Annotated in this window: 54 protein-coding genes (1 of these 54 running past the window's edge); 24 read left to right on the plus strand and 30 right to left on the minus strand. The window is 67.4% G+C overall.

Going from position 1 to position 57,671, the window contains the following annotated elements:
- Positions 1 to 284: 284 nt before the first annotated feature.
- Entirely contained in the window at positions 285 to 1,421 is a 1,137-nt protein-coding gene (locus ACG83_RS00005; protein ID WP_054565296.1) for an IS701 family transposase, read from the minus strand.
- Between the two features lie 264 nt (positions 1,422 to 1,685).
- On the opposite strand from ACG83_RS00005, the gene ACG83_RS00010 reads away from it, so the two are divergent.
- Entirely contained in the window at positions 1,686 to 2,918 is a 1,233-nt protein-coding gene (locus ACG83_RS00010) for an IS110 family transposase (RefSeq protein WP_054564112.1), read from the plus strand.
- Between the two features lie 323 nt (positions 2,919 to 3,241).
- Here the strand turns inward: ACG83_RS00010 and ACG83_RS00015 are convergent, their stop codons facing one another.
- The 6 genes from ACG83_RS00015 to ACG83_RS00035 form a co-directional block, all read right to left on the minus strand.
- The gene (locus tag ACG83_RS00015) at positions 3,242 to 5,440 is read right to left on the minus strand and encodes a type IV secretory system conjugative DNA transfer family protein (protein WP_054564113.1); all 2,199 of its coding nucleotides are present in this window, start codon (positions 5,438 to 5,440) and stop codon (positions 3,242 to 3,244) included.
- A 499-nt stretch (positions 5,441 to 5,939) separates the two neighbouring features.
- Complete coding sequence (locus ACG83_RS45180) at positions 5,940 to 6,116, minus strand: DUF4175 domain-containing protein (protein ID WP_161934710.1); 177 nt, start codon at positions 6,114 to 6,116, stop codon at positions 5,940 to 5,942.
- Positions 6,117 to 6,425: 309 nt separating this feature from the next.
- Complete coding sequence (locus ACG83_RS00020; RefSeq protein WP_152991201.1) at positions 6,426 to 7,070, minus strand: hypothetical protein; 645 nt, start codon at positions 7,068 to 7,070, stop codon at positions 6,426 to 6,428.
- Between the two features lie 114 nt (positions 7,071 to 7,184).
- On the minus strand, positions 7,185 to 7,391 hold the full coding sequence (locus ACG83_RS00025; RefSeq protein WP_161934711.1) for a hypothetical protein: 207 nt from the start codon (positions 7,389 to 7,391) through the stop codon (positions 7,185 to 7,187).
- On the minus strand, positions 7,372 to 7,623 hold the full coding sequence (locus tag ACG83_RS00030) for a hypothetical protein (RefSeq protein WP_054564116.1): 252 nt from the start codon (positions 7,621 to 7,623) through the stop codon (positions 7,372 to 7,374). Before ACG83_RS00030 ends, ACG83_RS00025 begins: the two co-directional genes overlap by 20 nt.
- Complete coding sequence (locus ACG83_RS00035; protein WP_054564117.1) at positions 7,620 to 7,931, minus strand: hypothetical protein; 312 nt, start codon at positions 7,929 to 7,931, stop codon at positions 7,620 to 7,622. Before ACG83_RS00035 ends, ACG83_RS00030 begins: the two co-directional genes overlap by 4 nt.
- A 182-nt stretch (positions 7,932 to 8,113) precedes the next feature.
- Here ACG83_RS00035 and ACG83_RS00040 point away from each other — a divergent pair, with 182 nt between their 5' ends.
- Positions 8,114 to 9,136 carry a hypothetical protein gene (locus ACG83_RS00040; protein ID WP_152991203.1) on the plus strand — a complete coding sequence of 341 codons (1,023 nt, stop codon included), beginning with the start codon at positions 8,114 to 8,116 and terminating at the stop codon, positions 9,134 to 9,136.
- Positions 9,137 to 9,190: 54 nt separating this feature from the next.
- The gene (locus tag ACG83_RS41795) at positions 9,191 to 10,072 is read left to right on the plus strand and encodes a 1-aminocyclopropane-1-carboxylate deaminase/D-cysteine desulfhydrase (RefSeq protein WP_083472932.1); all 882 of its coding nucleotides are present in this window, start codon (positions 9,191 to 9,193) and stop codon (positions 10,070 to 10,072) included.
- A gap of 30 nt (positions 10,073 to 10,102) precedes the next feature.
- Here ACG83_RS41795 and ACG83_RS43685 read toward each other — a convergent pair whose 3' ends face one another.
- Entirely contained in the window at positions 10,103 to 11,134 is a 1,032-nt protein-coding gene (locus ACG83_RS43685; protein ID WP_152991204.1) for a helix-turn-helix domain-containing protein, read from the minus strand.
- 768 nt (positions 11,135 to 11,902) lie between these two features.
- Here ACG83_RS43685 and ACG83_RS43690 point away from each other — a divergent pair.
- A complete protein-coding gene (locus tag ACG83_RS43690) occupies positions 11,903 to 12,211 on the plus strand; it encodes a hypothetical protein (protein WP_152991205.1) in 309 nt (102 codons plus the stop codon).
- Positions 12,212 to 12,235: 24 nt separating this feature from the next.
- On the opposite strand, the gene ACG83_RS00050 is transcribed toward ACG83_RS43690, so the two are convergent.
- Positions 12,236 to 12,634 carry a recombinase family protein gene (locus tag ACG83_RS00050; RefSeq protein WP_235497467.1) on the minus strand — a complete coding sequence of 133 codons (399 nt, stop codon included), beginning with the start codon at positions 12,632 to 12,634 and terminating at the stop codon, positions 12,236 to 12,238.
- Entirely contained in the window at positions 12,631 to 12,990 is a 360-nt protein-coding gene (locus tag ACG83_RS00055; protein ID WP_152991206.1) for a hypothetical protein, read from the minus strand. The genes ACG83_RS00050 and ACG83_RS00055 overlap by 4 nt, the downstream gene beginning before the upstream one ends.
- A gap of 273 nt (positions 12,991 to 13,263) precedes the next feature.
- Here ACG83_RS00055 and ACG83_RS00060 point away from each other — a divergent pair, with 273 nt between their 5' ends.
- From ACG83_RS00060 to ACG83_RS43700, 8 genes are all read left to right on the plus strand, one after another.
- Entirely contained in the window at positions 13,264 to 14,676 is a 1,413-nt protein-coding gene (locus ACG83_RS00060; protein ID WP_152991207.1) for a helix-turn-helix transcriptional regulator, read from the plus strand.
- Positions 14,673 to 15,203: an NUDIX hydrolase gene (locus tag ACG83_RS00065; RefSeq protein ID WP_054564123.1), complete on the plus strand. Its 531-nt coding sequence runs from the start codon at positions 14,673 to 14,675 to the stop codon at positions 15,201 to 15,203. The genes ACG83_RS00060 and ACG83_RS00065 overlap by 4 nt, the downstream gene beginning before the upstream one ends.
- 40 nt (positions 15,204 to 15,243) lie before the next feature.
- On the plus strand, positions 15,244 to 15,996 hold the full coding sequence (locus tag ACG83_RS00070) for a hypothetical protein (RefSeq protein ID WP_152991208.1): 753 nt from the start codon (positions 15,244 to 15,246) through the stop codon (positions 15,994 to 15,996).
- Positions 15,997 to 16,171: 175 nt separating this feature from the next.
- Entirely contained in the window at positions 16,172 to 16,984 is an 813-nt protein-coding gene (locus tag ACG83_RS00075; RefSeq protein WP_054564125.1) for a hypothetical protein, read from the plus strand.
- Positions 16,981 to 18,207, plus strand: a complete 1,227-nt coding sequence (locus ACG83_RS00080; RefSeq protein ID WP_054564126.1) for an ImmA/IrrE family metallo-endopeptidase — start codon at positions 16,981 to 16,983, stop codon at positions 18,205 to 18,207. The genes ACG83_RS00075 and ACG83_RS00080 overlap by 4 nt, the downstream gene beginning before the upstream one ends.
- Positions 18,208 to 18,455: 248 nt before the next feature.
- The gene (locus ACG83_RS43695) at positions 18,456 to 19,109 is read left to right on the plus strand and encodes a hypothetical protein (protein ID WP_152991209.1); all 654 of its coding nucleotides are present in this window, start codon (positions 18,456 to 18,458) and stop codon (positions 19,107 to 19,109) included.
- 475 nt (positions 19,110 to 19,584) lie between these two features.
- Positions 19,585 to 20,937: a hypothetical protein gene (locus ACG83_RS00085; protein ID WP_054564127.1), complete on the plus strand. Its 1,353-nt coding sequence runs from the start codon at positions 19,585 to 19,587 to the stop codon at positions 20,935 to 20,937.
- Positions 20,938 to 21,003: 66 nt separating this feature from the next.
- Entirely contained in the window at positions 21,004 to 21,438 is a 435-nt protein-coding gene (locus tag ACG83_RS43700; RefSeq protein ID WP_152991210.1) for a hypothetical protein, read from the plus strand.
- Here the strand turns inward: ACG83_RS43700 and ACG83_RS00090 are convergent.
- Positions 21,427 to 22,560 (minus strand): hypothetical protein, encoded by a 1,134-nt coding sequence (locus ACG83_RS00090; protein WP_054564128.1) that lies wholly within the window; start codon positions 22,558 to 22,560, stop codon positions 21,427 to 21,429. The genes ACG83_RS43700 and ACG83_RS00090 overlap by 12 nt on opposite strands.
- A 244-nt stretch (positions 22,561 to 22,804) precedes the next feature.
- Here ACG83_RS00090 and ACG83_RS00095 point away from each other — a divergent pair, with 244 nt between their 5' ends.
- The 3 genes from ACG83_RS00095 (at position 22,805) to ACG83_RS41805 (ending at position 26,813) form a co-directional block, all read left to right on the plus strand.
- Positions 22,805 to 23,017 (plus strand): helix-turn-helix domain-containing protein, encoded by a 213-nt coding sequence (locus ACG83_RS00095; protein WP_054564129.1) that lies wholly within the window; start codon positions 22,805 to 22,807, stop codon positions 23,015 to 23,017.
- 332 nt (positions 23,018 to 23,349) lie between these two features.
- Positions 23,350 to 25,062: a hypothetical protein gene (locus ACG83_RS45910; protein WP_200931254.1), complete on the plus strand. Its 1,713-nt coding sequence runs from the start codon at positions 23,350 to 23,352 to the stop codon at positions 25,060 to 25,062.
- A complete protein-coding gene (locus ACG83_RS41805; protein WP_083472933.1) occupies positions 25,059 to 26,813 on the plus strand; it encodes a UvrD-helicase domain-containing protein in 1,755 nt (584 codons plus the stop codon). The genes ACG83_RS45910 and ACG83_RS41805 overlap by 4 nt, the downstream gene beginning before the upstream one ends.
- Positions 26,814 to 27,100: 287 nt before the next feature.
- Here the strand turns inward: ACG83_RS41805 and ACG83_RS00105 are convergent, their stop codons facing one another.
- Together ACG83_RS00105 and ACG83_RS00110 are read right to left on the minus strand one after the other, a co-directional pair.
- Positions 27,101 to 27,442, minus strand: coding sequence for a hypothetical protein (locus ACG83_RS00105; RefSeq protein WP_063792958.1), 342 nt, complete (start codon positions 27,440 to 27,442; stop codon positions 27,101 to 27,103).
- 119 nt (positions 27,443 to 27,561) lie between these two features.
- Complete coding sequence (locus ACG83_RS00110; protein WP_054564131.1) at positions 27,562 to 28,242, minus strand: antirestriction protein ArdA; 681 nt, start codon at positions 28,240 to 28,242, stop codon at positions 27,562 to 27,564.
- Positions 28,243 to 28,255: 13 nt separating this feature from the next.
- Here ACG83_RS00110 and ACG83_RS43705 point away from each other — a divergent pair, with 13 nt between their 5' ends.
- The 5 genes from ACG83_RS43705 (at position 28,256) to ACG83_RS00130 (ending at position 34,523) form a co-directional block, all read left to right on the plus strand.
- Entirely contained in the window at positions 28,256 to 28,471 is a 216-nt protein-coding gene (locus ACG83_RS43705) for a hypothetical protein (RefSeq protein ID WP_152991211.1), read from the plus strand.
- Positions 28,472 to 28,681: 210 nt separating this feature from the next.
- The gene (locus ACG83_RS43710) at positions 28,682 to 29,455 is read left to right on the plus strand and encodes a hypothetical protein (protein ID WP_152991212.1); all 774 of its coding nucleotides are present in this window, start codon (positions 28,682 to 28,684) and stop codon (positions 29,453 to 29,455) included.
- Entirely contained in the window at positions 29,391 to 30,902 is a 1,512-nt protein-coding gene (locus ACG83_RS00115) for a hypothetical protein (protein WP_054564132.1), read from the plus strand. Before ACG83_RS43710 ends, ACG83_RS00115 begins: the two co-directional genes overlap by 65 nt.
- Positions 30,903 to 31,007: 105 nt before the next feature.
- Positions 31,008 to 31,286 carry a hypothetical protein gene (locus tag ACG83_RS45185; RefSeq protein WP_161934712.1) on the plus strand — a complete coding sequence of 93 codons (279 nt, stop codon included), beginning with the start codon at positions 31,008 to 31,010 and terminating at the stop codon, positions 31,284 to 31,286.
- 615 nt (positions 31,287 to 31,901) lie between these two features.
- Complete coding sequence (locus ACG83_RS00130) at positions 31,902 to 34,523, plus strand: hypothetical protein (protein WP_152991213.1); 2,622 nt, start codon at positions 31,902 to 31,904, stop codon at positions 34,521 to 34,523.
- Positions 34,524 to 34,548: 25 nt separating this feature from the next.
- Here ACG83_RS00130 and ACG83_RS00135 read toward each other — a convergent pair whose 3' ends face one another.
- The 4 genes from ACG83_RS00135 to ACG83_RS43715 all read right to left on the minus strand — a co-directional run bounded on the left by ACG83_RS00135 (position 34,549) and on the right by ACG83_RS43715 (position 37,047).
- The gene (locus tag ACG83_RS00135; RefSeq protein WP_083472934.1) at positions 34,549 to 35,337 is read right to left on the minus strand and encodes an SDR family oxidoreductase; all 789 of its coding nucleotides are present in this window, start codon (positions 35,335 to 35,337) and stop codon (positions 34,549 to 34,551) included.
- Positions 35,338 to 35,442: 105 nt separating this feature from the next.
- Complete coding sequence (locus tag ACG83_RS00140; protein ID WP_054564137.1) at positions 35,443 to 36,042, minus strand: hypothetical protein; 600 nt, start codon at positions 36,040 to 36,042, stop codon at positions 35,443 to 35,445.
- Positions 36,043 to 36,059: 17 nt separating this feature from the next.
- Positions 36,060 to 36,371 carry a hypothetical protein gene (locus ACG83_RS00145; protein WP_152991214.1) on the minus strand — a complete coding sequence of 104 codons (312 nt, stop codon included), beginning with the start codon at positions 36,369 to 36,371 and terminating at the stop codon, positions 36,060 to 36,062.
- 175 nt (positions 36,372 to 36,546) lie between these two features.
- Complete coding sequence (locus ACG83_RS43715; protein WP_152991215.1) at positions 36,547 to 37,047, minus strand: hypothetical protein; 501 nt, start codon at positions 37,045 to 37,047, stop codon at positions 36,547 to 36,549.
- Between the two features lie 1,128 nt (positions 37,048 to 38,175).
- Here ACG83_RS43715 and ACG83_RS00150 point away from each other — a divergent pair.
- The 4 genes from ACG83_RS00150 (at position 38,176) to ACG83_RS00165 (ending at position 41,874) form a co-directional block, all read left to right on the plus strand.
- Positions 38,176 to 39,318, plus strand: a complete 1,143-nt coding sequence (locus ACG83_RS00150) for a sensor histidine kinase (RefSeq protein WP_054564139.1) — start codon at positions 38,176 to 38,178, stop codon at positions 39,316 to 39,318.
- The gene (locus ACG83_RS00155) at positions 39,315 to 39,971 is read left to right on the plus strand and encodes a response regulator transcription factor (protein WP_054564140.1); all 657 of its coding nucleotides are present in this window, start codon (positions 39,315 to 39,317) and stop codon (positions 39,969 to 39,971) included. Before ACG83_RS00150 ends, ACG83_RS00155 begins: the two co-directional genes overlap by 4 nt.
- Positions 39,972 to 40,214: 243 nt before the next feature.
- On the plus strand, positions 40,215 to 40,694 hold the full coding sequence (locus tag ACG83_RS00160) for a DUF6326 family protein (protein WP_054565297.1): 480 nt from the start codon (positions 40,215 to 40,217) through the stop codon (positions 40,692 to 40,694).
- Positions 40,695 to 40,959: 265 nt separating this feature from the next.
- Positions 40,960 to 41,874 carry a hypothetical protein gene (locus ACG83_RS00165; RefSeq protein ID WP_054565298.1) on the plus strand — a complete coding sequence of 305 codons (915 nt, stop codon included), beginning with the start codon at positions 40,960 to 40,962 and terminating at the stop codon, positions 41,872 to 41,874.
- A 56-nt stretch (positions 41,875 to 41,930) separates the two neighbouring features.
- On the opposite strand, the gene nudC is transcribed toward ACG83_RS00165, so the two are convergent.
- From nudC to ACG83_RS00230, 13 genes are all read right to left on the minus strand, one after another.
- Positions 41,931 to 42,920, minus strand: coding sequence for an NAD(+) diphosphatase (gene nudC, locus ACG83_RS00170; protein WP_054564141.1), 990 nt, complete (start codon positions 42,918 to 42,920; stop codon positions 41,931 to 41,933).
- Positions 42,921 to 43,095: 175 nt separating this feature from the next.
- The gene (locus tag ACG83_RS00175; protein ID WP_054564142.1) at positions 43,096 to 44,493 is read right to left on the minus strand and encodes a GMC family oxidoreductase; all 1,398 of its coding nucleotides are present in this window, start codon (positions 44,491 to 44,493) and stop codon (positions 43,096 to 43,098) included.
- Between the two features lie 164 nt (positions 44,494 to 44,657).
- Complete coding sequence (locus ACG83_RS00180; RefSeq protein ID WP_054564143.1) at positions 44,658 to 45,668, minus strand: amidohydrolase family protein; 1,011 nt, start codon at positions 45,666 to 45,668, stop codon at positions 44,658 to 44,660.
- Positions 45,669 to 45,751: 83 nt separating this feature from the next.
- The gene (locus ACG83_RS00185) at positions 45,752 to 47,311 is read right to left on the minus strand and encodes an amidohydrolase family protein (RefSeq protein ID WP_054564144.1); all 1,560 of its coding nucleotides are present in this window, start codon (positions 47,309 to 47,311) and stop codon (positions 45,752 to 45,754) included.
- Positions 47,292 to 48,338 carry an aminopeptidase gene (locus ACG83_RS00190; RefSeq protein WP_054564145.1) on the minus strand — a complete coding sequence of 349 codons (1,047 nt, stop codon included), beginning with the start codon at positions 48,336 to 48,338 and terminating at the stop codon, positions 47,292 to 47,294. The genes ACG83_RS00185 and ACG83_RS00190 overlap by 20 nt, the downstream gene beginning before the upstream one ends.
- Positions 48,335 to 49,720, minus strand: a complete 1,386-nt coding sequence (locus ACG83_RS00195) for an amidohydrolase (RefSeq protein WP_054564146.1) — start codon at positions 49,718 to 49,720, stop codon at positions 48,335 to 48,337. Before ACG83_RS00195 ends, ACG83_RS00190 begins: the two co-directional genes overlap by 4 nt.
- 43 nt (positions 49,721 to 49,763) lie before the next feature.
- Positions 49,764 to 50,486, minus strand: a complete 723-nt coding sequence (locus tag ACG83_RS00200; protein WP_054564147.1) for a GntR family transcriptional regulator — start codon at positions 50,484 to 50,486, stop codon at positions 49,764 to 49,766.
- A 169-nt stretch (positions 50,487 to 50,655) separates the two neighbouring features.
- On the minus strand, positions 50,656 to 51,669 hold the full coding sequence (locus ACG83_RS00205) for an LLM class flavin-dependent oxidoreductase (RefSeq protein WP_083472936.1): 1,014 nt from the start codon (positions 51,667 to 51,669) through the stop codon (positions 50,656 to 50,658).
- Positions 51,662 to 53,017, minus strand: a complete 1,356-nt coding sequence (locus ACG83_RS00210; RefSeq protein WP_054564149.1) for a M20/M25/M40 family metallo-hydrolase — start codon at positions 53,015 to 53,017, stop codon at positions 51,662 to 51,664. The genes ACG83_RS00205 and ACG83_RS00210 overlap by 8 nt, the downstream gene beginning before the upstream one ends.
- Positions 53,014 to 54,339: a CaiB/BaiF CoA-transferase family protein gene (locus ACG83_RS00215; protein ID WP_054564150.1), complete on the minus strand. Its 1,326-nt coding sequence runs from the start codon at positions 54,337 to 54,339 to the stop codon at positions 53,014 to 53,016. Before ACG83_RS00215 ends, ACG83_RS00210 begins: the two co-directional genes overlap by 4 nt.
- Positions 54,333 to 55,955: a methylmalonyl-CoA mutase gene (locus ACG83_RS00220; RefSeq protein ID WP_054564151.1), complete on the minus strand. Its 1,623-nt coding sequence runs from the start codon at positions 55,953 to 55,955 to the stop codon at positions 54,333 to 54,335. Before ACG83_RS00220 ends, ACG83_RS00215 begins: the two co-directional genes overlap by 7 nt.
- Positions 55,952 to 56,464 (minus strand): cobalamin B12-binding domain-containing protein, encoded by a 513-nt coding sequence (locus ACG83_RS00225; RefSeq protein ID WP_235497468.1) that lies wholly within the window; start codon positions 56,462 to 56,464, stop codon positions 55,952 to 55,954. Before ACG83_RS00225 ends, ACG83_RS00220 begins: the two co-directional genes overlap by 4 nt.
- Before the next feature lie 11 nt (positions 56,465 to 56,475).
- Positions 56,476 to 57,671 carry the 3' portion of a M20 family metallopeptidase gene (locus ACG83_RS00230; RefSeq protein WP_054564152.1) on the minus strand. 22 nt of this gene lie beyond the right edge of the window, so 1,196 of the gene's 1,218 nt are visible here — the last part of the coding sequence; the start codon falls outside the window, past its right edge — the gene reads right to left on this strand; it ends in the stop codon at positions 56,476 to 56,478.

Genomic DNA, 57,671 nt, shown 5'->3' on the forward strand with positions numbered 1-57,671 from the left:
GGCGGCCTCCAGCGTCCGACTGCAACCCGGGCTCACAGCACCAAGTACTAACGACGTCGACCGAACGCCCCACCACATTTTCACCCTGTCCCGGGTGGCCCCACCAGGGGCCATGACGGACTGCAACGGCACTTGGCTGTGTCCTCGTCGTTTGTAGTGGCTGCGTCGGGCCTGGTGCTGACGGCGGCGACGCCAGGCCGACCACGCCCAGACATGGTCAGCGGGGTGGATGCGGTGCAGGAGGGTGACGATCAGCCGGCGGATCTCGGGTAAGGTCAGTCCGATCATGCCCATGCCGGCGGGCAGGGGTCCCCTTTTACCTGGCCGGCGCGGGCCGCGGCCAGAGCTGCGTAGGCGAGCATCGACAAGGTGATGTGGGCGTACCAGGCCCGGTAGTCACGGACCTGGTAGTCGTCGAGGCCGCAGGTCTGCTTCGCCTGCTGGAAGCATTCCTCGATCGGCCAGCGAGCCCCGGCCACGGTCACAAGCTGCGCCAGGGTGGTGCGCCGCGGACCGAAACAGACGTAGAACGCCAGCTCCCCGCTGGTGCGGTGGCGCCGGGCGAGCAGCCAGTGCCCCCAGCCCGGCTCCCACCAGACCCGCAGACGGATCTCGACCCTCGCCCAGTCGTAGTCCCGCAGCCCGTGCGCTCCCGCGCCGGCCGAGATCCGGCACCACGCCCGGGCGGGCAGAGCAGCGATCAGCCGGTCGGCGCGTTCCTGCCCACCCACACTGGTGATCAGGGTGTCGTTGCATTTCGTGGCCAGCACATGGGCGCGTTTCTGTTCCTCCAACCAGACCCGCAGATACTTGACCTGCCCATAGGCCTCGTCCGCGGTCACCCAGCCGAACGGCACCCCGGCCGTGATCGCCCGTTCCAGCATCGCCATCGCCTGACGAGGCTTGGTCGCGAACTCCACCTCGTCGGGCACCCCCGCCGCCCGGCAGCGATCTCGATCCTCGGTCCAGGACTCCGGCAGGTAGAGCTCCCGGTCGATCAGCGCATGGCCCCACCGGGACCGGTAGGCCAGGAACGTCCCGATCTGGCAGTTCTCCCGCCGTCCCGCCGTCCCCGAGTACTGCCGCTGCACCCCCGCCGACCGGGTCCCCTTTTTCAGGAACCCGGTGTCATCGACGATCAGCACCGCGGCCGGGTCCCCAAGCCGGTCCACCACGAAGGCCCGCACATCATCCCGGACCCCATCGACGTCCCAGTCAGCCCGGCGCAGCAGCCGCTGCATCCCGTCCGGCGACCGCTCACCAGCCCGTTCCGCCAGCGTCCACCCGTTCTTCCGATCCAGGCCCGCGACCAGCCCAGACACATACTCACGGACCCGCCGCCGCGGCTCAGCCCGACCGAACCGCCCCCCGGCCCGTGCGCACAGCCCGTCCAGCTCAGCCGCCCACGCCTCCACCACCACAACCCAGATCATCCACCACAGACATCACAACTGCCGTTGCAGTCCGTCATGGCCCCTGGTGGGGCCACCCGGGACAGGGTGAAAATGTGGTGGGGCGTTCGGTCGACGTCGTTAGTACTTGGTGCTGTGAGCCCGGGTTGCAGTCGGACGCTGGAGGCCGCCTTCAGGCACCCGTGACTGTTGCTGCGAGCACGTGACTCAGCTTCTTCTTCGCCTGGTCGGTCTCCCCGGACGTCCCGCCTGACACACGGTGGGAGGTGGCCAGTGGAGACACTCGTCGAGCGGTGCGCCGGTCTCGACATCGGCAAGGCCGACGTGAAGGCCTGCATCCGGATCCCCGGTCCGGGGAAACGCCGCCGGCAGGAAGTCCGCACGTTCGCCACCACCACACCAGCGCTGCTGGAGTTACGGGACTGGCTGGCCGCGCATCAGGTGACCGTGGTCGGGATGGAAGCCACCGGCGACTACTGGAAGCCGGTGTTCTACCTGCTTGAGGACGCCTTCGACTGCCAGCTCCTCAACGCCCGGCACATGCGCAACGTCCCCGGCCGCAAGACCGACGTTGCCGACTCCGCCTGGATCGCCAGGCTGATCGAACACGGCCTGGTCCGGCCCAGCTTCGTTCCGCCCCCACCGATCCGGCGATTACGGGACCTGACGCGCTACCGCACCGTCGTCACCCAGGAACGCACCCGCGAGATCCAGCGTCTGCACCGGGTGTTGGAGGACGCCGGGATCAAGCTGTCGGTGTTCGTCTCCGACATTCTCGGTGTCTCCGGCCGGGCCATGCTGGATGCCCTCATCGCCGGTGAACGCGACCCACATGTCCTGGCGGACCTGGCGCGCACCGGAATGCGCCGGAAGATCGGCGCTCTGCGTGACGCGCTCACCGGCCGGTTCGACGACCACCATGCCTTCCTCTGCACCACCATGCTGGGCCGCATCGACGCCGCGACCGCCACCATCACCGACCTCACCGCCCAGGTCGAGACCGAGATCGCCCCGTTCGCGGCCGCGGTCGACCGCCTCGATGGCATCCCCGGGATCAACGCCCGCATCGCGCAGATCATCATCGCCGAGACCGGCGGTGACATGACCCGGTTCCCCACCGCCGGACATCTGGCGTCCTGGGCGGGGCTGTGTCCCGGGAACAACGAGTCGGCCGGCAAGCACTACTCCGGCCGCACCCGCCGCGGTGACACCTGGCTGCGCGGAGCCCTCGGCGAGGCCGCCTCCTCCGCGTCCCGGTCGAAGACCACCTACCTGTCCGCCCACTACCGGCGGATCGCCACCCGCCGCGGCAGCAAACGCGCCCTCGTCGCGGTCTCCCACACCATGCTCGTGATCGCCTGGCACCTGCTCCACGACCAGACCACCTACCGCGACCTCGGCCCCGACTACTACCAACGCCGCCAGGACCCCGAACGTCAAACCCGCAAGCTCGTCCACCAGCTCCAACAGCTCGGCCACCAGGTCACCCTGACAGCCTCACCCTGAGTCATTTTCGACTCAGTACGGCGCGGGTTCGACGGGCCTGTGTCAGCGCGGATCCGTCAGATACATGGAGCCGGCGAAGCTGATCACCGGTCATCAGCCGCAGCTCATCGAGCGACCCCAGCACCGCCATATCCCGCTCGCTCAGGCGCTCACGCAGGTGCTGGGCCGATAGGCGACGCCCCGTCATCGGGAGGCTCCCGATGACGGAAGCGTCGTTGGCGGCCAGGCCCTGAATCCGCTGCTCAGGCCACCTGTTTCATCGACGCCAGCGGTAGGGCGACCGGCAGGCCAGCGGACGGCTGGATCAAGGACAACGGAGGTCGTCATGACGACCTCCGTGGCCGGAGGCCGATCGGTGCCGAGGGAGGGGAGGCGCCGCGTTCCCAGCGATCAAGCAGGGCAGCATCGACAGCGGCGCCGTCCGCGCCGAAGCGGGCGCGGCTGGCTGCGCGAAGGTCGTCGGGGTTGGTGGTGGCCGGGCGGAGCGGACGGGTCGCCACGCCGAAGGCCGGGGTCAGCGCGCCGCCGAGTACCAGCCGGCCGCTGACCTGGTAGGCGCCGAGGGCCGCCAGGTCCTCGGGGGCGATACCCAGCGCCACGGCCAACGGCTTAAGATCGTCATCGGCCGGTCGGAAGACGAAGCGGGACCGGGCGTTGGCCAAGGTGCTGGCCCGCAGCTCGGCGGGCAATTGCCGCAGATGCTGGTGGGCCACCGTGAGCGAGACGCCCAGTCCGCGCACTTGAGCCAGGAACTCACCGAAGTCAACGGATAGCTTCAGGTAGTCCTGGAACTCGTCGATCACCACCATGACCGGATGACGGGCCTCGGCCGGCAGCGCCGCCCGGCGCTGGATAGCGGACCAGAGTTGGCTGAGCAGCAAGGCGCCCAACAACCCGCTGGCCTCAGGGCCAAGGCGTCCCCGGTTCAGGGACACGAGCACGATGCGCCGCTGGCCGGTGCCGAAGACATCGTCCAGCTCGAAGCGCGGCCGGGGCTGACCGAGCATGCGGCGCACCGCTTGACGACTCAGAAACGATCTTGTTTTGTTCAGGAGTGGGGCCACGACCTGGGCCCGTTCGGCCTCAGACAGGCCGTCATACCAGGAGAAAAATGGCCCCAGCACCAGCGGATCGCTGACTTTGGCGAGCACCTGGCGGCGGAAGCCGGCCTGTCCGAGGAGGGCCGGAAGATCCGCAAAAGTCCCATCCGACAGGCGACACAGCGCGAGCAGGGCATGCAGAGCGATGTCGCCCGTACGGGGACCCCAGCTGGCCGAGTTCAGCTCGTGCAGCAGGTGCACCAGCTGATCGGCCCGCCGTTCGGCTTCCTCCAGCGGCCCAGCCAAGACGTTGAGGCCCACCGGGTGGTCCGATTCAGCGGCGTCGATGATCACGACGTCGTTATGCCGGCTATGCGGCATACGGGCTAATAGATCTTCGATGAGGTCACCCTTCGGCTCAACCAGGAAGATCGCCCGGCCTGCCGCAGCGTCACTGAGCACGAGGTCGGTTAGCAAGGTGGACTTACCGGAACCAGTCGGGCCAACGATGTGCACGTGCCGCAAACTGGTCTCGGCTGGAACGGTCACGAGCCGGCCGCCATCGGCCGGATGCAGGCTGGCGCCGACGATCCGATCGCCGCGACGGATGGCTTCGGGCTCGTCGGCAACCAGCAGCGCCGGTGGTACCGGCCGCCGGTAGCCGCCCATGGTGTGGGCCTCGGCCTGCGGCACCCCCTCGATGGGCCAGGCAACGACCGTCGCCAGCTCCGCTGCGTTCAGCAAGCCCGCCCAGGAGGCCCGCGGGTGGTAGGCCTCCATCGCGGCCCGGGCCGTGCGGCTACTGATCGGGCCACGGTGCAGCCGGGCATGGGCGCTGCTGGCCAGGCTCAGCGCGCCGGACAGCCGGGTGATAATTACCTTGGCTCGATCTTGATTATCGGAGGCGGCCGCGATGCGCCCTCGCACCCCGAAGAGCGGTTCCGTGATCTTCTCTCGCCACCGCTGGTGATGCGTCGCGTCTGGGGTTCCCATGCTGCGCAGGCCGAGCGCCTGGGCGATGTCGAAGACCGGCGGTTCCCCCGGGTGGGTGTACGCCGGCCCGATGACCCACTGGACCACCGCGGCCTCGCCCGGCGATATTCCCTCGAACACCGCCAGCACGCCGGCGCTGACCGACGCGGCCATCTCCGTGCGCAGCATGGCCGACAGGCCTTCCAGCCGGATATCCGCGGCGAGGGTCAGCGCCGGACGAGCCGACGGCGCGACCTTCACCAGGCCGAGGTGGGGCAGGGCGGCCCGAAGCTGCTGGCGGACCGACGCCGAGATCTCGCGCTCAAGGCCAATGAGCCAGCGCACCGCCCCCTCGATCTGCCAGACTTCGAACACCACTACCGGCGTTCGACCGAATGCGCCGGATGTACGCGGCCGAGAGGCCAGCGGACGCATGAGCCCCGTGACGGCGGCGAATCCGACGCCGCGCGGGATGTACAGCTCGTACCAAACAAGGTCGATCGCGCTCATGACTTGACCTCCGGCGCGGGCCCGGTAGCGTCGGGCTCCCCCGGCTGCGGCTCCGGCGCCGTGGCCAGACCCAGCTGGTGCCGGGCCGCGGCAATACAAGCTCGCGCAAGGCGCCGCAGGGCGGGGTGCGTCCGTTCCTCGGCAGTGACGCGCACCGCCCTTGATGATTCTTCTGCCATAGACAAACCTCCTTTGATTACTGGGAGAGGGCGCCTGCCGGCCCGGTTTTTGGGCGCACGAAACCAGCCGCGAGATGCGGATATGGATTCGTGGGGGGCCCTGAACCGGGCCGGCAGGCTGGCACCCGTGCCTTTTCAGCGGCTCGTGCTCGAGCAGGCCAGGTGCCAAGGAGCGCGTACGCTCGTGACTTAGCAGGTCACGCCCATCTAGCGATCACTATGCGTGACTATCCGGGACACGGTCAAGGTAGTCTGCCCCATTTTGTCGATTCCACAACACCGGGCGGCACAGGCCGGCCAGGGGTCGCAGGGCTCGGAATCTACCGGCGTCCCCGCCAGCCCAGCAGCCACGCGCCGGTGCCGAAGAACACCATCAGGCCGGCGAGCATTGGCAAGGCGCCCAGTAGGATCTGCCGCAGCACGATCCAGCCGAAGATCAGGAACAGTGCGCCAGCGCACAGGGCAGCCAGGAAGCCGGCGACCCGCTCCGGCCTCACTGAAAGAACCTCCGGATGATCTGGAACTGTGCCCGCCACGAGGCCAGCAGCCACCGGCGCAGATGCAGCCGGATCCGGGAGTATCGACCCACCCCCCGGTCGGGCCAGAAGATGAAGACAGCCCAGCCAAAAGCCGAGAGCAAGCAGAGGTATCCGTAGAGTTCGGGGTTCATGAAGGTTCCTTTTACGGTTGGTTGAATTAGCCACGGGCCGGCGGACGCCAAGGGGAATGATGAGAGGCGAAGTAAGTACCAAGCGGATCGGCCAGGATGGTGCCGTAGCATCGACAAACCTCGGGCCGACCGCCGCTCATACCCACAGCTCGAATCTCGGCTCTGTATAACGCTCCGGCAACGACATCATCTTTGCCTTGGGTACTCCATGCGCCGGATGCCCATAGAACAGCGCGCACTGCCGTCCCCGGATCTCACTGCCCATCGCTTGCCGGGCCAGTGCCCCGAACATCACCGAGTGCCGCATCCAGGCCGCCTCGGATCCGTGCGTGTCGAAGCCGACCACAGCCACGGCGTGCCCGAAGACGTCGTGCAGTACCTGCAGCCGGTTCAGCTCGCCTTGCGTCAAGAACGGGTGCTCGTCGCCGGTTGCTGCGCTGTCGAAGACCCGTACCTGCCGGGCCTTGCACAGCTCGGCCACCAGGTCCTCGACGTCACCGTAGGCTTCCTCGACCTGGACGATCACGCGGATTCCCAGGCCGCCACGCTCCGGCGGATCGGTGAGCCAGGCGAACTGCGCCTTAATCTCCTGGCGCAGGGCTCGGTAGGCGGGCAACGCTCGCTGGTCGACAACCGGCGCGGCGAGGTAGCACCGGGCGATGCGCTGGCCAACTGTCGGGTCAGCCCGGACCGCACGCCAGTCGATCAGAGGCACCAGCAGCGCCCGCTCGAAGCAGTACTGCACCGAAGCCTCGTGCAACTCTGCCAGGGACAGAGACACCACAGAACCTTTCGTAGAAAGACGAGGGGAAAAGCCGGCGGCGCATCTTCGGCCGGAAGACTCGTAGGGCCTCGCGGTCCGTCCGCTAGGCTGACGGACCGCGAACCGACAGCCCTACTTTCGGCCGTCGAAGAAACGCTCCCACCAGATGCCGACCGCAAGGATCATGAACAGCAGCGGCACAATGGCGGCGATCAGCTGGGATACAACGATCGATCCCAGCCACACGAGCAGCAGCGCCGAGGCCCCGCCCATCAGGAACTTCGCCAGGTCGCGGGGGTCCAACGAGCCCACCATCGGCTCACTGCCTGCCTTCGTCACGGCGCTCATCGCGCGCGGCGTCATGCATGGCCCGTGTCCCTCGCCAGAACGCTGTGCCGATGCGCCGCGAGGCGCGTAGGGCGTCGATCTGGGCCTGGGTCCGCTGCTCCGTGCGCGTCCGCTCACCATGTTCGCCGGGTGGGTCCTCCCGACGGTCCGCGGTGAACATCCACACCCCGATAGCCAGGGTGAAGCCGACGAGGAGCAGAAGGAAGATCAGGTCGTCGTTCATCGCTCGCACCGCCGTCCCAGAGAGGCGACCTCGGCCATCGCGACCGCGGTGAAGGCATCAACGATGGCCCGCGCCCGCTCGGTCGCCGCCGGCGCCGCGGCCACGAGACCGGCTTCCGCCTTGCTCAGCGCCTCCACGCAGCTGAGCGCGGTGCGGGCGACGTAGCCGGCCGCATCGATCCGCGAAGCCACCGTCATGCCAACAGACAGCTCCCGGTCCATGGCCCGGTTGAGGTCGCGGGTCGGGGCATAGTGGGAGAGCGAAAAGCGGGTGGGGGCCGAGGAGCGGTCGAGGAGGTAATCGGACATGATGCGCCTTCCGTCCTTGCTGCCATCGGGATCAGCCGCTCAGGAGGCGTATGCGTCGACCCCCTGAGGTTCGGGCAGGGACACCATCTGCCCGGCGACTGGACATTCGCAGGCATATTTAGTGGGCGTGATCTGGACACGACAGGCCGTCACTCTCGGTGACCGATGCTCAAGGAGCTCTGGTGGTGGATAGCGCTCCATCTGGCGCCCCGATGGACCAAACCCCCGCCTTGGGCGTAGGCCGGCTCTTCGAGCCGGCCTACGCTCGCGAGGTGGTGCCGGAGGTCTGGACCGTTCCAGATGCGTCCGATATCAGGGTCGAGGTGCGTCGTGTGCTCCGGCCCGGCCTTCCAGCCACTATCCAGACTGCCGGTCGCCTCCAGTACCTTTCGGGCGTGCTGGCCAGGAGTCCTCGCCTTGATGAGGCTGCGCTGCGCGTCGTAGCTCTCAACCGTGTGTTCGAAGCGGTCATAACGAAGCTGGAGGCCGAACCTGCGTTGGCTTCGGGCGCACCAGCGCTCTTCGGGCTGGCACCCGGCACCACGGGCACCACACTGACCGTTCGGCGCGAGCGAGCGGCCGTCGCGCTTGGGTACGACCCCGAATATCTCCGCAAGCATCTGGAGAGCCGGATCGTCGCTGCTGTGGCCGAGGGCCTGCGGACTGACACTCTGCGCTACCATTCGCGCACGCTCTTCGGTGGTTATGACATAGACCGGCACGAGCGTCCGGCAACCGACGGGTCGCCCTCAGTCGAGCCGGAAGACCTTGTCCACCGAGAGGAACTCTCTGCCCGGATCTGGAGCGCGGTCTACTTGCTCCGCGCCGAGTTCATCGCGGTTGGCTTGGCCAAGGTGAACAAAGACGGTTCTCGCGACTTCGACGCCGCCACCGACAACGCGCTGTACGCCATGGCCCTACAGCTCCACCTACTTGATCAGTATGTGTCGACGTATGGCGAACGGATCATGAGAAGTGGGCTCGAACATCACGTTGACTACTTGGTGCGTATCGCCGGCTGGCATCCGCCATTTAGCGCAGCAGAAGCCGCACACCTTCGAATGATCATAATGCGCGCGGGAGCCGGCGGACTGGCCGGATTTCAGGCCGCGATCGAAGCTACCGATCACGGTCGGAGTCTATTGACTCAGTGGAGGAAGTGGATGACGAACGGTTGGAAGGATGCACATGGCGACCCGAAATAGCCCTCCGGTTCAGTTCCGTATAACCGCCATGGGCGAAAGACACAGAGGGCATCTGTGAATAAATCAGAAAATCTTAAGCTACTACTACCTTCGCCACTCGAAGAGCTACACGATGATCGAGCAAGCCATGCAGAACTGCGAATTTTCCTAAAAAGGGACGATCTGATAAACCCGGAAATTCCCGGAAATAAATGGCGTAAGCTAAAGTACAATATTGCAGTTGCGCGCGCAGAAGGGCACACGAAGCTGTTGACCTTCGGTGGCGCCTACTCGAACCACCTTCGCGCGGTGGCCGCGGCCGGGTATTATTTCGATTTTCAGACCATCGGTATCGTTCGCGGAGAGGAGCATCTACCTCTAAATCCGACCCTGTCGTACGCGCAAGATCACGGCATGGAGTTGCACTATTTGGACCGTACATCTTATCGCTCTAAGGGGTCAGTCGAGGCGCTAAGGAAGCTTCGCGGTAGGTTCGGCGATTTTTACCTCATCCCGGAAGGGGGGAGCAATGAACTCGGTATTCGTGGCTGTGCCGAACTCCCTGCTGAGATCACTCAGCCATTCGACGTAATATGTTGTTCCTGTGGCACAGGCGGCACGCTCGCTGGTGTTGCGGCAGGACTAAGCGCCGGGCGGCAGGCTCTCGGCTTCCCGGTTCTGAAGGGGGGAGAGTTTCTAACCGGCGAGATAAATCGCTTGCAACGCGAGGCCTTCGGATACGATTCCGGCAACTGGACGCTTGAGTGCGGGTTTCATTTTGGCGGGTTCGCAAAATCTAATTCGCACCTCGCCGATTTTATCGAGGATTTTCGCAGACGCCATACCATTGTCCTCGAATGGGTCTATGAAGCAAAGATGATGTACGGCCTCTTCGAGCTTATCCGGCGTGAAACTTTCTCTCCCGGAACGGCAATTGTCGCCATTCTCAATGAGTAGGTATCCGTGAAAAGCGATGACCCTCCGAGGTTATGCCTTATAAAAATATTCGCGCTGGGTTCGCTTGGAGATTGATCCATCAACCCATGTAAGATCCCAGTCGCCCGTGTTAATCTCAAAGCTTTTGCCGAAACCGATCCATTTTCCAGTCATGCTTCGACACAACGGGTCCAAGAGAAGCTGAATTGCACCATAGTACGTCGCCCCCTTGTAGTAGCCGGTGGGGGAGGTTCGTTCGGTCCAGCTTCCGGTAAGCACCGAACCAGCCAGTGATAGGTTGAATCCTATGCGGGAGTCCTGCGAATGGGGGAGACTTTGCCCCGTCACTTGACCCCCCTGCTGGCGAAACACAACGTAGTGCTCGTCCGAGAATTGACCATCTCTGGTTGAACTCTGATAGACATAGCCGCTGCGCCATATTCCAGTTAGACTTGATGTCGAGGAGACTACACTCTTTGCCCTCGGGCCGATCTCAGAGCCATCGTCGAAAACCGGCGACGCGGCGGCCATCGAGAGACCGGCGCTCAGCTTCAAGAGTAGCGATCGACGATCTGTGTCGCCATCAGACTCTACATCCAGCGCCCACTTACTCAGCACCTCAGAAAGTTGATCGACATCGATGACTTTGAGTCTCTCGATCATCCAACTCAGGCTGAGTCTAGATTCCGTTGAATCGCCGATCGCAGCTTCGTTCTCGGATCGATCCGACGTGCAGTTACTGTCGACATTCCGGAAGTCAGAGCTATCTGCAACGAGATCCGCGATGGCGCACTCGTAGAGTTCGGCCAGTTTGGAGAGGGTATCAAGCGACGGTGAATGCCCAGTTGCTCCAGGCCACTGTTCCCAGTACGAAATATTTTTCAGTGTCTTCTGGTCGGCCGGCCATTTCCCGTTCCACCGGTCAGCAACTTCCCGCTGGCTCCACCCGTGCGCGAGACGAAGCGCGACCCTCATGTTGACGCTGTATCGCAACCGCATAACTTCGGCAATCTCGACCCAGGTCCTGCCCTGTATGCGTAGCACGCCAGCCAAGTTGATCTGCTCCTGCTTCTGGCTACGCACCCTCGACGACAACTGAAACGCTCCTCATAGTGCAGTTTGCTCTTTTCGTACCAATTTGATCGCCCGCACACTCCAGCATGCGACGCGGACGGCCTCGATCATTATAGCCTCAAGGTAGACAATAGAACATCAATGGTGCATAAAAATTAATACGCAAGACTCGTGGAAAGCGGGTAAATCGCTTAATAATCTTGAGAAATGGCACAAGGCGCCAAATCGTTAATTTTTGGCGAAATCGGACAGGGTAACGCTGCGAGGCGCAGTTGACAGATTTTCCAGGTGCGACAGGGAAGATCTGCAGTGAAAGATCCCTGCTGCGGAGGGTGGGCAGGGAGTCATCTTTCGGTAAGGATGGGTCCAGCGGTCAGGTAGACCGCGAGGGTGGACACACCGACAGAAGATGAAAGGACGGAGACGCGATGGGCTGGAACTCCTCCGGAGGTAACACCAACCAGGGCGGAAGCTCGCTCTGGTCCGGGCTGGTCCACGGCACCAATGAGCAGGGGGAGGACGTTACGGCCTCCTTTGGTCGCGAGGGCACCTCGAAGGAGGGGCAAACGCTTCTCACGGATGGCCACGTGAGCCAGAACGACTTCTACGGCTCGCGGGATGCGCGGGGCCATGACCACTACGACGGTCGGGGTGGCGGAACCGACCGCGGCTACTACACTGGACAGGGTTCCTAGAATTTCCTGAGACGCCAAAGACCTGAGCCATGTCTATAAACTGGCTCTTTTCGAATTGAGGTCAATGGCGTAAAATATATTCATGAGCTTTGAGAGTTTTCCAAAAGATTTTTCCGCGAGCGATGAACTTGCCGTCGTTCTGTTTAATTTGATTAGCGCATCATCTAGTCTCGATCGCAAAAAACTCCAAGAGTACGGCGACATTACTCGCGCTTTTTTCTCGAAGGATGACCCGTTTGAAGGCTCCTCCCTCGACGGGTATGCGATGGAACTTTATCTCTGGATCGGCCTCAAATTGGATGCTCCGGAGCTCGCGGATTCGTACGAACGAAGCATCCAAGAAACCTGGCCAAGACTTTTTCCCTCAAAAAGAGATACGTCCGTGGCGTGACGCCGTAGAATTTCCGTGAACCATTCAATCCTCAGTCATGCGCGGACCTCTATTCTTCTCCTCCACGACAACCACCCGTCCCCCCGCCTGCTCAATCCCCACCGTCACCGCCTCCCGCACCCTGGCCGCCGGCGACAAGTGTGTGGTGATGGGCACCACCACCACACACCCTGTCTCCTCCCGCGCCACCGCATCGAGCAGCACCACCAGCCCCGGCCGCACCGTTTGCCCTGGCCACACGTTCCGATCCACATAGATCTCCCGCAGCCCCAAGCCCTCCCTCTCGGCGAAGGCTGTCACCGCATCGTGCAGCTCTGAGATCACGTCTTCGTCCTCGTGCTGCACGCAGATGTAGCCATAGGCCACCGGCCTGGCTCCGGCCCCCACCGCCTCGGGTGTCACCGCCATTTCCGGCCGAGTCACCGTCCAGCTCCATTCGTGCCGCCCCCACAGCGCCGGGGCCGGGGAATCCGCCGAGGTAGCGCTGCCGACGACCGCTCAGCCCCAGGTCTCGGGCCGTCCCCGCATTCCACCCGCTCAGCCACCTGGCCCACCCGCTCGGCCAGCCACCGCAGCTCCGCAGCGATGGTCTCGACCTTCTCCCCGAAGGCCGCCCGCTCCAGCGGTACCAAAGGCAGCGACGCAGCATCGGCGACGAAGTCGCGCGCCACGGCTTCCATCTGTCCCAGTGCCGCCCGTGCCCTGAGTTCCATCAGGCGCAGCGCGACATTCTCCGCGCACTCCGGCTCGGGTTCCGGTTGGCGATCCATTCCGCTCATGGCGTTTTCGCCCTCCCTCGGCCCGGCGCTCCAACCAGCCGGGAACATGGCAGCGCCCGAGGCCGGGGAGCGGTCGGTGTGGACGACGGGCTCCGACCCAGCCCCGGGCGCCTGGGACAACCCTCACCGAAGCGCCGATCCGCGACCATGCCGCCGCGCGTATGCCGGGCATACGCCGGATGCGTGGTCAGGGCATGCGTTTCCGTCACCGCCCGGTACACTCCCGAGGCCACGGCATTCCCCACCGAAACCCGCACGCGGACGGGGGCGATCATGGGCGGTACATCAAGACGCCGGTACTGCGCGTGCGGCACCCGCCTGGCCGGTGATCACCGCGAATCCCACTGCGCCGCCTGCCTGCGGCGCGAACGGGACCGCGACGGCATACCGCCGGATGTGCCGCTGTCTTTCTGGCAGACCGACCAGCTTCGCGATGCTTTTGCCGCTCAGCACATCGGCCTCGTCGCCGTGGCCTACCGCACCCATCGCTACCACCGCCGGCCCATTAGCCAAGAGCGGCTCGGGGCATGGTTCGGCCTGACTCAGGCACAGATCAGCCGCATCGAGTCCGGTCCACCCATCAGGGACCTTGACCGGCTGGTTCGCTGGGCCGCCATCCTCAAGCTGCCGCCCGAGCTGCTGTGGTTCGACCTGCCCGGCCAGCCGAGAGCGGCGGCCCCTGCCGCCGACCGCCTCGACATCGAAGCCACCGCGTCGGCGAACCGGTGGGTGTCGAGCGGGGAGGAAGAAGAAGAGGAAAGAGGAAGGCCTGCCAGCCGGCAACCGGACGCTGAATCCATCCGCGCCGCGACCATCGCCTTTCGCGCTGCCGACCGGCAGCTCGGAAGCGGCCGCCTCTACCCCGTGGTGACCCGATTCCTCCACACCGACGTGCTTTCCCAGCTGGCCGGCTCCGTCCAGCCCGACCCCGCGGCCTTCAGCGCGGCGGCATCCCTCACCGACATGGCCGGGTGGCTGGCCTACGACGACGACCGCCCTGACCAGGCCCGTCGTCATTTTGCCCAGGCCTTCGGCCTAGCGAGTGCCGCGGACGACCCGGCCCTCAGCGCCCAAGTGTTGGTCAGCCAAAGCCATCTCGCCCTGGAGCATGGCCGCACCGCCGAAGCTGTCCGTCTGGCCGAGGCCGGCTTGGTACTCGTGCCGCCGGGTCCGGCTTGCGCCCCCTTGCGGGCGCGGCTTCACGCCATGAGCGCCCGCGGCCTGGCCCTGCTTCGCGACGAGCCGGCCTGCCTGCGCGCTCTCCACCACGCCGGAGTCGAACTCGCGGCCACGGCGCCAGCGCCGTCCACCTGGCTCAGCCCGTTCGACGAAGCGGCTCTGGCTGCCGAAGCCGCCATCGCCCGGCGCGACCTGGGCCACCTCGAAGCGGGCCTGCGTGAGGTGGCGATCGTGCTCCGGCTGCGAGGCATGGACCGCGTGCGAAGCCGATCATTCTCCCAGCTCACCCAGGCCAGCATGCACCTCCGCCAGGGAGATCTCGACGCCGCCGCCACGATGGGCACGACGGTGCTCGAACACATGCCACACCTGGCATCCCAACGGGTCACCCGGCACCTGCGATCCCTCGGCCACACCCTGCATCCCCACGCCGGCGTGCCCGCCGTCGCGGCCTTCCACGATCAGCTGGCGGCAACCCTGCCGGCGCAGCGGCCGGCAACCCCATGAGTATCGAAGAGGAGTGGCGGGCGGCCTACGGCGGCGACCCCTCCCCTGAGGACATGGCCTACCTCGCCGAAGGCAACGCCCGTCAAGCCCGCAAGCGTGTCTCTGCCGATGCCCTCATCCGCGACCAGAGCGGTCGGATCCTGCTCGTCGATCCGGTGTACAAGCCCGACTGGGACCTGCCCGGCGGCATGGCCGAAGCCAACGAAGCCCCCCGCGATGCTCTTCGGCGTGAACTCCGGGAAGAGCTCGGCCTCGAGGTACCCATCGGGGAGCTGCTCTGCGTCGAGTGGGTGCCGCTCCATGGCCCCTGGGACGATCTGCTGGCTTTCGTCTTCGACGGTGGAGTCCTAGACGCCGAGCAAGTAGCGACCCTGCGGATCCGGGACCCGGAGCTGCGAGCGGTGCGCTTCTGCACCGTCGAGGAGGCCGAAGGGCTGTTGCGGCCGTATATGGGGCGGCGGGTGCGGACGGCGCTCGGGGCGGCGATCGACGGCCACGCCGTCTACTTCCAAAATGGAGGGCGGTAGGCTCCTCACATGGCTAGAATGGCCGAACGGGGGCTGCAGCGTGGACAAGGAACCGACGAAAATCGCAATAGGGCCAGCACTGGATGTGGCCACTGCCCTTTCGATTACCGTAGCCACGCGGAGCTACTTTTCGACACACTATCTGCACGCCGCCCGGCAGTTCAGCGATCAGGCGGGCAGGGCTGAGCAAGCTGTCACCGAGTCTCAGAAATCGCGAAGGTTCGATCCTGCGCACCGAGGATATGTGATCGGTTCGATCACCGCTTCGTGCATGTTCCTCGAGGCGATGATCAATGAGATATTCCTTGATATCGTCGACGGGCACGACAAGCATGAAGATGCCTATGTGGCTCCGCTCGCCGACGACGCCAAGCGCGTGCTCGCCTGGATGTGGAACGACGGAAATCTGGATCAGCTCCCGACGCTGCAGAAGCTCGATGCCGCGCTCGTTGCCAACGGGCAGGAACCGTTCGAGCGAGGCCGCCAGCCTTACCAGGATGTCGCGCTTGTCGTCGAGATCCGGAATGCTCTGATCCATTACAAGCCGCAGACGCTAGGCGGGGATCAAGTACACCGGCTGACGAAGAAGCTGCGCGGGAAGAGTCTTCCCTTGAACCCCCTTACCTCGTCTGGGAACCCGTACTTTCCTGATCAGGTACTGGGGCACGGCTGCACCGACTGGGCCTGGCGCAGCTGCAAGGCCCTGGCCGACGAGTTCAGCGCCTGCCTCGGCATCAGGCCGAACTATCAGCGGGTCGACTTCGCGACGCCACCCGAGGACCCGGCTGGGTAGCGGCATCAACCGACACTCGATGCTGCGGCTACCCCTGAGTCCCACCGCGGCGCTGGCCATCGAGCCCGGCCAGCACTCACGGGCAACCATCCGGATGGTGTGGTCCCACGCACCCGACACGACTGCTGGTTCATCCCACAACATCAACTACTGATCATCGTGTACGCTGCGCACCGTGAGCGAGCAGCAGGATGTCATCGAGGAGCTCGAAGCCGCCGGAGTCCTCAACGGGCTGCGCTGGGCATACCGGTCAGCGGTCGCGCGGTCCCTGAACGACTACTCCGAAGGCGCCGGCCATAACGCGGCTTGGCTAGGCACCACCCGGTTCACTCTCTTCCAGAACCGGTTGGACCGCGTCTTCACCTGCGAGCGGTACTCGATCAGCACCTCCAGCGAGGCCGACCCGAACGCCGCACTCGACCAGTTGTTCGAAGAACTCACCAAGCAGGACATCCGGACCATGCCTCGGCTCGATCCGGGCCTGGTACACCGTGCCGACCTCAACACCAGCCCCGGCTGGGCCCACACAGGCCGGCGATTCCTGCTCGCCGCATGCAAGCCAGGCAAGATCGACCGGTTGCCATGGCCGCAGCGCAGCCCGACGAAGCAGTCCGTTGCCCGCCAGCGCAACCCAGAGCCCGCGCCCACGCTCTTCGACGGTTTTGACGACGAGGAGGAGATCGACGGCCTTGTAGCCTTGAACACCGCCGAAGAGCTCGATCTTCCGACGTTCGTGGTCGCGCACACCCTTGATCCGCTGACCGGAGTTCCGGAGCTGGTCTACGGCCGCCCCCGGCTGAACGCCGGGGGCGGGAAGGGGTGGCACTGGTACGAACACCTTCTGGGCGTTCCGCCCATCGAAGGCGGGTACCGCACCGACGTCGATGCCCCGCTTCCCTCCGGGCCAAGCCCCGTGGCGGATGCCGCTGTCTACTTGCGTCAGCCGGTCGAAGAGCGACGTGGTGACCGCGCCAGCGGCGAACAGTGAGTGCGCGTCCGCCGGCAGCCGACCGGGTGGCCGAGGCCACTGCGTTCTTCGATGGCGCTCGCCTCACCCTGGCCCGCCAGCTCGCAGGCCTCCGCAAAAGTGATCTTGCCGCCGCGGTCGGGAAGAGCCCGACCGCGGTGGCGGCCTGGGAGTCCGGGGCCAAGCGGCCCGCAGCCGCCACGGTCGCGCAGCTGGCACTAAGCCTCTCGGTCGAGCCGGGCTTCTTTTCAGTCCGGCCCGACGACGTCGCCGCGCTCAGCACCACCCCGCACTTCCGGTCACTCCGCTCAACCACCCAGCTCGCCCGCGACCAGGCCTTCGCCTTCGGGCAGGTGGCCGTGGACGTCGCGACCAGCCTGGAAAAACATGTCGTGTTTCCAGAACCCGCGATTCCGAGCCTCTCGGTGGCGGTCGACGATCGTGACGGTGACGGCCCCGAACGCGCCGCTCAGCTGGTCCGGGAGCAATGGGGCATGGCTGCCGGGCCCGCCGGACACCTCGTCCGACTTCTGGAGAACCACGGTGTGCTCGTGGTCTTCAGTCCTCTCGACGCCTCATCCGTGGATGCATACTCCTTCGACAGCCGCCTGCGCCCGGTGGTGGTCCTGAACCCGATCAAACGCGACTACTACCGGCAGCGCTTCGACGTGGCCCACGAGCTGGGGCACCTCGTCATGCACAGCGATGCCGAGCCGGGCGGCCGGATCGTCGAGGATCAGGCACATCGCTTCGCGGCCGAACTACTGATGCCCGCCGAGCAGATCCACGACCTGCTCCCGGCCGCCATGGGCGGGAGCGTCTGGAAAACTCTGTTCCGCCTCAAAGAGCAGTGGGGGGTCAGTATCCAGGCCCTGCTGTACCGGGCCCGCTGGCTCGGCCGGCTCAACGACGTGTCCTACCGCAACGCTATGACGACCATCTCGACACGCGGATGGCGCCGCGATGAGCCGGGCCTGGTCAGCGCCGTTGAGCAGCCGTCGCTGCTGCCCCGGGCCGTCGAAATCCTGGAACAGGCCGGCATCGATGAGGTCCAGCTCATTGAACAGTGCCGTGTGCCGACTGATCTGTTCCACATCGTCACCGCGCGTATGCCGGACCGGGTGCCCACCGAGACGCTTCATCGCCCGGCGGAGCCCGGCCTTGGTGGAGCCCACAGCCATGTGACGTCACTCCTCGAACGCCGTCACAACGCGGAGGCGGAGCACTCTGAAACAGGCGATTGACCGGCCTCAGGTCGGATCAGTGGGTGGCTGTACCACCCCGGCGATAACGGCTGAGTAAAGCCTGGCAGAATCGTGCGGTTAGCGGTGCCGCCTGATCGCGGGCGGCACCGCTGCCAGAGCTTCCAGTTCTTTGCTTGCGCGGATGCGCCGCTCCTTCGAGCATTCCGCCTGGAAGGCCTTCGAGCTCTGGCGCGGCAAAGAACATGCGTGGTACGGCCGTGGTGCCGACCACCACTGAACGGGGGGCCATGACCATCTACATTCTGATCTCAGCTTCGGACGGCGATCAGGTGCCGGGAATCGAGATCTCAGCGCCGGACTGTCCCATCGACCCGCACGCCCTCGGCGCCGCTGTTCTGGACTGGATGTGCGATCAGGGGTGGGACCCGGCTACACCTGACATGCTGATTTACGTGGCGGACGCGAGTGCAAATGTCCCGACCGGCCGCTCATCGCTCGTGGTTCATCGCGCACCTTCCGGAGAGATCACCGTCGTAGAGCCTGACCGCCCCGTCCCAAGCGGGCCTTCGCGTTGGTGGCAGGGCACGTCACCCGTCATCAGAATCTGCGCAGCCATAAGCGCCGCCTGCATCGTGCTACTCATTGCACTGGTGATAGGAGCGATCACTCGCGAGGCATCCGGCCGGAATGATGAGCCAGACTCATCAGCAGAATCGGAGGACTGTGACTCGAATCCCGATGATATCGGTCGATGCTTCTCTTCTGAGCTGCTCGAGGTCGGGCAACAGATCGCGACCTCGTGGGGTGTCGGCAGCTCAAGTATGTGTGAGCGCGTCGTCGATATGGCCTGGCGCCCCGGACGAGCCACCACGGAAGACGAGCGAGCCGATGTGATCACCGGCTGCGAATGGCAGGCTGACGGGTTCCTTCAGCCGCGCTGAACTATTCGGATGGCTTCATTCGAACGGTGGACCTCGACTGCCTCACGCCTGCGCATCGTACCGGTCCCGCGAAGACACCCGCCCGCGGTACGTGCCTGGCTCCACCACCGGCTATTCCTTCGACGGCCCCAGCATCACCGGCCAGCTAGTGCTGGCCGGTGATGCTGCCGAAGTCGAAGTCCGCTGACACCGCCCAGCCCTCCTGGGCACCGGCTCCTGTTCCCGCGCCTCGAGTCGCGCGCCTGCCAGTTAGTGGTCAACCTTGCTGGCGACGGCCGCCCAATCTGTTCTGCTGGTGGCCGGCTCGACCGCCGGCGCACGGTCGCACGGGAGCACCTGTCAAGCAAATCCGGTTGACCGGATTCGTCATCCCGTGCAAGCTGGTCGGCTCTCATCTGGATCAGCGAAGGGCAGCAGGCGCTGGTCCGGGGCGGGCATCGATCGATGAGCCGCGCCACCCGCCGAAGGGGACCCCGTGAACAACAAACCCACGTGGCAAGCCAACCCGAGTCTCCTTGCCCTCAGCACCTCAAGCGCCGACGAAACGCTCTACGCCGGCCCCGCCTTGGACCAGGAGACTGGCCTGCAGTGCGAGCTTCGGGTCATCGCCACCTGGTCGCCGCGACAGGGCCTTCGCTGGACGGCCACATTTCCCGAAGCCCTGCCCCCGCAGTGGCTGTGGGGCGAGCTGAAGGATCGCTCTTTCCGGCTACTGTCCGGTGATGGCTACAAGGACTTCGTGCTCGATCGGGCACATATGTCGTCCCAGCCCGATGATTCGACGATGGCCGGATGGCTGGACAGCGGCCGGATGGTGGGAGCCGTCGCCGAGGCGGTGGCGGCGGTCAAGCTCCGGTGGGTCAACCTTCCGGATGTCGGGTTCGGCGAACCGCTAACGATCATGGGCAATGCCGGGCCACGCTTCTGGCGAGGTCGTCAGCGGTGGACTGTCGGTGATTGGGAAATGACGGTCGACGCCCGACCCGATCTTCGGGAAGTCCGGAGGGGGTTGGCTGACAGCTACGGCTACGCCATCACCCAGCTCGCAACCCTGCGGCGCGCCGATGGCGCCACATTCCTGGCAACCGACGTCCAGCCGGTGATTAGCGCGTACCAACTGGCAGTGTCATTCGCCCTCGGTCGCGATGCAGCACCGAGCCTGGCAGCCGCCGAGGATGAGAACGGGCTGATCATCTGGCGCGAGTGGGCCGTCCGCAGTGCCGACCCGGTAGTCGGCGTGACCCCGTGGTGGCACTTCGCCGGCTCGCCCATGGATACCGTTACCCGGCTGGTTGGCGCTAGAATACTTGACGAGCAGGTAGGCAAGACAGCTGCACTCTTGATCAAATCCTACATTGCGTCGACACACGTTGGCTACCTCGAACAGCGAATCACCGCGGCCTTCTCGGTCGTCGAACGCCTCGGCATGCAGCGCAACATGCACGAAGCCGGCATCAGCAAGCGACGGTATGAAGAGCTGTATCCGGACGCTGCAGCACGCTTCCGGGCCATCCTCGAAAAATCCGATATCCCTCACGACATCGCGGACCACCTGCCGAAACTGAAGGAGTTCGGCGTGACCGTCGCGCGCAAGCCCCATGACGCCCCGGCAGCGTTGACGGCGATCCGCAACCGACTGGTGCATCCACAGGGCGTGTGGGATGTCTATGACCGCCCAGGCCTCCTGGCTGAAGCATGGAAGCAGCTCGTCCACTGCGTAGAGCTTATGCTCCTGCACTGGGTGGGCTACAACGGCAAGGTGCAGGACACCTCGCAGCTTCGCGGGTGGTCAGGCGAGGTGCATCCGGTGCCGTGGGCTCCCAAGTAGCACGCCGCCATCACCGACCTCGATCTTGACAGATCGACACCATTGCGTCACAGTAAAGAAATATAAATGCCATTCTCACAAAAACCATTCCCGGAACTTGATCTGGAAGCGGCGGCCATCTACGCATTCCGCCTTTTTAGGATTGTCGGCGCAGATTTCTTCACTCGCAAAGACGCAGCAAGGCTCCTCGATATCGATCATCGGGACCGAAAGTTTGTCGTCAAAATATTTCCCTCGCTCCTTAGTTTCGGACTGCTGCATGTCGAGCGTCGAGGCACGAAATTTCGCTACCGCGTATCCGAAACGGGGTGTTTGATGGCTCTACGGGCACTTGAGGTGCATCCGGACCTCTCCGACGAGCCGATGGCTCCGGCCGGGCAGGAGTATCTGGAACGGCGGTTGCCCGAGATCGCAGCGGAGTTGGAGCTGGCTGATACCACCGACGGCGACACGGACGCCCGGCCGCCGACGTCAGAGCCTCCAGAGCCCTCAGGGTTGTAGGGGTTTCGCCGCCGGCTCCCACACAAACACCACCCCGCCCCGTGGCAGCACCCACCCCTCAAAGTCCGCCCGGATCGCTCGCGCCGGTACCGCCTCCGCCGTCCGGCTGATCCGCGCCCGATTGCTGCTCGGGAAGAACTCGAGCAGCCGGACGTCGGCAATCCCCACGCCGCCGTACTCCAGCTCGACGCTCAGCCCCCGCGTTGGCTGCTCAACGTCAAGCTTGATCAATCTCCCGTCCCGTCGCACCACGGCCCGGTATGTATACGACACCAGCATCGGCTGCCCGGCGGCGATGACCTCGTCGCCCATGGCGGCGGTGTAGGTCTGGCTGCCACGCTTCATGCTCCGTCGGATCGGTCGGGCCCGGCCGTCGACGGTGAACTGCACCAGCTCGAAGGCTTCCCTGGCGGCACCGTCCAGGTCACCCACCGGCCGGAAGTACCAGGCCGACGTAGCCCCGGCCTCGGCACTCAGCTCCCGGTACTCATCCCGATCCGACGTGCAGACGAAGCGCCGCACCGGACTGACCGGAACCGTCGTGTACTCCCAGCGCACCGTGGCCGCCAGGAGCCCGACTCCAGCAGCGTCCGCTGCTGAGGAACTCCCCTTGGGAGTTCCTTCGTCCGCTACCGGCGAGAGCGACACCTCGACCCGGGCGTCATGCCAGCGTTCAGCCGACGCCACTGCCTGATCACGGATGTCGTCGTACAGCTCTTGCGCGAACGTAGCGTCACCGAGGCGGAGCGCCAGGCTGTTGCGGATGATCTGATCCAGCATCACCGGTGTGGCCACCCGGCTGAGGTCTTCGGCGTCGAAGGCGAAGCCGCGGATCACGGCGTCCCGCAGGGCGGGCGCCTCCTCGGTGATGACCCGCCGGAGCTGGGCCGACTGCAGCTGTGCGGCCTGGCGCCGCTGCCAGTAGTCGATGCCGATGCCCAGCAAGCCGAAGGAGAAGAGCAGGCCGCCGACTTCCCCGAGCGGGAAGAGGGCTATCCAGGCGAGCCGCGGCAGGCCATCCAGGTTGTGGGCCAGCACTAACAACCCCAAGCCCGCGAACGCCGTCACCACACCGATGAACGCGGTCTGGAGACGGTCGAACTGGTCATGCAGGTCTGCCATAAACTGGTTTAATTATATCACTATTAAATGTGTGTTCGAGAAACTCGGCACATGACGAAACCCCCGGGCAGCCTGAAGGTGAACCGGCCCCGAGGGTTTCGTGGTCGAGGCTGCAGGCCTCGACCCCAACTCAGTTACCCTCGCCGCCCATGCCGCCACCTCCCCATGGATGCCCGATCACAGTCGATGCTACTCATAAGTCTGTAGACCTACAAGTAGCAGGATCGGCACCGTCAGTGCTGACATGGAAGGCGACCTGCAGCGGACCCTCGGCCGCAACCTGCGCCGCTACCGCAAGCAGCAGGGGCTCAGCCAAGAAGCCTTCGCCGACCTCGTCGGCGTCCACCGCACCTACATGGGCGGCATCGAACGCGGCGAGCGCAACCTCACCCTCAAGTCGGTCGAGGCGATTGCCGCAGTGATCAAGATTGATCCGCTGGAGCTATTGCGCGAGTAGCTGCTTTCCAGCAAAGAATCTCATTCTCATACCGAGCAATGACGATGCGCTTTGATGTGGCGACCACCACAGAAACACAGTGGACACACCTTTGGTGCCGAGGGTAACGTGATCAGCCAAGCGACCATCAAGTGCCACCTACGCTCGTGCAATAAAGCTACACTGAACCACTCTCAGCGGGTGTGGTCCAGCTCGGTCCTCTGCATTTCCGATATCCGCGCTCACTCTCTGCACGCCTAGCGCGCAGCTTTTCGCTTCAAATTCCGCGTCGGCTTGGGCTTCCTTTCTCGGGCGCGACCGTTCCTGTCTGTATTAGGCCGAGGAAGGATACCATGCGGGTTATTCGATTGCACCTGCTGAGATTCCGTGGTTTCGCAGACACGGTTCTGCATCCCTCTGGCCACGTGGTGCTGGTTGGCGAGCCACGCGCTGGTCGTACCGATCTGATTACTGGCTTGCGTCGAGTACTCGATTCGCGCAGCACTGCCAGCCGTCCCCATCGATACGACGTTCATCGGCCGATCGTGTCATCGGAAGATGACGAGGTTGAGACGCTGACGACGGTCGAGGTAACGCTAGTGGATCTCGGCTCAGCGGTAGAGCAGGAACTTGACGACCGACTCGAAGCGATCAACCCAGCGACGGGTCTCCTTGTCGATGGGGCAGGTGCCGAAGGCACCGTTCTTGGCCTGCGCTTGCGCTACTGCCTCCATTACGACGACCCTAGCGACACAGCCGAACACTGGGTGGAATATCCCGCAACAGGCATACGAGTGCCGCGGGCCGAGCGGGAATTGGTCAGTGCCGTAGCGATTGACCGTGTTCCTCCCCTTCAGCTGCGAGCTGAAGGGGCATTCCGGCGCTTGGTGAATGGGTTGGATGAGCCTGGGCTTAACGCCACCCTTAGCTCCTTTAGCAAAGATATGGGTACGGCCATAGAGAAGCTGGCTTCCAATACTGGCATCCGCAAGACACTTGGCGACATATTGACTGTGGGCCCGGAGAGTCTTTTGGAGATGGCATCGCCACCGGAAGACTGTGTAGATTTCATGGTTGACGATGGCTCCGTTTCGGCAATCTTGCGCGCAGTGCAACCCGCACTTGCCTTGGACGCTGCCGGCTCGCTGCCACTATCTTCACATGGCTCGACCACGAGTGCAGTGCTCTCTGCGAGCGAAGCGATGCTCAGCGCCGAAGACGTCAACGCAATCGTTTTTACTGACGACTTCGGCGACGACCTGGACGCGGCATCGGCCGAGTATCTTGCCGCAGAGCTACGGAGGACATGCGATCAAGTATGGATCTCGACCCGCCGTCCTGAGGTGCTTCGGGCATTCGAGCCCGAAGAAGTAGTTCGCCTGACCCGCAGTCACGGCGCACGTCGTCATCACCAGCTCGCGGCTACCACTGACCGTAAGGCGCGAACGGCGAGACGATACCTTCACCTGCTTCTCCTACCAGCCATGACAGCCCGCACAGTAGCACTCCTTGAAGGACCACATGATCTGGAAGGCTATACCGCAGTAGCCGACAAAATGCTTGGCCAGGGTACACCGTCGCCCGCTGCATTTGGGGTTCGGATGATCGCACCCGGGCTCAGCGACGGCGGCAAGGATCAACTACCCAAGCTAGCGCAGCTCGCAATCGATCTCGGCTTTCGCGTACGAGTGGTGCTCGACCACGACAAGCCAGGCACCGATGTTGAACTCGTCGGTCAGCTGGCGACGATGGCTGAGCAGGTCATATGGCTCCCTAAACGCACGTCGATCGAGCGAGCGCTTACTCATGGCATTCCCGCACCCGCTCTACGACATGCATTGGAGCAACTTAACACCGAGTACGGGCTTGGTCTTGATATCGGAGCCGTTTCCGATGATAGCCTCGAAGCCAAAACGATAGGAGCGCTCAAGCAGAAGGGTGGTCTCCACCGACCTTTCGTTACCGCCTTGGGAACGAGGCAGCCTCCGCGGTTGGCGAGAAATGTTCTCGATCTTCTTAGATGTCCGCCCGGTGACGTCGTCCTTGTCGAGATGAGCGACTCGTGAACTTCACTCCTGACTCGGCGCAGCAACAGGTGATCGAGGCTAACGATCCCGTTCTTCTGGTCTGTGGCGGCGCTGGAACTGGCAAGACCACGACAGCCGCAGCTGCCGTGCGTTTCGCCCTCGAGCAGGCCGACCGTCAAAACTTGGCATCCGCGGCAGCTCACCCACCCCGTGCTAGACGCCCTGCACCTCGAGCCCTTTTCCTATCATTCTCGCGCGCCTCGGTTTCGCAAATTATCGATCGTACCACCAATATTCTTGGACCATACCAACCACGGACGGAAATTACGACATTCCACGCCTTCGCCTGGCGACTACTGAGGCGCTGGGGTAATGCGATTGATATGCCGGAGCCGCGGTTGCTCGGCGAGGCCGAGGCGAGGCTATTTACGGTGGACGGAACAGTTCGTTACCGTGAATTGCTTCCTCGTGCGCTCGACCTTTGCATGCTGCCGGCCCTCGGGCATCATCTACAGTCCCGCTGGTCACTGATCGTCTGCGATGAGTTTCAGGACACGGACGATCGTCAGTTTGAGCTCCTGATGGCAATTCGCGGCTCAGCGCGCCTGCTGTTGCTAGCCGACCCCAACCAATGTATTTACACGAATCTCCCAGATGCTGTCGGTGTGGGTCCGCAGCGACTTGCGGCTGCACTTGCCCTGCCGGGTGCACGCCAGATCGACCTGCTCGATGTATCTCATAGAGACCCCACTCAGGTTCTGCCCGCTGCCGCAGCTGCAGTGCGGCGGCGCGAGTTCGACCACGACGCGCTCGCGGCGGCGTTGGAAACCGGCCGTTTGCAGGTACGCGCGGAGCTTCCGGTCGACCGTGAAGTCGACGAGGTCGCTGCAGTCGTTCGGGGGCTACTAGACGAAGGCTGCAGTGTCGGCGTCTTCAGCCACCATATCGACTCCACCACCGGGCTTTCTGACGCACTCAGTGAGCGCGACATCAACCATGAAATCGTCGGACTACCTGAGTGCTTGGGAGCGGCCATCGATGTCCAGAACGCGATGGTGCAGTTCGCTGGTGGCTCGGACGACTGGGCGAACGTAGAGGAGAGACTGGCTGTCTTTGTGACTAGCTCCGTGCGCGGCAAAAAGGCGCCCGACCTCGCACTGATGCTGCTGGGCGAGAAAGCGGCTCCTGCCGCGCTGACGCGGCGGCTGGAAACACTGCGTCGCGACCTTCTCCAGGGTGGGCCCGCTGCGGCAGTGGAACAGATTCCTGGAGCACACGCCAGTCTCGGACTTCCCCGTGGCGCCAGTAACTGGACACGGGCTGCCCGCCTACTGCGCTCGCTCTTCACACGGTGCTTGAGGCAAGGCGGTGGTCTGAAGAATGGGCTGATGCTGCTGGATAAAGCTGCAGCAGATCGCCGTATCAACTTGCTTACTCACGTCGTTGGTGAGACCACGGCACCGGTGCAAGTCATGGGCCTGTATCAGACCAAAGGACGCGAAGCTGATGCGACAATTGTGGTGCTACGCAGCAGCGACTATTATGGCCCCGAGAGGTACGAACCTTTCGAAGATGGTTCCAATCTGCTGTATGTCATTCTATCCCGGGCTCGAAAGAAGGTAATTGTTCTCATCTTCGGAGAAGACCTTCCGCCGCTGATAGCGCCGCTGGGCCGCCTAGCGTCGGGACGTGTCGAGCCACAACGGCGCTTGCGGACTGGTTCAAGGAGGGTCTTGCCGTCTGGTCGCCCTTCAAATGTGACCGTTTCCCGACGACCTATTTCCTCCTGACCGGCAAACTATCTACGCGGCGGAAGCCTATATCGACTTCCCGCTTCTAGAGGTCTGACGGAAAGGTGTCCAAGCCGCCCGCTGGTTTGTAGAGTGGATCCGACTGCGCTGGAGCAGAAGAATGGATGCGGACAGAGCGCATCAGGCAGCCCGGTCCGGCGGATGACTGGGCTGCCTGACACCGACACCTGTGCGTGAAAGTCATGGGTGTGACCCCGGCAGGAACGGGCGGCCATAAGTGCCGCCGCGTCCCCGCCGGGTGTTGGCACTGGGCGTCAGCCCTGCCCCTACGAACCCTTCGTCCGCCGGGGCACGCTCACTGCGCCGTGCGCTGCGCCCACCGGCTCGGAACCGTCCGTCTGGGCGGGAACTCCCCCGCCCAGCAGAGCCTGGATCGCGCTGCGCCGTGCTGCAGCCTCGGCTTCCGCCTCAGCCACCGCAGCCGCTGCCCGCTCCGCGAAGTCCGGCTGAGACCGCCGAGTCTGGACATAGAGCTCGACGGACTGCAGCAACGCCGCACCCATCGACAACCCGTCCAGTCCCGACACCAGCTCCAACTGCGCGTGCAGATCAGGCGGCAGCTTGACCGCGAGGGTCTTGTGCCCTCCGGTCCTGGTTGGCTCGGTCATTCCGAACCCACCTCCTCGGTGCGGTGCGGCCGGCCACCCCCAGGACAGGGAGTGACAGCAAACGGCCGCATGTCACCGACGAGCCAGGCAGACCCAGAGCGGCCCGTCAGCCAACGCCCTCAGGCATTGGGATCGAAGACGTACACACCGCCTTGTCCCTCGAGGATGGTCAGCTCCGACTCCAGCCGCTCGGCCAATGCCGCGGCGTCGAGGATGACGAAGGGCCGGAGGTAGGCCGGAGCAGTCTCGATGAAGGCCTGCCCGCCCAGATTCTCGAACCAGTGTCCGGCGAAGGCCTCGACGGATGGCCAGTGGCCATGGAACCCACCGCGCAAGCTGGCCTCGAGAAAGTCCAGATCATCCAGGCCGGCGTACCGCGCCAGCACGATGAACGCCTCGCCATGCTCCGCCACCAGCGCGGCCATGCGGGCCACGTCCTCCAGCCACTCCGTCTCCCGGATCGGCAGCCGTTCGAACCCGCCGCCCCCGAAGTCATGGATGGCCCACTCTTCAGCCGCCTCGCCCGTCCTGGCCGCGGTGGGGGAACGTGCCAGCATGCGGTTCACCGCGGCCCGGAGTTCGGCTGCCTCCTGATCCGCCTCCACCCAGAGCCCGTGCAGCATCCCGTAGTTGTAGTCGAGCAGGCTCGCAACGTAGATCCGTGGCCGGTCCTGGCCAGCCCGCTCGCCGGCGCCGTCGCGCTCGAGCGCATCCCCCTCCCGGCTTGCTGTAATCCCTTCTGTTCCATCGTGGTGTTCCTTGTTTACGACTAACTTGATCTTTTCTGGCTGGAGGCGCATACTGAAATACGTAATGAACGATGATCAATTCACGAGACTATTCAAGTACATGAACGAGCGCTTCGATACGCTTGAGGCCAAGCTTGACGCCAAGGACGATCGCGACCAGCTCGATTCTCTCGCCGGCGAGCTGAAGGGCGAACTCGCCGCCATCGACCTGGCGGTCGGCATCCAGCGGCACGAGCAGAACCCAAAGCGGCCAGAGCATGGCACGGCTGAAAATTCTTAGCTTCTGCATCCCGAGCCGAAGCGCGGCACGGGCTCGGCCAGCGTCCGCGCGTTGCTCATCCAGTCACGCCGCCCCACCCACGACTATGCGCCCACGCCTTGATCCCGGTCAATATAGTTTGCATATTTCGCAACACCGACCGGCAGCCGGAGGCCACGAGGTCGCTCCAACTTTTCCGGGATCAGATGAAAGTATTGTCGAGATATAGCCGTGAAACTCGAATCCCCTCACCATGACCTGCCAGGTGTCCTCCGCCATCTTCCAGCTGCGCTCGAAGCAACGGCGCAGCACGCTCCCGATGCCACGACGCTGGCGCGAACCCTTGGTTACGCTACGACATCAACGGCCGGCTCCATGCAGGTCAGGTCCATGACGCTATTTGGCCTGCTCCGTATCGAAAGCGGATCGGGCAAGGGGAGCGGGGGGCCGTACCGGTACCGCGCGACAGCGCTCGCCCAAGCGATCCTGAGAGCAGACCGTGACGAAGATCGATGGCGGCACCTGCTACTGATCGCCCTGACGAGCCCACCGATCTTCCGTGACCTCTACAGCCGCTTCGGAGACAGCCCGCCGGAAGATCTGGCGACAACCTTGGCAGAGGAGCACGGTATCTCGGCGGACAAGGCCGCGAAGATCGTCAAGAACTACCGTCACGGATTACGTCTCGTGAGCACGAAGCCCCGGAGAGGATCGACCGACCTGCGTCCCTCGCCGCGCTCCGCCGACGGCCGCCGCTACACCGGCCGGATCACGGTGACCCTCGAAGGGGGCACCAACATCATCTTTCCCGAGGGGGCACAGATCACTCGCGACCTGACCTCCCTGATCTTCGACGTGCTCCTACCTCGTGCCCAAGGCGGCCGCATGGACACCCCCGGGCCACTTGTCCAACCCCCGGCGGTGTTGGAAGCGTCTGACCATGGTTCAACCCGGACTGAACGATCGGCAACTGCGCCTCCTGCATCGCATCCACAGCGGCGATGACCTCAGCGGCCCTGACGGAGTTAGCTATCGCACCTCGGCACGAGGCCTGCAACGGCGCGGGCTCATCAACGTCAGCCTCCAGCCCTGGCGCGCCACGATCACCGACACCGGCGTCTTCTACCTTGAGGACCTTCGCCATCTCCATGACTCGAGCGACGTTGCGCCGGCCGAGCCAGCTACTCGGCGCCGAGAGCCCGCCAGCCCAGCGTCCGCTCAGCCCTCGTCGGCGTTTCCGGCTCAGGGCGACGGGCCAGACCGGGCCCGGGAGCTCATCGAGCACCTGCAGCGTGAAGGCGGAACGCTCCGCCTCGAGCATCCCGACGAGGACACCCGGGCGCGCTACCGCCGGGCGATCGACGCCGCCAAACGCCGCAAGCTGATCCCGGATGGCTTTCACCTCATGCACACCGGCCGCGACCGCGGTGACCTGATCATTCGGCTATCCGACGACGCCAAGGCCGACGATGGAGACTGGAATCGGATCCGGCTCAACACCCGCCCGCCGCGCCGCACCCGGCTGTCCAGCCCGGAGCCTGCCCTGATCATCGCCGCGCTGGAACAGGATCCTGCGGCGTTGGAGGTCGCCGCGACGTCCCTCGGCCGGGGCTTGGCTCTCATCCGCCTCCTGGCGGAGGAAGCCTGTACCCGTGGGCACCGCTTCGACGTGAACCGGAAGACCGTTCACCCGAAGCCGTTCCTGCAGGTGGGTTCCGTCCAGCGCTACGTCACGATCCGCGAGGAGTACGACAGCGTCCCCTACGAACCCACTGACGCGGAACGCGAGTTCCTGCGTACGCACCCTCGGTTGCGCCTGCCGGAGACCGGCACGATCGCGTCCGGCCGACTCAGCCTCCAGATCGCCCGTACCGGCCGCGGCAACCATGACAACTGGGCTGACGACGACCCGGGCCGGCTCGAGGAACGTATCCCGGAGATCTTCGATGTCGTCGAAGCCGGCGTCGCGGCCGATGAGCAGGCACGCCGCGCCGAGACTCGGCGCTACGGGGAGTACCTCGACCGAATCGTCCACGAGGAGGAGGAAGAACGCCGCCAGTGGCAGGCAGCCCTCGCCGAGGCACGAGGGCAGGCCCTCGAAACAGTCCGCCGCCGGACCTTTCGCGCCGCCTACGATGATTGGGCCGCTGCCACCGCGATCCGGGCCTTCGCTGATGCCCTTGACCAGGCGCCCCGCCGCGGCCTCGGCCAAGCCCGCGCCCGCAACCGCGAGCGATGGATCGCCTGGGCGCGCGCCGCCGCTGACCAGCTCGACCCGACCATCCGGGCTGACTTCGACTTCGACGCCAAACCCACGCCTGACGATCTCCGGCTCCACCTCAACGGCTGGAGTCCCCATGAACCTGAGCAGGAAACCCGCTGGGAGCGCGACGACGAGCGCTTGGCCGTTCTGCGTTGCCAGGCTGAGTCCTGGTACCTGGGGATGAGCTGAAGCCCTTGGACGTATCGGCCTTCATGAGCTTACGACCGCGGGTATCCCGCCACCGCACGCCAAAACCTTGATCTTTTCTTGCCGCGAGCGCATACTGAAAATGCTATGACTGAAGGACAACTCAATAAAATTCTCGACCGTCAATTCGTCAAGTTTTATGGCCTCATTGATCGCAGGCTGCATGAAGTGCGCGACGAGCTGCACACCGAGATCGCCGACCTCAAAGACGACGTCAACCACGTTCGTAACGTGCTTGATAGCGTCGTTGGCGACATCCAGGACATCAAGACCGAAGTCGCTGCCATCGGCTCCCAACTCGACCGCCACGACCAGGCCCTCACCCAACTTGCCGATCACACAGGCATACAGCTTCAGTACGAGTAGGTGTGCTGCGGTCGGCATCTCGCGTGCCGAGAGAGGGCATCAGCCGATTCGCGGTTCCGTATCGCTGGCTCTCAAGCAGGGCAGCGCGGATACCGACCAGCTGATCAACCTCAGCGCCGAGCCGCGCCACTGGCTGACTCAACCCCTCAGCATCACGGCCTCAGGCAGGCCCAGGTGGTCGCCGTACCGTCAGATGCGGTGTGTGCGGTCACGGCCGACAGGCCGCTGCCGCACACCACCGCGGTGAACAACCGGATCCTGATCATCGTGACCCCCTTCCGAAGCCGGGCGAGGCCCTTCCGGACCGCGCCGCCTCCCACCAGCAACACACCCATCATCGCGAGACTCGAACTCGCAGCCTGGGCAAACCTGAGGCCGTCTGCCTGACGGACACCATACCGGGCGCTCTCGGCCCGGTCGTGGAGCTGTGCCCGGAGCGGGGGTGGCCCTCATCCGGCTGTCTTCAAGGTGGCGGGTGACCACACGGCGAAAACCTGGGCTAAACCCCGTCCGACCTGGCATTTCTCGTAAATCAAAGCGGCAAACGCGCTCTATGGGGAAGACTGGCCCGGTACGGATGGCACGTGTGGATCCTCCGTGAGACAGGGTAGCTTGATGGGCATCAGCGAAGAAGTCCGCGCACGTCGGCTTGGCGGCACTCGCGTCTCGGCTCAGCGGATCTTCACGGATCGGGTGTCGCAGGCCGAGGCGTTTGCCGGCAAGCTCGAAGAGCTGCGTCAGCTTCGGACGGCTCATCCGGACGTAAGCCTGGATTTGACCGCGCCTCGCCGCAATGTGCTCGCGTTCTATGGCGACGGGGGAATCGGCAAGACAAGCCTGAGTCGCGAACTCGAACGCCGCTTTCTGGCGGGAAGCCAGCGCCGCCAGGCAGTGCGGATCGATTTCTCGGAGCCGACGGCCCGCGATCCCGAACTCTTCGTGCTGCATCTGCGGTCTGGACTGGCGCCCCTCAAGCATTTCCCGGCGTTCGACACCGGGCTCGCCCTGTACTGGGCGCGGCAGAACCCGGGCGTGCCGCTGACGGACTTCGTCACGCACCAGTCATCGCTCGGCACCGCCGCGCAACGGCAACGGTTCGCTCGGGAGCTGTCGGAGTTCACCCAGGGCATCGTCGACGGCGCGGGCCTGGTCGTCGGCGGAGCCAGCCGCGCAGCGCGCTTCGCCTGGCGGCAGATCCAGAACTCGTTGGTCGTGCGCGACCTGCGGAAGAACTGCCCGTTCTTCGAGGCCTGTGCGACCGAGGAGGACACTGAGCAGCTGCGCCTGCACCTGCCCCTCCTGCTGGCCTGGGACCTCATGCGGCTGCAGGCCAGCGGCGACGCCGATGTCGCGATCTTTCTCGACACCTTCGAACACGTGCCGAACCAGCGCCGCTCCGCCCGGCTCGCCGATCTTGAGGACAGCATCGTCCGCAGCGCCTTCTTCCTGCCGACCACGCTGTTCGTCGTCACCTCACGGCGGCGCCTCGACTGGGCTGCCGACACCCGGGCTCCGTCGCTGGAGTTTTCCGGGCCGGCCGTCTGGCCCGGCCTCGCCGACGGTCCGGCATCGGACCAACATCGCGTCGGCATGCTCTCCGCCGAGGACAGCCGGGACTACCTCGAGCATTGCCTGTGCGACGACGCCGGCGCGCCGGTCATCCCGGAAGAACTGCGCGATCAGGTGGCGCGCCTGTCCGAGGGCATGCCGCTCTACCTCGACGTTGCCTGCAACCACTACATGGCGCTCCTTGGCCGCGGGCAGACTCCCGAGGTCGGCGACTTCGCCGGCGGGCTGCCGCAGGTGGTGATGCGGCTCATGGAGGACCTCGACGATCCGCAGAGCGATCTGCTGCGCGCTGCCGCCTTGCTCCGGGTCTTTGACCGCGGCACGTTGCGCGTGGCCGTCCCGTCGCTTCGTTCCTCGGCGATCGAGCAGTTCCTTGATCGCAGTTTCGTCCTGCAACGCGAAGATGATGTCTTTTCGATCCACGAGCTCCTGCAGACTTCCGTTCGCCTGCAAGACTCCTTCACGGCCAACCCCTGGTCGGCCGATGAATGGGCCGAGGTTGCAGCCCGGCTCGTTGCCCACTGGTCGGCGCTGTTCGAGGACCCCGACTCTCGGCTCTGGCGTGACCGCCGCACCCAAGCGCTGGCGTTCTGGCAGCTCACCGGCCTGTACGCCACGCTCGGTACGACCGTGCCGCACCTTGCGTACATCATCATGCAGGTGCAGCTCCGCGGCGTCTGGGCCACCATCGACGCCGGCCGCGACCAGCCAGCGGCCCTGCTGACCGACCATGGCCGCAGCCTGCTCACGCTGCTTGACGGCATGATGGAACGGCAGATCGGTGACCTGCAGCACACCGTTGAGCTGCTTGCGCCGTTCGAGGGCCCGACGCCCCTGCCTGCCGAGGAGAACCTGCGCCGCCTAGCGCTCTACTACCTGGGTGAAACCTACGATCTGCGCGGCGGCGGCGACGCTGCCGCGACCTTCGAGGCCATCGCCGCCGAGCACGATGACCGTTTGGCGCACGAAGCCCTGATCGCCCTGGCGCACTCCCGGTCCCGTGACGGCGACAACGCTGCGGCACTCGCGATCGCCCGGCAGTTCGACCCCGAGATCCGCGATGGGGAGCTGCGCTACCGCCTCCACGAACTGTTCGGTCACATCTGGTGGTGCGCTGGCCACTTTGATCGGGCGGCCCACCACTTCGCGATCACCAAGCAGACCGCCGAGGAACAGGACTCTCCGCTGCTGCTCGCGCTGGCCCGCCGGCACCTGGCCCTGGTGCAGTGCTGGTCGAGCCCGGCCCTGGTGCTCGCCGACATCGAGGAGATCGAACAGCTCAATCGCGATCTTGGCCTGCATCCCGGCATCGCCCAGTGCCAGATGTCCCGGGCGACGGCACTCGTCGGCCAAGCATCCCTAGCCACCATTGATGAGCTGCTCGACGACGCGGCTCACACCTTCACGGCCGCCGGCTACCTCGACGACGCCATCGGCCCGGTGGCCGTCGGTGTCTTCGCCGCGGCCGCATCCGGCGACCTGACGCTCGCCAACACGAGGAAAGAAGCGTTGTTCCAGCAGGCCGAAGGACGCCGGGTGCGCCACTGGCTTGCTGCCGCAGACATCTGGACTCTTGGCGCCGATCCGCACGGCCGGGTCACCTGGCCGGAGGGTGCCGACGTCAGCGTGGCAGCCTGGGCCGCCCCGCTGACAGCTCGCCGACCGTGAGCCATCGGCCGGCCTCGGCGGAGGCCTAGCTGGTGCGGTCACGCTCCGTCGCTGCGCTGCCATACAGGTGGTGGAGCCAGTTGTAGTGGAACAGGCCGCCGTCGACCCGGATGTCCGTGCCGGTGACATAGCCAGCCTGCTCCGAACACAGCCAGGCAACGACCTTGGCAACGTCGTCCGGCTCACCAACACGGCCCAGCGCCACCAGCGCCGCGCTGCGGGCCCGATGTCCGTCCGCGTCCTCAGACGGCCCGTGGCCAGTGTCGATTGCTCCTGGCGACACCGAGTTGACCCGGATCCCGGCGGGGCCGAGCTCCATCGCCAGCTCCTGGACGAACATCGCCAGCGCCGCCTTGCTCATCGAGTAGTCCGGACACATCCGCACCCGCGAGGCATGCAGCGACAGGTTGAACACGATCGACCCACGCACCTGGCGCGCCAGCATGTGATCGACCACGGTGCGCGTCACCGCCCACGAGCCGACGATGTTCGTGTGCAGCACCCGGGCGGCATCTGCCACCGGCAGTTCCAGGAACGACCGACCGTCCATCACGCCGACGTTGTTCACCAGCGCCTCGATGCGCAAGCCGGCATCCAGCCCCGCGAGGGCATCCGCCTCGACATCAGCGATGTCGTGTTCGACCAGCACCGAGCCCTCAGGCAGATCGGCCTTCACGAGCGCCCCGAGGTCCCGATCGACTGCCACGACCCGATAACCGGCGGCGGCGAGCGCATGCGCGGTAGCCAAGCCGATCCCATGACCCGCACCGGTCACCACCGCGGCGGGCTCCGTTGAAACACCTTCGATGGCCACAGCTGCCGATCATACGAACGACGCCGAACGGCGACTCACCGTGGCAGGACTCGAACCGGCCGGGCGATCGGTGGCGCACCACGGAGCGGCGGCGGCCATCACAGGTCAGCGATCTTCTGGGGCCGAGGGTCCAGCCTGCTGCCGCAGCTCACTGACCTCGGCTTCAAGCTCAGCCAGTCTTCGCTCCAGCTGCGCCCGTGTCGGTCGCTTCGGTGCCGGTGGGGGCACGGGGCGTTGGTCTGCGAAACCGAGCGGCTCGTACGCCACGATTGTGGACGGGTCTCTGCTGCAGTCCGGGCACTTCATCGAAGACGAGCCATGCATCGTCGGCCGCGCGGTCTCGGCATGCCGACGCGTCTCGACGATGTGCCCGCAGTACAGGCGTATTCGCCACCGCATGAGCTCGTGATCGGGGGTGCGCCAGCTGGCGATCATCTCCATTGCCTTCCGGCCGGCGGCGTCCCGCCCCGCCTTCAGAACCGGGTCGGCGGCCTCTTCAGCCTGCTTCTTCGCGAGGAGTTCCTCAACCCATCGGGCGGCTTCCTCGCTGCTCTTCTGCTCCCGATGATCCGCCTTCGTGAGTTCGTACGCCTCCAGCGGAACCCCGCGACTCTCATACGTCACCTCGCGCACGCAGGGATAATAGCCGCATCCCCGATGAAGATCGGCGTTTCGGTGGAGGTCGCCGTAGTCCGCCAGTGGCACTGATCGAGCGTCTCCGGTTAGTAGTACCGCTCCGGTCCATACGGGCTCCAGCGGCCGAGAAAGGGCTTCAGGTCATCCGCCTTGGGATCCCGTGTGGCCGGCATCGCCAGCTTGTTATCGAGCGGGTCGACTCGTGCCACGTGCTCGGTGGCCCATGCCAGCCGCTCCGCCGCCGCTTCCGCTTCGGCCCCATCTACTATCGAGGCGATCCGCTCCGTCATCGCCGCGATGTACTCGCGGAGCTGCCCCGCGTGCCGCCAGGCCGTCATCTGCTGTTCGAGCACCTTCGCCCGATGCGCCTCGCGATGATCAAGTTTGGCTTGGACCATGGCAGCTTCCCACTGCCGGCGGCGCTCACGAGCAGCTGCCTCGATCGCCAGCCGATCAGCTTCGGCAGCCGCTCCCAGTAGCGCTTCTCCTGCCGTGCAAGCTCGACAGCCGTCGGCACATGCTTCGCCCGGTCGATCTCCTGCCGGACGGCAAGACCGAGGCCAACTCTCCGTACTAGGCAAATATAGCGGCGGTCGAGATTATCCCTGAAAGTGTCGCGACAACCGTCATCCAGAAAGTGAGGGTGCTTTGCATATCTTCTTCGAGCCTGACGACTACGATCCCGGGCTGGTTAGCAGTCAGCACGGTTCCGCCCGAACTGGTGGTGCTGCGGGCCGAAGGTGATGCAGTGGTCTCGGCATCAGCCGTGAGCGGCTGGTGGGGCTGCCACCGGAAGCGGGCGAAAAATTTGGCCCAGACATGGCTTCCGCCACGCGCCTGGGAGCATCCAAAAAGTACGCCAACCGTCCGGTTGCGGCATGGAGTGCGGCGCAGGGTTATCACGCCGCAAGTAGAAGGTGCCTTGACGGCGAGCACCCAACACGGAATGGCGATCGAGATCGACAAGGCGAACCAAATTTCATGCCAGTCGAACGAGATCAGCGAATTCACAAGTAGCGCGATTGCGCCGAGTTCGACCGCGAGAAGAGTGAGCGCGGCGTTGCGCTTGGCCATCCCGATTTCTCCATACCTATCGAGTTGTGATGTTGCGCAACCGTAGCAGTGGGGTTGTGGTGCTACGGGTAGAGGTGTGGCGATGGAGTGGGTATCGCTACTGGTTGGAGCACTGAGAGGCGGCGGCGAGAGTACATACGTCCGCCGAGTGTGACGAACGCAACACAAGCCGGAGAGGGTGGCCGCACCGGCAGCGAGTCGAGTCGTGCAACCTCGACAACCTGAAGGGAACGTGTGACTGCCAGCACGGCTACCAAGCGATCAAGTACCAACAGAGCTGATCCAAATCGGTCTCGTTGCCCTGCAAGAACTACACAGTGTGAGCGTGACCCGCCAGGGCTCGAACCCGGGCTGGCCTGCTCCATCCGATCGGCGTCGGCCGGGCGCACTGCCTGCCCGTGCGTCACATCCGTGCCCACCGATTCAGAGCCGTCCGTCTGGGCAGGAGGAAGCTCCGCCCAGACGAGCCTGGCTCGCTCTACGCCGTGCGGCAGCCTCGACTCCCCCTGCACCATCCCCTGCACGAGATCGGGTGAGTCCTTTTTCAACCTTCTCTTCTTTTCCGACCCATTTGTCCGCTAGGTTCAACAAGCGCCGGGCCTCCCACGACGGGTGTGCGAGAGCTTCCACGAGGTGTACGTACAGCATCTACGCGCCGTGGATGCGCCCCGGATGCCCAGTGGCTGCCGGGTGTGGCCCAGGGGCGGCGGCCGTCACTCCCGCCAGATGGGCAACCTTGTCGAGGTCTGCCACCGGAATCTTGATCATTGTCTTGGCCTGGCCGGTCGGGTTCACCCGCGCGGCGCGGTCGTCGCAGGTCGCGAGTTCGGCGCTCAGGAGGGCGATCCTGTCGCGCCCGAAGACGCGTTCGGCGTAGAAGTCGGCGATCGCGGCTTCGGGACGTCTTCGCGGATACGGACGCTCCTGGGGTGTCCGTCGAACTTGTCGTCACGGCCCCGGTTGTTCGCTCGGGGCCAGCACTTTTACCAGACAGGCGCGCTGGGCCTCGCCGCGACCGGCCTTCCGGCACATCGGCGTCGAGGCCGGACCCGCCTGCGCCATTGGGGGGAGCGGCGTCTCGTTCTTTCGGTGGATCTCCGACGCCTGGGCTGTCTCTAGGCTGGGTGTGTGTTCACTGCCGGCCTGCGCTCGCTCTGGGACGAGCCCCGCGCCGCGGACACGCCCGAACGGGTGTGGCTCGACCGGGTGCTGGTCGGTGTGGTGATGGTGGCGGCGTTACTCGAAGGAACCCTACGAGAGGACGTCACCTGGCGGCCGGTCGTGACGATCGTGACGGTCGGACTTGCGCCGGTGCTGCTGTGGCGGCGTACTCACCCGTTGGTCTGCGTCGTGGTGGGCTTCGGCACCGGGATGGCGTTGGGACTGGCGAGCTGGCTGGGCGGGACCTCAGGTGTGGGCCTGAACACGATGATCTACATCCTGGTGCTCGTCTACTCGCTGGTCCGCTGGGGCTCAGGGCGTCAGATCGTGATCGGGCTGCTGCTGGTTGCGGTCGCCGCGGGGTTCAGCATCGCGACCGACTACACCGGGCCAGCCGAGCTCTTCGGCGGGTTGGCGGTCCTGGCGGCGGCGGCAGCGAGCGGAGCGGCGTTCCGCTACCGCGCCGAGAGTCGGCGCCGGGCACTCGACCAGGTCCGCAGCCAGGAACGCGTCGGCCTCGCGCGCGAGCTGCACGACTCGGTCGCCCACCACGTCTCGGCGATCACTCTGCAAGCGCAGGCTGGCATGATGATGGCCGCGAAGCGACCTGAAGCGGCGCTCGAGGCGCTTGCGATCATCGAGGGGGAAGCGTCGCGGACGCTGGCGGAGATGCGAGCGATGGTCCGGGTGCTGCGCGACGGAGCGCCGGCGGAGTACGGTCCCCAGCCCGGCGTCGCCGACCTGATGCTCCTCGCCCGCCGCGAACCGGACCCCGTCGTCGACGTGGAGTTGGCGGGTGATCTGGCCGTACTTCGGCCCCAGGTCGACGCCGCCGTGTACCGGATGGCGCAGGAGGCGCTGACCAACGCGCTGCGGCACGCCCGAAACGCCTCGCGTGTGGAGATCAGGGTCGTCGAGGGTGCAGGAAGGCTGCGGCTCCGCGTGACCGACGACGGCCAGATCGACCCGGCGCGGCCGGCGACCCACGGTTTCGGGCTGCTGGGGATGACCGAGCGCGTGCAGCTGCTCGGCGGCACGCTACGCGCTGGGCCGACACCCGAGGGCGGGTGGGCGGTCGACGCCGAGCTGCCGATGGAGTTGCCCCTATGACGACGCGCGTGCTGGTGGCAGACGACCAGGATCTGGTGCGCACCGGCCTGTCGATGATCCTTGACGCCCAGACCGACATCGAGGTCGTCGGCCAGGCCGCCGACGGCAAGGCCGCCGTCGAGCTGGCGCATCGGCTCCGCCCCGACGTGTGCCTGGTCGACATTCGGATGCCCGGGCTGGACGGCATCGAGGTGACCGAGCTCCTCGCAGGGCGGGGCGTCGCGGACCCCATTGCGGTGGTGGTGATCACGACGTTCGACCTGGACGAGTACGTCCACGGCGCGCTTCGGGCCGGAGCCCGAGGATTTCTCCTCAAGGATGCCGGGCCGGAGTTGCTGGTGCAGGCTGTCCATGCCGCTGCCGTCGGCGATGCCCTGATCGCGCCGAACATCACCCGCAGGCTGCTGGCGACCCTCGCCGCGGGGGCCTCATCGAAACGCCGTACCCAACCGATCGAGCCGCTCACCCAACGCGAGGAGGAGGTGCTGAAACTGGTCGCTGTCGGCCGCACGAACGCGGAGATCGGCGCGGAGCTGTTCATCAGCTTGACGACCGCCAAGACCCACGTCGCGAGCCTGCTGGCCAAGATCGGCGCCCGGAACAGGGTCGAGATCGCGATGTGGGCCTACGACACCGGCCGGGTGGGGCACTGAACCGAACCTGACGTACCTGCACGACGACTGGTCCCGGCCGGGGCGACCGAGGCCCACAACGAGCGCAGCGCCTTCGTCACCATCTGCCCGGCGCAGGGACAGCGCGGCAGCGGCGGATCAGCCGAAAGCACGAGAGAGAGACCATCTCATCGGCCAGGCGAACTCCGGCCTCCGGGCCGGTGTGCCCGCCACCGGGCTCAGCGATCGTGGACGTACCGATCCTCATCAACGACGGAGCCCATGATGAGAACGCGTCAACCCACCACGACACTGGAAGACCAGCCGATCCCGGTGAGAGCCAAGCTCGCCGCGGCGTGGACCAGCTTCATGTTCCTGTACGCCTACGTGGACATTCTCAACTTCTTCACGCCCGGCGTCGTCGAGGACATCCTCGACGGCAAGGTCTTCGAGTTCGACCTCTCCCAGACCTTTTCGACCGCGGCGCTGACCCTGGTGGCCATCCCGATCCTCATGGTCGTGTCGTCGATGACGCTGCCCGCCCGGGCGACCCGCATCACGAACCTCATCGTGGCCTCGCTCTACGTTCCCGTCACGGCATTCAACGCGGTGGGCGAGTCCTGGCCGTACTTCTACGGCCTTGGCATCGCATTGGAACTGCTCCTACTCGCCCTCGTCGTGCGGTACGCCTGGACCTGGCCCCGCACCGCACCGTCGGCGACCAACCCGGACCGTGAAACCGTTCGCGCCCCGCAGCAAGCGTGAACCGGGGCTGAGGCCGTTAGAACGGCGTGTGCGTAGCAATTGACCGCCTGCCGGTCCCGTCCAGCGTCAGCCGGCACTGCCTTGCGTCCGCTCCACCGCCCAGCAGGCCCTGTCCGCCGCGATCACGATCAGTCCAGCCGCAGTCGCGAGGATGACGCGTCCGGCCACGGCCGGTGTCCCTCTGACAGACTGGCGGCGCCACGGGGCCGGTCACCAGCTGGTCACGTAGACGGACCGTCAGGGCGTGTTCATCGGGGGGACAACCATGATCGACGCAGTGCAGGTGCTCTGGTCACCGGCCGGGGAGAACCTACCCTCGCTGGGTGGTCGGGAACTGGTTGATGTGACCGACGGCGACACGCCGAACGTCCGCATGCCGATCCGCATGCTCTCGGTCGACACGCCGGAGGTGACCGCCCGTTCCGCGGAGCGTGCCCAGGCCATCGATCAGGAGTTCCTACAGCTCGCGGGATGGATCAAGGACGGCCACGCACCGATCTCCCCGGGCCTGGCGGCCTTCCTCCTGCCGAAGCTGGAGACCGGCACCGCCGGCACTCTCCATTTCGCGCAGGGCAAGGAAGCCTCGGCCTTCGCGAAGCAGAACATCGAGAAGCGGCTGACCAAGCCGAACGGCAACAAGCGCAATCTGTTCATCCGCGCCGCGCAACCGCCCTTCGACACCAACAGCCGACTCCTGGCCTACGTCGCTCCCGACTACACCGAGGCCGAACGGCGCAACCTCACCCGCGAGCAGCGTGCCACCTTCAACCTGGACCTCATCGCGGCCGGATGGGCCGCCCCGTTCGTGATCTATCCGTCCATCCCCGGCGAGCTCGATCTGCCGCTGCTCCTGGAAGCAGCCACCGCAGCGGCCGACCCGCAGGCCCCCAAGGGCATCTGGGCCAACCCGCACACCCTGCTGGCCTACGAGTACCGAGCGGTCGAGAAGCTCTACCGCGTCACGAAGAAGAAGGTCGACGGCGAGTCACTGCGCGCCGGTGAGGCGACCTCCTGGCGCGAACGCTACTGCGCCGACATGCGCACTCGTCAGCTCCACGGGCCGGAGGACTACTTCACCATCCCGCCGCAGTACCGCCTGTGGTTCTGGCCGCAGGACGTGACCGAGGCCGTCGGGCGGCTCAACCTGGTACCAGCGCCGCGGCTGGTCGGCGCGGAGTGAGACCGAGGTCCTGAGCGGCGTATCACCACCATCCCGAACCACCTCCGCCGCCCCGATCAGGCAGCTGGGTCGGGCGGTTGGGTCGGGATGGTGGTAGCTGTGCGGGCCGTGGCCCAGGCATCGATCATGGTTCGGGCGATGGACAGGCGGCCGGGCAGGTGCAGCTGGCCGTCCGCGGTGGTGCCCACGGCGGGCCAGGCGGTGCGGGCCAGGGCCGGGCGCAGCTCGTCCAGGGTGACCCACTGTGCTTCGACGATCTCGTCGTCGTCCAGGCACAGCGGCGCCTCGGGGTCCGCGACGGCCTGGAACCCGATCATGAGGGATCGTGGGAAGGGCCAGGTCTGGCTGCCCAGGTAGCCGATGTCGCGGACGGCCACTCCGACCTCCTCGGCCATCTCGCGGGCGACGCAGGCCTCCAGTGACTCCCCGGCCTCGACGAAACCGGCCAGCACCGAGAAGCGGCCGACGGGCCAGACCCGCTGGCGGGCCAGCAGGACCCGGTCCGCGCCGTCGTGCACCAGGCAGATCACGGCCGGGTCGGTGCGCGGGTACTCCTCGTGCCGTTCGGCCTCGCACACCCGGGCCCAGCCGCCGTTGATGACGCGGGTCGGTGATCCGTCGCGGGCGCAGAAACGGGCCCGCCCGTGCCAGTTCAGCAGGGCGGTCGCGGTGGCCGCCAGAGCTGCGTGCACCGCGGGGAAGTCTGCGCCCGCCGTGAACAGGTCCAGCCAGTGCACGGGGTCGTCGCCGGAGTCGGCCGCGGACGGGGCTGGGGCCTGCATCCCCCAGTAGACGACGCCGTCGGCCTCGCCGAGCAGCAGCGCGTCCGGTGGTGGTGCGGCGGCGATCCCTGCCGCGGCGTAGGTGCGCAGCCGGGGCGGGCCGTCGGCCTGTTCGATCGGGAACCGGCCCCGGTCGTCGGTGACGACGACCTGCGCGGCGGCCCAGCTCGCCTCCCGCCGCGCCGCATCCAGGCGGAGCAGGCCGTCGCGCACGATCGGCGCGCCAGCCAGGACGGGTGATGCGACCAGACCGAATCCACTCACCGCACCATCTTGCTCCGTCCGCGTTGCTCCGTCTGACCGGGACGACCGGCGCGCCAGCGGGCCGGCCCGCCGACCGGCGGGCGAGATGTGGCGAGGCGAGGCCGATACCCGGGCGCTCGGGGGCCGTCGGGCGGGGGCGCTGCCGCCCCGCCCGGCGTTTCGTGCCGCGGTGAGCTCAGAGCTCGATCAGGTCAGCGGCCCGGCGGCCGATCATCATGGTGGCGAGGTTGGTGTTCGCCCGGGTGATCGCCGGCATCACCGACGCGTCGGCGACCATCAGACCGTCGACGCCACGCACCCGCAGGCGGCGGTCCACCACGGCGGTCGGGTCGTCATCGTCGCCGAGCCGGGCGGTGCCGACCGGGTGGTTGTAGGTCTCCGCCCGGGCGACGACCTGCTGCTCAAGGTCGTCCCCGCGCCACCACGGGTTGTCGGGGATCGTCACGACGCCGGTCGCGGCGACCCGGTCGAGCAGGTCCGCGGCGATGCGCACGCCCTCGGCGAGGCTCCGGCGGTCGATCTCCTCGGCGAGGTGGCCCAGGTCGATCGCGGTCCCGTCCGGCGTCACCCGCAGGGAGCCGCGGCTGCGTGGGGCCATCAGCCCGACGGCGAACGACACCTCGCCCACCGGCCGGGACGTGTCGTAGAGATGCGCGGAGAACGGGAAGACCTGGATCTCCTCACGGGGGTCGCCACCGAGGCCGCAGCGCAGGAGCGAACCGCTGACCGGGCGCTCGGCGATCAGGTCCGGGTCGGCCAGGGCGTTCAGCATCACCCACGGATGGTCCTGCAGATGCTCGCCGACGCCGGGCAGGTCCACCCCGGAGGCGATGAGCAGCTCCGGTGTCCCGAACGCCCCGGCGGACAGCACGACGACGTCCGCCGGCAGGACGCGGGTGCCGCTCTCCCCGGCTTCGGTGACCTCCACGCCACGCGCCCGCCCGTCGGTGATGACCACCCGGTGGGCGGTCGTCTCGGCGAGCAGGGTGACCCGCCCGCGCAGCCCCGGCATCACCCCGGCCAGGGTGCCCCAGCGACCTTCGTCGACCCGGTTCGTCGGCCAGGGGCCGATGCCGAGCGCGCCCGGGGCGTTGTGGTCCGGGGCCTCGGGGTGGCCCGCGGCGAGGCAGGCCGCGGTGAACGCGTCGTCGATCGGACCCGGCTTGAGCCGCGTCATCACGATCGGGCCGGAGTCGCCGTGGTGGTCGGCGTCGCCGAACTGGAGGTCCGTCTCGTTGGCCCGCAGCGCGGGCAGGCAGTCGGCCCAGGTCCACCCCTCGCCCCAGGGGTCGAAGTCCCACTGCTGGCCGCGCACCCCGGCACTGGAGTTGACCGACGAGGAGCCGCCGACGACCTTGCCGCGCAGCAGTGGAACGCCTTTCGTCGACCGGTAACCCCAGTCGAGGCCGGCCGGGAAGATGTAGTCGTAGAGCAGCTGGCGCGGCGCCGGGCTGCCCGGGTCGATCCCGCCTTCCACGATCGTCACGTCGGCGCGGTCCGCTATTCCGTCGGCGAGCATGAGCCCGGCGGAACCCGCTCCGACGATGACGACCTTCGGGGTTTTTCCTGACATGGCGAGCGGCCTTCCAGAGGGGTGGCGGATCCGTAAAAGCGATGTCTCCCGCGGGTGCCAGGCCGATGAATCGCGGCCCGGGCGGTGATATACCGACGCTCAGTACACCCTCGATCGCGCGACGGACGCCCGCGGGTGAGGCGAGGCGGGATGGGGAACGGCGGTCAGTCCTGGACGAGGCCGAGCAGGTGGGCGGCGTTGTCGCCCATGATGCCGTCCAGCTTCTCCTGCGGAATCCTCGGCAGCCCGAGCCGGTCGGCCTGCTCGTTCACGCCGAGGACCCTGTCCTTCAGTTTGACCGGGTCGTAGAGAAATCCCGGGTAGTCACTGCCGAAAAGCAGCTTCTCCAGCGGGACGAAGAACTGCTCGCAATGGATGAGGAAACGGTAGAACTCCTCGTCCGTCACGGTGGCGATGTGGTACGAGATATCGGTGTGGAAGTTCGGGTGCTTGGTGAGCATGAACAGCGCCTCGTCGATCCACGGAATCCCGCAGTGCGCGATGATCACCCGCAGGTCGCGGAACTCCCGGCCGACGTCGTCGAGCATCGCCGGGCGGGCGTAGTCCATCCGCGCGTCGATACGGGTGGATCCCGCCTGGTGGACCATCACCGGAATGCCGAGGTCGGCCGCGGCGGCGAAGACCGGGAAGGCAATCTCCCGGTCCTGCGGTGACCAGTGCTGGTACATCGGGTAGAGCTTCACCCCGGACAGCCCGAGCTCCTCGACCGATCGCCGCAGCTCGGCGACCGCCGCCCGGGGCCCCCGGTAGGCCGGGTTCACCGACGCGAAGCCGATGAAGCGCTCCGGGTCGGAACGGACCACCGCCGCGATGTAGTCGTTGCACTTCTCCGGGCTCGGCGGGCCGGGCACGTCGGTGATCCCGTAGGTGTCCACCGTCCCGATCAGCTCGCCGTCGAGGAACTGCGGCGAGACACCGAGAACGATCATCTTGTCGAAGCCGGGATGGTCCCTGACGCTCTCCGCCGGGCCGATCACCGGCCAGCCGGCCCGGGAGTACCCGCTGTCCTCCCACTCCTGCTCGGTCGGCATCCGGTGCGAGGGGACCTTGCCGAGGCTGCGGTAGATGCACAGCGAGCCCTCACGGCCGTAGTCCGTGTTGAACTCGTGGTCCTCGGCCAGGCTCAGGATGTGCGTGTGCGCGTCGATAATCATGTCGTTCGGTGTCCGTTCTGGGTGCTCGGCACCCGGTCCGGGGTGGTTCGGCGGCTGGAAGCGGCCTGGCGGCGGGAAGCGGCCTAGAGGCGGCGGGCGTTGTAGATCGATGCCGGTTCGTGCCGCGTCTCGTACCAGGGCCGGTAGAAGTCCAGGACGTACGGCTCGACCTCGGCGCCCAGCGCCGCCCAGCGCCGCTCGTCCGCGGTCGGCCGGTACAGGCGCCGCTCACCCACCTCGGCGAGCCGGTCCGCGAGCGCGTCCTCGTCGACGACGGTGACCCGGCCGCCGGCCATGACCACCTTGCCGTGGATGAGCACGGTGTCGATGTCCGCGGCGCTCGCCCGGTCGACGAGGACGTCCAGCACCGGGGTGGAGTCGTACCGGCCGGGCGGGAACAGGATGCGCCGGGTGTCGACGACCAGCAGGTCCGCGAACGTCCCGGGCGCCAGCCTCCCGACCCTGCCCTCCATCCGCAGCGCCCGGGAGCCGTTCTCGCCGGCCGCGCGCAGCACGCCCGCCGAGTCGAGGCGGATCTCGTCGAACACCCGTGGGTCACGTTGCAGCATGGTGGCGAGCCGCAGCTCGGCGAAGAAGTCCTCCCGGTCGGTGAACGAGATCCCGTCGGTGCCGAACGCGAGCCGCCCGCCGGTGGCGAGGATGTCGCGGGCCCGGCAGATCCCGGACGACAGCCGCAGGTTCGAGCCGGGGTTGTTCGAGGCGACCGCGCCGGAGTCGGCGAAGATCCGCAGCTCGTCGTCGGTCACCCAGACGAAGTGCGCGCAGACCAGGTCCGGGCCGAGCACTCCGAGGTCGGCGAGCCGCTCCAGCGCGGGGCGGCCGTGCGTGCGGACGTTCCACAGCGCCTCGGAACGGGTCTCCAGCACATGTGAGGTGATCCCGGTGCCGTAGTGGTCGGCGGCGGCGCGGCAGCGGCGGTACAGCTCGTCCGAGCAGGCCGGCGTCCAGTCCGGTGCGAGCAGCACCCGGATCCGGTCGCCCCGGCCGTCCCAGCGGCGGACCAGCCGGTCGTAGCTGGCCATCACGTCGTCGACCGGCCAGGCGTAGCCCATGGGCGACTGGCGCACCCGGGTGGCGAGGTCCGCCGGCAGCCGGGCGAGGAAGGCCTCGTCCGGCTCGTGGACGTAGGTGTTCTGGTCCCGGCTGACCAGGCCGAACGCGACCCGGAACCCGATCTCGTCGTAGACCGAGAGCGCGACCTCGGCCCCGAAGTCGGGCATGGCGGGGCGGCCGTAGAACATGTCGACGGCGCCGGTCTGCCCGCCCTTGATCGCCTGGACCAGCCCCCAGCGCAGGACGGTGGCCAGGTCCTCCTCTTCCATCGGGCCGTACGACGAGTGGATGTGCACGTTGGCCCGCTCGAAGATCAGCTGGTACAGGCCGGGGCCGGCGGCAAGCTCCGAGTGGTAGTGGCAGTTGATGAAGCCGGGCATGACGAGGTGGTCACGGGAGCCGATCACCCGGTCGAACGGGCCGCGGGCGGCCAGCTGCTCCCGCGGGCCCACGGCGACGATGGTGGAGCCCTCGACGATGACGGCCCCGTCGGGGATCAGCGTCTGCTCGTCGAGCGCGACCACCGGGTCGCCGACGACCAGGATCCGCTCAGCCGGCTGCGATGTCATCGGCGAGCACCCCTTCCACCAGGACGGGACGTCCGTCGAGGTACAGCGTCGCGGCGCGCAGGACGCAGTCCAGGTGGGCCGCGGCGGCGACGGTCCCGCCGTACGCGATCGAGTTACCGAGGGCTATATGTGCTGTACCCAGCGTCGACTCGGTCTCCATCGCGACCCCGCACACCCGGCCGTTCGGGTTCAGCCCGACCGACACCTCCGCGAGGTTCGACATCCGCGGGTCGGCGACCCGGTCGATCATGTCCGTGAGCCGGCCCGCCTCCCGCCCCGCCACGTCGACCAGCTCGCCCGCGCGGAAGGTCAGCGCGACCGGGGACGGCAGCGGCCCGACGCCCATGAACAGCAGGTCGGCGTCGATGACGACGACACCGCCGGTGCTGCCCTCGACCGGCGCGGTGCCGGCCTCCACATCCGGCGGCGCCATGTAGGCGCCCGGCTCGCGGGCGATGCCGTGCAGCGCCCGGCCACCGCGCCCCCGCACGGAGCCGGCGAGGTCGGTCCCGGCCGGGCTGGTGATCCGGTACGTGTCGGCGCCCGCCCAGGCGGCGGCGAGCACCTCGACCGTGCGGCGCAGCTCGTCGAAGTCGACGTCCAGCGGGCCCCCGGCGCGGAACGTGCTGGCCCGCACGGCCGGCATCGCCAGGTAGCGGGTGCCGGCGCGAGAGGCCTTCTGGCGCGCCGTCGACGACCCGACGAAGGTCGACGTCAGCTCGATCGCCGCGGCGGCCTCGGCGAGCAGCGCCCCGACCGAGCTCGGCGGCTCGCTGCCCGGCACCTGGTAGCGCGGCACCCGCGCGATCACGCACACCGCGTCGCGTTCCTCGAGGCCGGCGGCGAGGGCGGCGACCACCGCCGGGTCGGTCTCCGCGTCGGTGAGGAGCACGACCTCCTCGCCTCTTTCGACCGCCAGGCAGCGGTCCAGGACGTTCGCGACGGTGGCCGAGGGCACCACGGCCGGGGCCACAGCCGGGCTCGCGGCGGGAGCAGTGCTCGCGGCGGGGGCCGGGGCCCGGGTCACGCCGCCGCCGACGGGGTGGGCGGGATCGCGAGCTCGGTGCTGGCGTCCTCCACCCGCGCCAGCACCCGGGCGAACGCCTTGTTCGACTCGCGCAGGATCAGGTCCTCGTCGACCAGCGTCAGCTCGCGGCCGGCCATCACCACCCGGCCGTCGATGATCGTCGTGTCGACACACGAGCCGTTCGCCGAGTAGACCAGGTGGGAGTACAGGTGGGCGACGTCGTTCGCCCTGCGTGGCGTGAACATCGTGTTGTTGAGGTCGACCAGGATGACGTCGGCCTTGTGCCCGGCGACCAGCTGCCCGGTCTGGTGCCCGAGCGCCGCCGCGCCGTTGCGGGTGGCCATCCGGACGACGTCCGGTGCCTGGCCGAGGCTGGAGTCGACCCGGCTCGCCCGGTGCATCAGCGAGGCGAACTTCATCACCTCGAACATGTCGCGGCTGTTGTTGCACTCGGCCGCGTCGTGGCCGAGGCCGACGTTCAGCCCGGCGGCGAGCATCTCCGGCAGCCGGGCGATGCCGTTGCCGAGCTTCGCGTTCGAGCTCGGGTTGTGCGAGATCTGCGTGTTCGTCTCCCGCATCAGCGCGATCTCGGTGTCCGACAGCCACACACAGTGCGCGGCGATCGTGTCGCGGCCGAGGATCCCCGTCTCGTAGGCGACCTCGGTCGGCCGCAGCCCGAAGCGGGACTTCGAGTTCTCCACCTCGGACAGCGACTCGTTGAGGTGGATGTGGATGCCGGTGCCGAGCTGGTCGGCGAGCGCCCGGGTGTCGCGCAGCAGCTCCCGGGAGGCGATCGGCAGCCACTCGATTCCGATGTACACCTCGACCCGGCCGTCGGCGGCGCCGTGGCAGGCGGTGTAGGCGCGGTGGTTGTCCTCGAGGGTGTCGAGGTTGTGCTCGGCGTCGGCCACGTCGTTCGACAGCACCGCCCGGATGCCGATCTCGGAGGCGGCCTTCGACAGCGCCTCCAGCTGGCGGTACATGTCGTTGACGGTGGTCACCCCGCCCTTGATCGACTCCGCGTAGCTGGCCAGCGCGGCCCAGTACGCCGCCTCCGGGTCGAGCGCGCGGATGATCGGGTACCAGCAGGTGTCCAGGTACTCCCACAGCGGCAGGTGATCGCTGTAGCCCTTCGCGATCGCCGTGTGGTAGTGCAGGTCGACGAGGCCGGGCATGACCAGCTTGTCCGTCGCGTCCAGCACGGTCACGGGCGCCTCGGCCCCGCCCGCCCCGGTCGCGCCGCCGGCGCCGGCGAAGGATCCGGTCGGGCCGACCGCGACGATCCGGTCACCTTCGATGAGGACGTCACCGCCGAAGTGGACCGTGTCGGCGTCGTCGAGGGTGAGCACCGTTCCGTTACGGATCAGGATGCGCTCGGACATCGGTTTGACCACCTGCTCCCTGCGTCGTGGAATCGATCAGCTGTCACGTGCCGGTTCGCGGGGCCGCCCGCGCGGTCCGCACGCCCGGGTCATCCGGGTCGAAGGCGGCGAGCTGGTCGGCCATCACGCTGGTGACGTGCTCGCGCATGAGGCGCTCGGCGTCTCCCGGGTCACGGCGCACGATCGCCTCGTGGATCGCGCTGTGCTGGCGGACGGAGACCTCCAGCCGCCCGGGGATCGCCACGGTGAGGTTGCCGATCCGAACCAGATGATCACCAAGGTTCTCGATCATCTCGCGGATCCGCCGGTTGCGGGTCTGCCCGTAGATGACCCGGTCGAACGCCTCGAGCAGCTCGGGCAGCCCGTCCAGCTCGCCCGCCGCCCAGGCCCGCTCACTGCCGCGGACCACCTTGGTCAGCTCGGCGAGGTCGGCGGCGCTGATGTGCACCGCGGCCTCCCGCGCGCAGGCGCCCTCCAGCAGCTCCCGCAGCTCGTAGATCTCCTTGAGGTCGTCCCGGTCGTAGCCGCAGACCACGGCGCCCTTGTAGGGCACGATCTCGACGAGCCGCTCCCGCTGCAGCCGCACCAGCGCCTCGCGCAGCGGGGTCTTGCTCACCCCGAGCCTGCCGGCGAGCTCCGCCTCCCGCATCGGGTAGCCCGGCGGCAGCCGCAGGTCGACGATCTCCTGCTTCAGGCGCAGGTAGACGACGTCCTTGAGCTGCCGGTGCGGGGTCTCGTCGGCCGGCTGGGCCGAACGCTCAGCCATGACGCTCGCCTGCCCGGCGGCGCGGCCGCGGGCACGCCGCCCGTTCCCTCTCTGACCTGGACAAAGACTTTCCTTCCACGACCGCACGATGACGTGTGCGGTGACCGACCCGTACGACATCGGTCATGATGCCGTCACCGTCCTGGTACGCCGGTTTCGCTCGTCGTCATCAATGCGCCAGCGCCTCCGCCCGGACGCCGAAGGCCGTGTCGAACGCCTGCCGGAACCGGGCGACGGTGCCCATCCGGTCGGTGCCGAGCGGGAAGACGTTGACCGAGTCGACGCCGGCCGCGGCCAGCTCGCGCAGCTGGGCGACGGTCCGTTCCTGATTGCCGGACAGCGCCATCCGCCGGACGAACTCGTCCGGCAGCAGCTCGGCCGCCGCGGCGGCCTCCTGGAACTCCCCGCCCGTGTAGCGCCGGCGGACCTCGTCGATCAGCGCCCGGTCCAGCCCGGCGAGCTCGCAGTACACCGGCGCCGTCTGCGGGAACCACGCGGCGATACTGCGGGCGGCGGCGAGCGCCGCCTGCTCGTCCTCGTCGATCCGGCCGTAGGCGAACACGGCCACCTGCGGACGCGCCGAGCGGCCCGCCGCCTCGACGCCGCGGTCGATGTGCTCCAGCGCGAACCGGATCCCGTCGGTGTGCAGGCCGGCGAGCAGGATCACCCCGTCGGCCACCCGGCCGGCGAGCTCCAGGGTCTTCGGCCCGCTGGCGGAGATGAACACCGGGATGTCGGACCGGGCCCCGAACCGCAGATGGGCGTCGTGCAGCTCGAACCCCGCCGAGGTCTGGTCGACGTCCCCGCCGCGCAGCAGGGCGCGGATCGCGACGATCGAGTCCTCCAGGACGGCGAGCTTCGCGGGGCGCATCCCGAACGCCTCCAGCGGCCGGTCGCCGGCGCCGATGCCCAGGATGAAGCGTCCCTGCGCGATCTCGTCGACGGTCGCCGCCGCCACCGCGGTGATCCCCGGATGCCGGGTCAGCGGGTTCGTCACGGCCGTGCCGAGCAGCAGCCGGCTGCTCGCCCGCGCGGCCAGGGTGAGGTAGGCGTACGGGTTGCGGCTGTGCAGCGAGGAGTCCGTCAGCCACAGGTGGTCGAAACCGGAGCGCTCGACCTCGGCGACGTACGACTCGAAGACGGCAGGGGTGTCGACTCCCTGCAGCACCACTCCGCTACGCATCCCACTTGCTCCTGTCGGTCCGCGCGGCCCTCGCCGCGATGTCAGCCAGAGCGGCGGCTCGCGCCGCGGTGTCAGTCATGACGGCGGCCTGCGCCGCGGTGTCAGCCAGCGCGGCGAGGCCGTCCGCCACCTGTGCCAGGTCGATCCATTCGTCGATCGTGTGCTCGCGCTCGCCGTGGGTGATCCCGATGGTGATCGCCGGGATGCCGGCGGCGTAGGCGGCGTTCGCGTCGGTGCTGGCGGCATGTGTCCGGGCCGCCAGCCCGCGGCGGGCCAGCGCGGCGAAGGCGGCCGCGGCCAGCGGGTGTTCGGCCGGGATCCCGCCGGCCGGCCGGCGGCCGATCTCGCTGGCCTCGGCGGCCAGCTCCGCGCCCTGTTCCTCGATGACCAGCTCCTCGATGACCAGCCGGGCCTCCCGTTCCAGCCAGGCGAGCCCGGCGGCGGTGTCGGCGCGCAGGTCGACCTCGAAACGGCAGCTGGCCGCCCGGATGTTGATCGCCTCCCCGCCGGAGATCCGCCCGACGTTCACCGCGGTCCGCCCAGCCACGCCGGCGCCTTCGGCGGCCTGCGGCGCGGCCAGGGCCGCGAGCCGGGAAACCATTCCCGCGGCCGCGTGCACCGCGCTCGGTGCCGCGGACCGCTCCCACGCGTGTCCGCCCGGTCCGGTCACCGTCACCGCGAACCGGACCGAGCCGACTCCGGTCACGGTCACCCGGCCCAGATAGTTGCCCTCGACGGCGATCACCGCTCCGACCGGCACCGGCGGATCCGCGAGCGCCGCGGTGATGCCGGCCAGGTTGCCGACGCCCTCCTCCCCCACGGTCGCGAGCACCCACACCGGGCGGGCCTGCCCGGCACCCACCAGCTCCGCTTCGAGCAGCCGGGGCAGCTCGGCGAGCGCGGCGACGGCGATCGTGTCGTCACCGACACCGGGGCCGACCAGCCGCCCGTCGTGGCGGCGGGCACCGTACTCGACGTCCGGGCCGAACACCGTGTCCAGGTGGGCGGCGACCAGCACCGCCGGGCCCACGCCGCGGCGGGCCAGCCCCCACACGTTGCCGGTCGGGTCGATGCGCACCTCGGCGAGGCCGTCCGCCCGCCACCAGCCGGCGACGACCGCCGCCCGCGCGGCCTCGCCGAACGGCGGGGCCGGCAGCAGGCACAGCCGCTCCGTCCGCACGATCACCCGCTCGGTCGCGCCGGCCAGCGGGCCGGGCGCACCCGCCGGCAGCCCGGGCGCACCGGCCAGCCCCTCGCGCACACCAGCCGGCTGTTCCGTCGTGTCGCCCCCGCCCCCGCCCCCGCACCCGGGCCCGAACGCGGCGGCTCCGCGGCCAGGGGCGCTCACTCGCCACCCCCGGCAACGCTGGTCGTCCCGGCCGGGATCGAGGCGTCGAGGATCGTGCCGGCGACGTGCAGCTCGTCGATCTCGGGGTCGCTCAGCCCCGCCTCGCGCAGCACCGCGCGGGTGTGCTGGCCGAGGTCAGGCGCGCCGGAGGGGAAGGGCAACGGCCCGGGGGCCCGCACCGGCACCGTCACCGCCCGGTAAGGCGAGCCGTCGCCGGCACCGACCGTCGCCACCGCGCCGATCGCCGCCGCCTGCGCCGAGGTCAGTGCCTCACCGACGTCGCGGACCAGGCCGGCCGGTACCCCGGCGGCCTCCAGCCGCGCCACCCAGGCGGGCGCGTCATCCGCGGCGAGCGCCTGCTCGATGCGGGCGGTGAGGGCGTCCCGGTTGCGGACCCGGTCGGCGTTGGTGGCGAACGCCGGATCGTCGACGGCCTCGGGTATGCCGATCGTCGAGCACAGCCGCCGCCACAGCCCCTCGTTGCCCGCACCGGCGAGGACCAGCTCGCCGGTGCGGGCGCGGAACGCGCCGTAGGGCGCGAAGGCCGGCGAGTGGGTGCCCAGCCGGGAGGGGATCTCCCCCGCCGCGAAGAACGCCGAGGCCGGGGTGGTCAGCCCCGCGAGCGCGAACTCCAGCAGGGAGGAGGAGACATGCCCCCCGCGGCCGGTTCCGGCCCGGCGCAGCAGGCCGGCCAGAATCCCGGTGACGCAGCAGATGCCGGCGCCGACGTCGAGCAGCGGCGCGCCGACCTTCACCGGTCCAGACCCGGCTGTCCCGGTGACGCTCATCAGGCCGGCCTCGGCCTGCAGGATCAGGTCGAAGCCACCGCGGGCGGCGTCCGGGCCGGTCTGCCCGTAGCCGGACACCGATCCGTAGACGATCCGCGGGTGCCGGGTGAGCACCGCCGCGGCGTCCAGGCCGTGCCGGGCGAGCGCGCCCGGCCGGGCGTTCTCGACGACGACGTCCGCGCCGGCGAGCAGCCGTTCCAGCGCCGCCTGCCCGGACGGCGCGCGCAGGTCGAGGGCGAGGCTGCGCTTGCCGTTGTTCAGGGATAGGAACAGCGCGGAGCGGTCGGCCACGGTGGCGGTCGCCTGAGCCCGGTAGGAGTCGCCACCGTCCGGTGGCTCGATCTTGACGACGTCCGCGCCGAGCGCGGCGAGCATCATCGTGGTGTAGGCGCCGGAGACGAACCGGGTGAGGTCGACGACCCGAACCCCGGCGAGCGGCGGCACACCGCTGCCTGGCACACCGCCGCCCGGCACACCGCCGTCCAGGAGACCGCCGCCCGGCGGAGCGCCGCCCGGAACACCGCCGTTCACCATGGCGCCGGCTCCCGGTACTCGCCGAACTCGGCCCGCATCAGGGCGTTGATCTCGCCGATCGTCGCGCCGGCCCGGGCGCAGTCCAGCAGCGCGGGCATCACGTTCGCGTCCGAGCTCAGCACCTTCGCCAGGTCCGCCAGGGCCGCCGCCGCGGCGGCGCCGTCGCGGGTCCGCAGGTGTTCGCGCAGCCGGTGGCGGGCGCGTTCCTGGGCGGACGGGTCCGGCTCGAACAGCCGCGGATCGGCGTCGGTGTCCGCGTCGTCGGTGTACCGGTTCACGCCGACCTTGACCCGGGTGCCGTCCACCAGCTCGCGTTCGGTGCGGTAGGCGGTCTTCGCGACCCAGCGCTGCGGGATGCCCTCGGCCAGCATCGCCACCATGCCGCCGCCGGCGTCGATCCGCTCGATCAGGGCGAAGGCGCGCTGTTCGAGCTCGTCCGTGAGCGACTCGACGTAGTAGGAGCCGGCGAGCGGGTCGACGGTACGGGTCACCCCGGACTCGTGCGCGACGATCTGCTGGGTGCGCAGGGCCAGGCGCACCGACTCCTCGCTGGGGATCTCCAGCGCCTCGTCCCAGCCCATCACGTGCACGGACTGGGCACCGCCGAGCACCGCCGCCAGGCAGGAGATCGTCGAGCGGACCACGTTGTTCAGCGGCTGCTGGGCGGTGAGGACCGTGCCGGAGCACCCGGAGAAGAACCGCATCCGGGCCGACTCCGGCCGGGTCGCGCCGAACCGTTCGGTGGCGATCCGGTGCCACATCCGCCGCGCCGCCCGGACCTTCGCCACCTCCTCGAACAGGTCGAGGGTGGCCGAGAAGTGGAAGGACAGGCGGCCGGCGAAGCGGTCGAACGGCAGGCCGCGGCGGGTGATCTCCTCGGCGTAGGCGATCGCGGAGGCGAGCGCCAGGCCCAGCTCCTGCACCGCGTCGCTGCCGGCCTCCCGGACGTGGTACCCGGTGATGGAGACCGGGTTGAACCGGGGCAGGTGCTCGGCGGCGAAGGCGACGACGTCACCGACGAGCCGCAGCGACGCCGCCGGCGGATAGATGTAGGTCTTGCGGGCGAGGAACTCCTTGAGCAGGTCGTTCTGCGTCGTGCCGGCGACCCGGTCGAACGGCACGCCCTGGCGTTCCGCCGCGGCCAGGAAGAACGCGAGGATCACCGGGGCGGTCGCGTTGATCGTGTGGTTCACCGAGAGCTCGCCCAGCGGCAGCCCGTCGAACAGCCGCACCATGTCCTCGGCGGTGTCGATGGCGACCCCCACCCGGCCCACCTCGGCCTCGGCCATCGGGTCCGTCGAGTCGTAGCCGAGCTGGGTGGGCAGGTCGAAGGCGACTGACAACGCGGTCTGGCCCTGGGAGAGCAGGTAGCGGTAGCGGGCGTTGGCGTCCTCGGCCGACCCGAAGCCGGCGTACTGACGCATCGTCCACAGCTTTTCCCGGTACATCGTCGGGTACGGGCCGCGGGTGTACGGGGCGCCGCCGGGCGGACCGAGCCGGTCGGGCAGGCCGGGGGCGAGATCGTCCTCCTCGTAGACCGGGTGGACGGGAATGCCGGAGTCGGTGCTGGCGGGTGGCACGCCCGGGTGCTCGAGAGCAGGCCTCGGCCCGGTCATCCGGCCACCGCCCCGACCGGTGCGGCCGATGCCGCGGGCAGGGCGGGTGCGGCGGGTATGGCGGGTGCGGCGGGTATGGCGGATGTTGCCGGTGCGGCGGCGAGCCCGAGGATCGTCGCCACGACGTCCGGCAGCGGCGTGCCCACGCCGTGCACCGCCGCAACGCCCAGCTCGCGCAGGGTCGCCGCGTCCGTCGCGCCGATGGTGCCGCCGACCGTCACGGGGATGTCGGTGAGCCCGGCGGCGTCCCGCTCGGCGAGCAGCGCCCTGGTCAGCGCGAGGTGCGCGCCGGAGAGCACCGAGATGCCGATGACGTCCACGTCCTCGTCCCGCGCCGCGGCGACGATCTCGGCCACGGAGCGGCGCAGCCCCAGGTAGATCACCTCGGCGCCGGCGTCGCGCAGCGCCATGCCGATCACCTTGATGCCCCGGTCGTGGCCGTCGAGGCCGGGCTTGGCGAGCAGCACCCGCGCCGGCCGCCCGCCGGGCACCGCCCCGGCCGCACTCACGCCGGCTGCACTCACGCCGACCCCGACGCGAGCGCGAGGGCGACGAAGGTCGCGTAGGTCCGGGTCGCCTCGACGAGGTCGTCCACGCTCAGGTGCTCGTCGGGGCAGTACACCGGCTCGCCGCCCGGCCCGAAGATGACGGTGGGGACCTTGTGGCCGAAGCTCGCGGTGTCACCGAGCCAGCCGGCGGCGGACAGCTTCGGTGTCACCCCGCCGCGCACGCCGCCGAGCGCGCTGCTCATCAGCGTCACCACCTCGTCGTCCGGGCCGGCCAGGTAGCCGTTCTTGACGTCGGCGAGCACCACGTCGGCGGCGAAGCGCGGCTCGCGGGCGAGGGCCCGGGCCAGGCAGCGGTCGATCTCGGCGCGGACCTCCTCGACGCTGACGCCCGGCTGCGGGCGGCAGTCGACCCGGATCACGCACTCGTCCGGGATGGCCGACGGGCCGCCGGGGGGCAGCCCGCCGTAGATCCGCCCGGGTGCCATGTAGGTCTCCGGGCCGAACAGGTTGGCGACCCAGTCCTCGATCGACGGGATGAGCCGGGAGGCGTCCAGCTCCAGCACGGCGTGCGCGGCGAGCATGTTCGCGTTGACGGCGAGCGGCTTGTGGCAGGTGTGCGCGGTCCGGCCGCGGGTCGTGATGTCGAAATAGTACCGGCCCCGGTGGCCGAGGAAGATCTCGTTGTCGGACAGCTCGCCGAGCACGCACAGGTCGGCGGCGTAATCGTCGAAGTAGGCGATCGAGCCGAGCTGGTCGCCCATGTGGTCGGAGACGGCGGCCATCGCGACCGTGCCGCTGACCGGCAGCCCGCTGGCCCGCACCGCTGCGATCGCGACGATCTGGCAGACCAGCGCCGCCTTCATGTCCATGATCCCGTGCCCGTAGACGTTGCCGTCGAGGAGCTCGCCGGAGAACGGGCTGGTCACCGTCCAGCCGTGGGCGACGGGCTTGGTGTCCAGGTGGCCGGTGAGCACCACCCGCCGGCCCGGGCCGAAGTACACCTCGCCGACCGCGTTCGGCCGGTCCGGCAGCACCGTCTGCAGGTCGACCGCCGCGAAGTCGAGCTCCTTCATGGTCTGCGCGAGGAACCGGGCCAGCTCCCCCTCCTCGCCGAGCACGCTGGGAATGCGGCAGACCTGCTGGACGAGCTCGACGAGCTCGTCGGTGCGGATCTGCGCGGCGACCTTCTCCGCGAGGGCTGTTGCCG

It is taken from the genome of Frankia sp. R43, from assembly GCF_001306465.1.
Classification (GTDB): Bacteria; Actinomycetota; Actinomycetes; order Frankiales; family Frankiaceae; genus Parafrankia; species Parafrankia irregularis.

Excerpts from the sequence above, each read along its gene's own strand:
- ACG83_RS00015 (WP_054564113.1), bottom strand. The coding sequence starts at position 5,440 with ATGAGCGCGATCGACCTTGTTTGGTACGAGCTGTACATCCCGCGCGGC.
- ACG83_RS00030 (WP_054564116.1), bottom strand. The coding sequence starts at position 7,623 with ATGAACGACGACCTGATCTTCCTTCTGCTCCTCGTCGGCTTCACCCTG.
- ACG83_RS00035 (WP_054564117.1), bottom strand. The coding sequence starts at position 7,931 with ATGTCCGATTACCTCCTCGACCGCTCCTCGGCCCCCACCCGCTTTTCG.
- ACG83_RS43690 (WP_152991205.1), top strand. The coding sequence starts at position 11,903 with ATGAGCTTTGAGAGTTTTCCAAAAGATTTTTCCGCGAGCGATGAACTT.
- ACG83_RS00055 (WP_152991206.1), bottom strand. The coding sequence starts at position 12,990 with ATGAGCGGAATGGATCGCCAACCGGAACCCGAGCCGGAGTGCGCGGAG.
- ACG83_RS00060 (WP_152991207.1), top strand. The coding sequence starts at position 13,264 with ATGGGCGGTACATCAAGACGCCGGTACTGCGCGTGCGGCACCCGCCTG.
- ACG83_RS00065 (WP_054564123.1), top strand. The coding sequence starts at position 14,673 with ATGAGTATCGAAGAGGAGTGGCGGGCGGCCTACGGCGGCGACCCCTCC.
- ACG83_RS43695 (WP_152991209.1), top strand. The coding sequence starts at position 18,456 with ATGACCATCTACATTCTGATCTCAGCTTCGGACGGCGATCAGGTGCCG.
- ACG83_RS43700 (WP_152991210.1), top strand. The coding sequence starts at position 21,004 with ATGCCATTCTCACAAAAACCATTCCCGGAACTTGATCTGGAAGCGGCG.
- ACG83_RS00090 (WP_054564128.1), bottom strand. The coding sequence starts at position 22,560 with ATGGCAGACCTGCATGACCAGTTCGACCGTCTCCAGACCGCGTTCATC.
- ACG83_RS00095 (WP_054564129.1), top strand. The coding sequence starts at position 22,805 with ATGGAAGGCGACCTGCAGCGGACCCTCGGCCGCAACCTGCGCCGCTAC.
- ACG83_RS45910 (WP_200931254.1), top strand. The coding sequence starts at position 23,350 with ATGCGGGTTATTCGATTGCACCTGCTGAGATTCCGTGGTTTCGCAGAC.
- ACG83_RS00105 (WP_063792958.1), bottom strand. The coding sequence starts at position 27,442 with ATGACCGAGCCAACCAGGACCGGAGGGCACAAGACCCTCGCGGTCAAG.
- ACG83_RS00110 (WP_054564131.1), bottom strand. The coding sequence starts at position 28,242 with ATGCGCCTCCAGCCAGAAAAGATCAAGTTAGTCGTAAACAAGGAACAC.
- ACG83_RS43705 (WP_152991211.1), top strand. The coding sequence starts at position 28,256 with ATGAACGATGATCAATTCACGAGACTATTCAAGTACATGAACGAGCGC.
- ACG83_RS00115 (WP_054564132.1), top strand. The coding sequence starts at position 29,391 with ATGGTTCAACCCGGACTGAACGATCGGCAACTGCGCCTCCTGCATCGC.
- ACG83_RS45185 (WP_161934712.1), top strand. The coding sequence starts at position 31,008 with ATGACTGAAGGACAACTCAATAAAATTCTCGACCGTCAATTCGTCAAG.
- ACG83_RS00130 (WP_152991213.1), top strand. The coding sequence starts at position 31,902 with ATGGGCATCAGCGAAGAAGTCCGCGCACGTCGGCTTGGCGGCACTCGC.
- ACG83_RS00145 (WP_152991214.1), bottom strand. The coding sequence starts at position 36,371 with ATGGTCCAAGCCAAACTTGATCATCGCGAGGCGCATCGGGCGAAGGTG.
- ACG83_RS43715 (WP_152991215.1), bottom strand. The coding sequence starts at position 37,047 with ATGGCCAAGCGCAACGCCGCGCTCACTCTTCTCGCGGTCGAACTCGGC.
- ACG83_RS00155 (WP_054564140.1), top strand. The coding sequence starts at position 39,315 with ATGACGACGCGCGTGCTGGTGGCAGACGACCAGGATCTGGTGCGCACC.
- ACG83_RS00160 (WP_054565297.1), top strand. The coding sequence starts at position 40,215 with ATGAGAACGCGTCAACCCACCACGACACTGGAAGACCAGCCGATCCCG.
- ACG83_RS00165 (WP_054565298.1), top strand. The coding sequence starts at position 40,960 with ATGATCGACGCAGTGCAGGTGCTCTGGTCACCGGCCGGGGAGAACCTA.
- ACG83_RS00175 (WP_054564142.1), bottom strand. The coding sequence starts at position 44,493 with ATGTCAGGAAAAACCCCGAAGGTCGTCATCGTCGGAGCGGGTTCCGCC.
- ACG83_RS00180 (WP_054564143.1), bottom strand. The coding sequence starts at position 45,668 with ATGATTATCGACGCGCACACGCACATCCTGAGCCTGGCCGAGGACCAC.
- ACG83_RS00185 (WP_054564144.1), bottom strand. The coding sequence starts at position 47,311 with ATGACATCGCAGCCGGCTGAGCGGATCCTGGTCGTCGGCGACCCGGTG.
- ACG83_RS00195 (WP_054564146.1), bottom strand. The coding sequence starts at position 49,720 with ATGTCCGAGCGCATCCTGATCCGTAACGGAACGGTGCTCACCCTCGAC.
- ACG83_RS00200 (WP_054564147.1), bottom strand. The coding sequence starts at position 50,486 with ATGGCTGAGCGTTCGGCCCAGCCGGCCGACGAGACCCCGCACCGGCAG.
- ACG83_RS00205 (WP_083472936.1), bottom strand. The coding sequence starts at position 51,669 with ATGCGTAGCGGAGTGGTGCTGCAGGGAGTCGACACCCCTGCCGTCTTC.
- ACG83_RS00215 (WP_054564150.1), bottom strand. The coding sequence starts at position 54,339 with ATGGTGAACGGCGGTGTTCCGGGCGGCGCTCCGCCGGGCGGCGGTCTC.
- ACG83_RS00220 (WP_054564151.1), bottom strand. The coding sequence starts at position 55,955 with ATGACCGGGCCGAGGCCTGCTCTCGAGCACCCGGGCGTGCCACCCGCC.